Genomic DNA, 57,671 nt, shown 5'->3' on the forward strand with positions numbered 1-57,671 from the left:
GTAAGCCAATTGTTTTATCAGTTAGTTATGTTTCAAACGATTGCGCTTTTTATTACAGTCGTTATTTTACATTTAATTTACTTTTTATAAGATGGCACAAAATATAAATCTATCTATGCATAAGCGGTCCCGGCATATACATATAATTAGCCAGACCCGCTTATGTTTTAATTACAGTCTATAAAATAATTAATTCTTTAGGCGCATTGGTTAATACCTCGTATCCATCATCTGTTACTAGAACATCATCCTCAATTCGAACCCCTCCAATCCCAGGTAAATAAATACCCGGCTCCACTGTCATTACCATATTAGTCTTTAACACATCTGTTGACTTGCTAGAAAAGTAGGGATTTTCATGAATTTCAAGTCCAAACGAATGACCAGTACCATGTCCAAATTCATCACCATAGCCCTTATCGGTAATGAAGGCGCGAACCTTATCATCAACAACCTTACAGGATTGTCCTGATTTTATCTCACTAATCCCTAAATGAAGTGCATCTAAAACAATCGTATAAATCTCTTTTAATTCAGGTTTTGGCTCACCCACTGCAATGGTTCTAGTCATATCAGAGCAATAACCCTCATACAATGCGCCAAAATCAAGTGTTAACATATCTCCTTTTTCTACTTTTTTGTTACTAGCAACACCATGTGGTAGTGCTGAACGATACCCCGATGCAATTATCAAGTCAAAGGAAGAGGCGGTTGCACCATTTTTTCTCACTTGATATTCAAGTTCATGATTAATTTCCATTTCGGTAACCCCTGGTCGAATAAAATCAAGAATATGTTTAAATGCCTTATCAGATATACTTGCAGCCGTTTTAATTTTTTCAATTTCATCCTTCGATTTTATTTCCCTTAAATTCTCTATTACACCGGATACTGGGACACATTCTATTTTTAATAACCCAATTAATTCGTTATATTGCTTTAGGTTTAAGTTTTCTTGTTCAATTCCAAGTCTTGTTATTCCCATATCTTCTGCTTGTTTGGCTGCTTCCTGAAACATTGCCCTATTTTCAATAATTTCATAACCCTTAACCTGATCGGATGCCTGCTCCATGTAGCGAAAATCAGTAATAAATTTTGCATCCTTAAATGAAATGATTGCAAGTCCGGTTGTCCCTGTAAATTCGGTTATATAGCGCCGATTATAGCTATCCGTTACTAATAAACCGTCAATGTTGTATTCCCCAAATTGTTTTCTTAATGCACTTAACTTATTCATGATAGAACCTCCAATGTATTATCGTGTTTTGAAAATCACAATCTATTAATCATTATATAAATGGCATGATACCCAATGACCATTATGAACTTCCTTCCAGTTCGGTTTTTCCTCACTACAGATAGCCATAGCTGCAGGACAACGCGTTCTAAATGGGCAACCACTTGGTGGAGAAATTGGGCTGGGTACATCTCCCTTTAGAATAATGCGCTCCCGACCCTTCTCAATATTTGGATCCGTTGACACTCCCACCCGTAAACGGGCAAGCTGGCTAACCCCAGTGGGATTCTTGAATAACTTAGCGTTCGCAGTCCATTTCTGTTTTGAACAGCTTTCAAGATGAGGGTGTGCCATCACCCCTCATAGGGCAGAACATATAGTTCCCTATGCTGATTGACTGTTACCATCAACCACAGGTGCAGAACGAATATTCATAGCACCGACTAGATCACGATGTTTCTCGAATCCGCATTTACACTTGTATTTTCGGTCTTGTACCTTATTCTTTTCAGAACACTTTGGACATATTTGGCTAGTGTATGCAGGATTCACATATTCAACTCTAATACCAGCCAGATTCGCTTTGTATTCCATAAATTGAGCTAGGCGGTAGAATGACCATGTGTGCAAATTCTCTTCGTTTTTACGACTTGTGCGTGTCGTCTGCCTAATATTCGCAAGTTTTTCCAAACGAATGACAGAAATCTTATTCTCTTTAGCAAAATTTATGATTGCACGACTAACCTTATGGTCTTGTTCTTTCATCCAGCGTTGCTCTTTATCTTTTGAACTGCGAATAGCATCCAGCTTTTTCTTTTTGCCTAATGTTTTGCGTTCAGAACGAAATTTACGCCTCTTGTATTTGTTTTGTCTGCCATTACCAAAAAAACGTACCTTTTCATCATCTGTTACAGCAACAGCAGGTACTTTTAAGCCTAAGTCCACTCCCATGACCTTTAATCCTGTTCCTTGAGTAGTAGGGACAGTGACAGAAATTTGAGCAATCCATTTGTTCGATTTCTTTGTGATACGAAGAGTACCTAATTTGTGTTTAAGCAAATCAATACTACGGTTGTCTTTATCAACCAATAAAGCACGAATAGGCGTCTTCTTTACTTTACCATTAACCACGATAGGCATTGAAATATGCGTAAGGTCAAAAGAATAATTTTGATTGTTCCAAATACACATAGGCTTTTTGAGGACTGGAACAACTTCATACTTGCTTTTCTTGACTTTCTTAAATACACTTTTTGCATCCTTTATTGCTTGATTTTTAACTGCGCTTGGTAGAGGAACATCCATATGCTTACTTGATTTCTTGGTGCTTTTCTTTTCTTTCACCATATCAGAAACAAGGTCATTAATGGTTGAAATATATGTTTTGCTCATTTCTGATAAAATGGAAGCCTGTTCTTTTGTAGGGATCAATTTGATTTTTACTGTGATCGTTTGCGACATCATTTCACCCCTTTGTTTTCTGTTGTTCAACATAACGCTTAATAGTTGCACTCGATACATTTCCTGCGGTAGATACAAAACAGGAACATGTCCAAAGACTTGGCAAATGTTGAAGATGAGGAAATTCATCTCTTAGTTTTTTAGAAGTCACTCCCTTGATTTTTGCCATGATAGCAGCAGGACTAAGCGTTGGCAGTGCGTTAAGGTACATGTGTGTATGGTCTTTGTCACACTCTAAAACAACAATGGCAATTTCCGATTATTCCCATATTTCTTGTGCGAACTGTTTAAAGCGTTTTTCTACACCTGCATGAAAATGATAGTTGATTAATGATACGGTTTTGTTTGTTCTTCTGTATTCGTTCATATATTTATTGTATCAGTTTTATCTATATACTAGCACAGATATACAACTAAAAAGAGTAGAATTTTCGGATACTTGAAGCACCAGAAATCTTTTGGTTTTTAGTGGCACTCCGTATCCGACCACTCCCATCCCGCCCCAAAGGAGATGCTATCGCACCCTAGTGGGCTTTCCCGTTCGGAAAATCTGTAATGGGATTGCGGATAGCAGAGCCTTCGTATAGGAGTGTAATGGATCTGTATATAAATTATTGGCAGGGGCTACTTCTACCATATTGCCCAAATACATAACGCCGATACGAGCATTTAGGGACGTTCAAAAAATTAACTAGTTAATTTATGGCAAAGGATACAGATACTAAAATACAGAACTTTTTACAAAATTCAAAGATGTATTGCATGAAGCCGCCAATAAATTAAAAGGTTCAGATAAACGAATGGCCATGGCATTGACGGCTGAAGCCATTGGAAAAGGTGCCCAATCATTCTTTGACCATAAATTTCACGTTAGTCGAGATACTATAAGAAAAGGGAGTCATAAGCTACGAACGGGAATCCCTTGCTAAGACGCTTTTCACGCCAACCATCGACATAAAAGAAACTTTTTCTAAAGAAATATACACCCTATTAAATATTTTCTAATACTTTTGACACTAGTGTATCTAATAGGTTTACAGTTTTCTTTATACCCTGCCTATAATTATATTATCATCTCTTCATCCCTTGATGAAACCGCTTCAATTTACAATACCCTTATAATATAAAATGAAATAATTATGGGATAAATCAGTATGTTGTGGTCATTTTGGCATAGAAATTGCATTTTAAACATCTGGAAAAGTAAGTTTTTAATTTGTGTTGTATATATAACAAGCTCCTCAGTTTCTTTTAAAGGACTACAAGATTATATATCTTAGGAGGTGATTGTTCAAAAATAATAGATGGATTCGAGTATTTTTAGCACATTCATTTTTTATAGGAGGAAATTAATATGACAAGATATCGATTAGCAGCTGATATTGGAGGTACGTTTACCGATGTAGTACTATTTGATAAACAAACCGGCCAATATAATGCTGAAAAGGTACCTACAACAGTTAAAAATTTATCTGATGGTGTTTTAAGTGGTATTAATAGAATGGTACAAGATTTTAATGAAGTTGATTTCTTTGTACACGGAACTACAGTTGGCTTAAATGCTTTCTTAGAAAGAAAAGGTGCCAATATGGCTCTTATAGTTACATCTGGATTTAGAGACCTGTATGAGATCGGACGAGCCAACCGTTCGGAAATCTATAATATCCAATATCGGCAACCCGATCCACTTATTAAACGACGCCATGTATATGAAGTAGAAGAACGGATTTTAGTAGATGGCAAGATTGACATGCCACTAAATTACGAAAGCCTTCAAAATGTAATTAATGAAATTGCTGAAAAAGATTATGACTCAGTATCTGTCTGTTTATTACATTCGTATAAAAATCCTGAACATGAAAGATTGATTAAGCAAAAAATCAAAGAACAACTTCCTGAAATGTCCGTTTCTTTGTCACATGAAGTGGTACGGGAATGGCGCGAATATGAGCGGACCAGCACAACAGTTATCAATGCGTATATTGCACCTATCGTTGAAAATTATTTATCAAAATTCGAATCCGAAATTGACAATCGAGGGTTGGATAGAGATTTATATATTATGCAATCAAATGGAGGCGTAATGACTTCAGAAATTGCGAAGAACAAACCAATTCAAACACTTTTATCTGGGCCAGTAGGCGGGACAATGGGCAGTCTAACATTGGGCCAACAAACTGCCAACGAAAACTTGATTTGTGTTGATATGGGGGGAACTAGCTTTGATGTAAGTATGGTAATTAATGGTGACCCGGACGTAACTTCTGAAGCAAATATTGAAAAGTTTCCTATATTATCTCCGATGGTTAACATGCATACCATTGGTGCTGGAGGGGGCTCAATAGCATGGATTGAAGGCGGTGGTTTACGTGTTGGACCACATAGCGCCGGTGCTACCCCTGGACCTGCGTGTTATGGAAACGGTGGAACAGAAGCAACTGTTACAGACGCTAACCTAATACTTGGTCGAATTGATGCTGATGGCTTCCTAGGCGGTAAAATGAAACTTGATTGGAATGCTGCATATGAAGCAATTGAAAAAATAGCTATAAAGCTTGATTTGAGCGTTGTTGAGACTGCTGAAGGTATTTGTGATATTGCTAATGCAAAAATGGCAGATGCGATTAGAACATTAACTGTTACAAAAGGAATTGACCCTCGTGACTTTTCCTTGGTTGCATTTGGGGGAGCAGGACCAATGCACTCAATGTTAATTGCAGATCATTTAGATATTAATAGAATTTTAATTCCAACTGTTGCTGGCACATTTTCTGCTTGGGGAATGCTTCAAACGGATATTCGTCATGATGACGTACGTAACTATGTATCTTTTTTAGAAAATAGTGATTTTAGTAAAATAGAAGATCTCTATAATGATATGGAACGAGAAGCAGAAATCGTTCTTAATCAACAGAATATTGGTAAGGAAGATATTCAATTCACACGATTAGTTGATTTACGCTATGTAGGGCAGGAGTACACGGTAACTGTTCCTCTAGTAGATGGCAAAATTGAAAGTAATTCCATTAATCGTTTGACAGAACTTTTCAATAATACCCATCAGAATATATATGGTCATAGTAATCCTGAAGGGGCTGTAGAGGTTGTTAACTTACGTATTGTAGGTTTAGGAAAATTAGAGAACGAAGAGAATATTCAAAGTAGTGATAAGGTATTAGGAAGTCCTGAACCAATTCGCAGAAAAGCAGTTGTATGGAATAATAAAGAAATAGAAACCCCAGTTTATTCAACAAATGATCTAGCCTTCGGACATATAGTAAGTGGACCAACAATCATCGAATCTTCCACATCGACTATTGTTGTTCCAGAATATTATACAGTTAATGTAGACAGATTCGGAAATCTCGAGGTAATAAGGAGGAATGAAAAATGAGTGAAACAAAAACACCTATTTTTTTAGAAAATCCAGTTACTACAGAAATTATTCGTAATGCATTAATTTCTGCAGCAGAAGAAATGAACGAAAGTCTAGCACGAAGCTCCTTCTCACCAATAATTTATGAAATGAAGGATTGTAGTGTTGGAATTTATAATGAAAATGCTGAATTACTTGGGCAATCATCCGGTCTACCAATGTTTTTGGGAAATTTGGACGTATGTATTAGGGAAACCACAAATTTCATAGGCGGAAATGATAACTATAAACCCGGAGATATTTATATCATGAATGACTCTTATTTAGCTGGGTCACATTTAAATGACATAACAATAATTTCTCCAATATTTTATGATGATTATTTAGTAGGTTTTTCGGCAACACGCGCTCACTGGCTGGACATTGGCGCAAAAGATCCTGGCTATCCAATGGATGCAATAGAAATTTACCAGGAAGGAGTTAGAATTCCTCCAACTAAAATTTATGATGCTGGTGAACCCCGTAAGGACATTATTCAGCTTATTACTATGAATAGTAGATTGAGTAATGATGCTTTAGGAGATATGAATGCTCAAATAGCTGCATGCCGGACTGGCGAAAAAAGAGTTTACGACATTATTAGAAAACATAGTCTTGATACTTTTAGACGCTCAATTAAGGATATTTTTAAGCAATCCGAAATTATGGATAAAGAGCAGATTTCAAGTATACCTGATGGTGTATATGAAGAAGAAGGTTACTTAGATAATGACGGCGTAACCGATGACCCCGTGCTAGTCAAGGTAAAAGTAACTATAGCCGGTGACCGTTTAACAATTGATCTAACCGGGTCTAGTGAACAAAGACAAGGTATGACAAACTGCGGACTTGCACAAACTGTTTCAGCTTGTCGTGTGGCATTTAAACATCTAATAGGACCTGACTCTCCAGTTACTGGAGGTAATTTTAAAACGATGGATATTATCGTTCCCAAAAGAACGATATTCAGTGCAGAAGAGCCAGCTGCCTGTGGGTGGTATTTTACTTCTCTTGGATTATTAATAGATTTAATTGTAAAGGCTTTATCACCAGTACTTAAGGAACAAAGTGCAGCAGCCCATTATGGGGATTCTATGGTAATTACCGTTGCTGGACATGATAAAAAGTCAAACTCGACATTTCTATACGTTGAACCAACGGCCGGTGGATGGGGAGCATTTTCCGCCAACGATGGCCAATCTGGTTTAATTAATAACTCAAATGGTGATTTTAAAAACTTACCTGTTGAAGTCCTTGAGGGTAAATATCCTCTTAAAATTAACTCTTATTTGTTAAGAGAAAATTCTGGAGGTGCTGGAAAAACTCGAGGTGGGCTAGGTGTTACAAGAGAATACGAACTTAGAACCAATGCTAACTTATCACTGTGGTTCGAACGATCGAAAACCCCAGGTTGGGGATTATTTGGTGGACAATCTGGAAAACCACCAATAGTAACGGTTAAGACATCTAATGGAGAAGAAGACATATTGAAAGTAAATGCAAAACCACTTTCTAAAGGGGATTGCGTTATTGTTAAAACTGGCGGAGGTGGCGGTTTCGGAAATCCACTTGAACGCCCTCTCGAAAATGTTTTAGAAGATATAATTGATGGTTACATCGATGCCGACACAGCGTCTAAAGAGTATGGTGTAACCTACGATTCAAGCACAGTGCAAGTGCATAGAAACTAAAAAACTTTTTACCGGAACGAAATAAAGTGCGACATATAAAAATACGCTTTAGGGGGGAGAAGAATTCACTGCAACCCTACTTGAAGATCAAGCACCTAAAACTTGTGAAGTGGTTTGGAACGCTTTCCCTTTATGAAAGTATTGTCACACAATCAAGGTGGTCCGGAAGAGAAGTAAACCTAGCTTACACTCTGATGATCATCCTATTGGTGAAAATCAAACCATTTATACAAGTATAGTTCAAGTTTGCTATTGGCGCGATTGGAACTGAAAAGTGTCTAACCCCCCTTCTCAGGCCATCGCCATTTACTATGGTGACGAATTGGCTAGAAGACATAGGGGAAATGAGCCAGTGAATGTGCCCAGATTGATTATAAACAGATCCAACCCCTTAAAAATGTGGGGAAACGTATTTGGACAGAAGGTATAGAGAGAATCTATTTTGAACGCAAATAAAATATTTTGAAATATTAGGAGGTTTTGGATATATGGTTATGGATAAAAATACAGATTCACCCCTTTCTGCTGTCCCAGCCTCAGAACGGCAACATTGGATTGTCCCCGCTAGTATTTTTGGTGGTTTGGAATTTGCTGTTCCAGTCATTATGGTTGGAGCAACATTAGCAGGTAGCTTTAGTATATCAAACGTATTTTGGATATTAGTAGTTGGCTTAGTCATAATACAATGGATTGGAAATGCTTTGCAAGGCTACCTAGGAGCTAAAACAGGACGCCCATCATCTGTTATTGCAAGATCTGCCTTTGGTTCAATTCAAGCTCGATTTATTGTTGGATTGGCCCTTGTTGTTTTGAATGTTGGTTGGTTCGGAATAAATACATCCGTAGCAGGAAATGCATTATCGGCAATGTTTGGAATTGATTACACTGAAAATTGGATTATGTGGGCAATAATAACTCTAATTGCTGGATTGTTATTTGCACTTCCAGCTGTATTAGGATACAACTCAATGAAGTGGACAGATTATGTTGCAGTACCCGCTGGAATTCTTCTTATTTCAGGTGGTGTATATTATGCTTTAAGAGGAGAAGGCTGGGATAAAATACTTTCGTGGAACCCAGATCCATCTATAACTTTTTTCGGAGCAATTAGCTTAGTTTTAGGTGCTAATGTCGCACAGTGGTTAATCGCTTCTGATTACACTCGCTACTCAAAACCAACACTTAAAGATCAAACTCTAATTCCTTTAGGTATTGTTGCAATTGGAATGCTCTTTTTCTTAACTGGCGCAGTTATGTCCGTTGGGGTAGGTAATCCCGATATAGTGGCTGTTATGCAAGATCTTGGTTTTCCTTTTTGGGGGTTTTTGATTTTATGGATTGCCCTTTGGACAAGTCAACTTGTTGCAAGCTATTCAATTGGTTTGGCAGCATCAAATATGTTGAATGTTGACACAAGTAAGGGCAGAGCAATTCTAACAGTAGTCGGATCTGTATTAGGTGTAGTTTTATCGATAGCTGGTATTTTAAATTACTTCATGGATTTTCTTATTATCATGGCTGTAATTTATCCATCAATTGCAGCGGTAATGTTTGCTGACTTTTTCTTTATTCGAAAGCAGGAATGGGTAGATAACCAAGGTTGGAATTGGATTGCAACAATTGCGATATTAGCAGGTTCATCTGTCGGATATCTAACTGAGTATGTTGTTAAAATTGGAATTCCAGCTCTACAATCTTTGGTTATTTCTGGTATAGTTTATTTACTTGTTATGAAAATTAAATCTCAAGTCAAACCAGATCACTTCACAAATTCAGGTTACTCAAAACAGGATCTTGTTAGCTAGCTACATTTTCACTAAATAAGTAGCGAATTAATAGTCTAAATAGTCAACATGTTAAGTCGTTAGTTCAAACATAAAAGCCATATCTATCAAGTAGTAAAAATAAAAATCACTATGCTCTAATAAAATTTGAGCATAGTGATTTCCAAAAGTTTCCCCTTTGATTAATTCTCCCCGCGCATATAACGTTGCTACCCTTGCACTTGCCCCTGTACCACATGGCGAACGGTCAATTTGTCGATCGGCAAATATTGTTACATTTTTCAAATCCGCTTTTTCTACTGATGGTTCATCCGAAAAAATGACCCCATATATATCTTTAAATCATTTTGCAGTGAGTGCTTTACATCCAGATTTTCTTCAATATAATATTTAATTTTCATACCCCAGTCCTGTAACTCTGGCAAACTTTCATTATTCACGTGTAAATTTATTTTGACACTGTCAAGAATTGCTCCTTCAAGGGCAATGTCTGCTGTAGACGAATGATCAGCAATTTTCACCGGAAATTCTTTTTTGTACACAAACGATCGACATTTTCAAACCAAACTGACCTTCAGGCATAAGCGTTTACTTCTCCTGCCGGACTATCAATGACAAATTTTCGCTCACCTTGTACTTCATATTTGCCAGTTTCCACAATATGATCTAAATGTTTAATGCAATCCGCTCTTCGCTCCGGTTGCGTGGCCCTCTTAATTTCCGGAAAACCACCCGTTATGATTCTTAGTGGTTCTCCTGCCACGTGTAAATCTCCGTTGACAGCAATCGATTGAAATGCATAAATCCACCTCCCTATTTTTTATATTATCTTATTGTAACTCTTATGCTACATTAGATTTTTTTGACCGCCATTTCTGGTACAAATCTTGCATGAAATGATAAGGTAGAATAAGAAATGGAGGTTATACGATGACTATCGACTACAAAAGTAGATTAAAAACACTGCAAGAGCGTTTAGAAGAAAAAAATATAGAGGTGGCGATGATTACTGCGCCGGCAAATGTATTCTATTATATTGGTTTTAATTCCGATCCTCATGAACGGTTTATGTCGTTAGTTCTGGATAACCGAACGCAAAAATTCACCCTTTTCGTTCCAGCGTTGGATAAGGAAATGGCTGAACAGGCGTCGATCGTGAAAAACATTGTCCCGATTTCCGATGAAGAGGATCCATATACCAAACTCAAACATGAGCTAGGCGATGAAATAAACCGTTTCGGGGTGGAAATGAAATCGGTAAGCATGTTCCAGCATCGACATTTGTCGTCGGCGTTTCCTCAAGCAGTTTATGAAGACATCCAGTCATTTATCAACGAACAACGACTCAAAAAGTCAAGAGACGAACTGATATATGTACAAAAAGCTGTAGATATTATTGAAGAAGTACTTGCCGAGGGAATTAAAAAGGTGAAGCCAGGTATGACAGAATTGGAATTTACAGCCGAATTGGAATATCTCATGACAAAACATGGTGCAGAAGGTCCATCGTTTTCAACAATTGTGTTATCCGGCGAAAAAGCTGCATTACCACACGGAACGCCGGGTGATCGCGTTTTCCAAAGCGGTGACTTCTTATTAATTGATATGGGTGTCTCGATAAAAGAAGGTTACTGTTCTGATATTACGAGAACTTTTATTATTGGCGAAGCAACGGACAAGCAGAAAGAAATCTATGACATTGTCTTGGAATCCAATCAAGCTGGAATAAATTCCGTACAAGGGGGAGTACCGCTTAAAACATTTGATATCACAGCTAGAAACGTTATTCATGAAAAAGGGTACGGTGATTATTTTAACAACCGTGTTGGGCATGGACTTGGTGTCGAAGTTCATGAAGAACCATCTGTCCATGAAAACAATGAACAGATTGCTGAAGCTGGATTGTTGTTTACGATCGAACCAGGGATTTACATACCTAATTATGGTGGGGTACGGATCGAGGATGAAGTCTATATTAACGAAAATGGTGAAGCGGAAGTGCTGACTTCATTTCCTAAGGAGCTGCAAATTTTATAAGACTTACAAAACGTTCAATCAAAAAAGGAGACTCGATCTGAACCTTGTACCTGCAGAGCGAATCTCCTTATCCAAAAATCACCCGTGCAATGACTTTCACGCGGATGGCTTGATTTAATATTCAACTAAAAATCTACTTCGCTTCCACTCCCAAATCTACCGGCAAATCGCCTGACATACCTTCCGTAAAATGATCCGGTGCTACTTTCGCTTTTATTTTCATAGCAACATAATACACGATACCAGAAGCAATCAAGGATTGAACAGCTGGCAGTCCAAACGTCGTGACATATTGCGTAACATATCCTAATACCGTACCAACGACTAAACCAATCGTCGCCATCCAATTCCAGCCACCGTTATCCTTCCAAGTACGTTTTCGAATGAGGAAGAAATCTACCATCATGACACCGGCAATTGCTGGATAAACTAGTGCTGTTAAGTATAAGAAGTCCATAAAGTAGTCAAGGATCCCTGCCAACGCCACGACAATCGCGATGATCGTCCCACCGAAAGTAAGGAGTGCTCGTCCTTTATTCGAATTGACATTGAGCATATTGGCAAGGGCTAAACCCATACTGTAATTGTTTACGAGTTGACTGGTCCATGTCGCAAACCATAAAATCAAAAATCCCCAAACCGGGAAGCCTAAGTTCATCATGACATTTACGATATCGGCGTCACCAACACCAACCGACATGACAGCACCAACGATGAACAACGGAAAACCGACTAGGACAATACCTGTTGGAATTAAGATATTATCTTTAATTGTGGGCTTTGCATAGCGGGTGTAGTCAGAAGCAATAACCCATTGTGACACGTTAGCACCAATAATTAGACTAATTGCCGCCAAAATTCCCATAGTTGGTTCGGGATCCCAGTTAGTAATGGTTTCCCATCCAGTATTTTTTAACGCATAATAAATACCACCAGCGATTAATAATAGACCTGCCGGAACTGCAATATAATCGGTCCATTTCATCGAACTATAACCGATGATTGACGGGATCGCAAAAAGTAATCCTGCTATTACGGTAATTAATGCCCATAGTCCCCATTGGGTAGTATAATCGACACCGAACATGGCAGATATAGCATTGCCGGCAACCGATGTCTGTACCGCCCACCAACCAAGCGAGACAACGAAAATCGTTAAACCAACAATAAATCGCGCCTGTGCTGACCCGAAACTAGTGCGCGCAATAACAGATGAAGAACGGCCTGTTTTCGCACCAATATACCCTTGGAGGGCGTTTCCACTCCATTGGATCACGAACAGCGCAATAATGAGGAAAAGGAGAATCTCACTTAAACCAAAGCTTCCGGCAAGTGTTGCTCCTACCATTAATACGGGAATGGTAAACTCTAGCCCACCAAAAATCATTGCTGGAGTCAACCAGTGTTGGCGCTGGTCGATTGGAACAGCCTGAAGTGCTTCATCTTTTTCCATGCTTTTGACATTTTTCTCGTTCATCTATTTACACCTTCCTTTATCATGTAAGATTGCTTTTTCATCCTTGGTGAGTATTGTTAAGAGGAGCAAATGAGTCCTAATTTTCCACAGAGGTAAAAGATTCAGAAATATTTCAGGAAAATAGTAGTAGAAAAGCCACAACTCTTCTACCACTTAATTTCCATTATTTTTCCTTTACAAGTGCCCAGACAATTTGACATGGTTCATCACCTGCATTAACAGCCCAATGCTCTTCACCGGCAGGGATAAGCGTAGCATTAGATGCCCAAGCTTTATAGGGTTTGCCGCCACTCTCCCCTTCAACTCTTCCTTTCACTATAACGGAGTATTCGTTTTCTTCGTGTTTCGATAGACCTTCCTTTGGTACACGTTCACCCGGCGGAATAGTAACCGTACCAAACTGAACGTCTACATGTTTGTTCTTTTCCCGAAACAACGTTAACAATCCATTTTCATCAAAACCTTGTTCCTTAATTTCCATGTCATATCCCCCTGCACGTTTACTTTATTTTCTAGTGTCTAACTCGTGATATTCGAATGTTTCTGGATCAACGGCAACACCAAATAATGTCTTTGCTTCGTCTACCGTGTAATATTCATTTTTGACGTCTTTTGCAACCTGGTCTGCTGGACGTTTAAGTGGATCGCCATATCCGCCACCTGTTGCAGTCATCAATTTTAGGACATCATCTTTATGTAGTTGGTAACGCGGGTAAACACCATAAGGACCATCAACTTCTCCATCTGCTTTTTCGATATAAAATTCATTGACAGATCCTTCAAGTCCACCACCAGTTCCCCATAGGCGATATTGGTTACGGCCATAGGTGATCGTCGCCTCTTGACCATCTGTCATCGCGCGATACGACCTAATGACACCCTTACCACCGATATATTCACCAGCACCTGTACCATCAATCCGCAAACTATATTCATCAAGCATGACACCATATCGAGTTTCTGCTACCTCTACTGGAACATTGTACGTTTCGCCGTCTAAGACACAGAATTGTCCACTTGCTCCGTCCTGGCCATCGGCTCCGCCCCAGCCACCGACAGAAGGCTCAACGATTAGGAATGGTTCGTTCGTATCTTGATGTGATCCGGATAGGGTAACCGAACAAACAGATAACAAGTGAGCTGCTGCAAGTCTATGTGGAATATGTGGCGCTAACGCTTTCCAGATTAAATCCGTGCACCCGAGCATCGTTTCAAAATAGTTCGATGTTGGTGCAGGTCGTTCCGCCGACATGATTGATCGATCATCAACAATGATTTTCAGTGGTCTAAATACACCATCATTTACATTTTGGTCCGGGTTCGTGATTGCCAAGAATATCGTTCGCACGGCAGACGCAAGGCCGGTAAACGAACAATTGACCGGGCCAGGAACTTGTTGGCTACTGCCCCTGAAGTCACAAACAAATTCGTCATCGGTAATCGTTACTTCTACTTTGATCGGGAACGGGCCATTGCCGATTCCGTCGGTTTCCACGAACCCGTTAGCTGAAAATGTGCCCTTTGGCAACTTTTTCAGTTCCTGCCTAGAAATTGTTTCACCATGATTCAATTGATTATCGATAGCTGTAAGAATGACGTCTTTTCCGTACTTATCACAAATTTCCTTAACGCGTCGTTCCCCTGTTTTAAGCGCTGCAACCTGTGCCCACATATCACCAAGCGACAAGTCAGGGAAACGGACATTTGCCTGGATAATTTCAACGAGTCCTTCGTTCAACTTCCCACCGTCAAAGAGTTTGACGGAAGGGAACTGCAATCCCTCCTGGAAAATATCCCGTGAATCATTCGTAAATGAACCTGGGTCCTTTCCACCTACCTCGGTCCAGTGCGCTTTATTGGCGGAGAAGGCGATCAGTTCACCGTCGTAAAATATCGGCATAACTAAACCAACGTCCGACAAGTGCGATCCCCCGCCACCGTATGGATCATTGATAACAATAATATCGCCAGGTTTGAGCTTGTCGTTTTCACCGTACTTGTTTAATGTTTGTTTAACCATATAGGAAAGCATTCCGATAAATCCTGTTACACCATTACCTTGCGTTAATAATTGACCCTTTGCATCGGTTAGTCCACTTGCATAGTCCAATACTTCATAAATAATCGGACTCATTGATGTTTTTGCTAGTGCAATAAACATCTCATCGCCAGCGGCAAGTAACGAGTCTTTGACAATTTCCAGTGTAAATGGATCAATTTTTGTTTCATTCATCAACATTTATCTCGCCCCCGTTTCGATGATTAAGTTTCCATAATCATCCACTTTTAATGATTGTCCTTCGTAAATAACGGTAACCGCTGCTTTTTCCTCGATAATTGCCGGCCCTTGAATTTCTTCGTTAACAGGTAACAGCTCGCGTTGATAGACATCTGTTGCTACCCAGCCATTTGGATTTTCAAAATAAACGTCTCTTGTTTCGATTTTTGCATCGTCTAGTGTTGTGTTTCGCTCGATTTTCTGAACGATGGGCTTTTGTACTTTTCCAAACGCGGTAACGTGCAAGTTAACGATTTCGGTTCCCGTATCGTCAAGTCTAAATGTATAGTTTTGTTCATGCAGCTGATGGAATTTTTCAACAATGTTTTGCAATTGTTCATCTGTCCACTCACCCGCCGGAACAGGTACTTTCACCGTATGTTCTTGACCAAGGTAACGCATATCGGCAAAACGATTGAATACAACGTCTTCTTGCTTGATACCTTCATTGTCAAATTGCTGGTATGCTTCACTTTCAATCTCGTTCCATTGCGTCGTCATTTCATTTAGGTCTAAATTCTCCAATCGCTTGATATATGTTTTGATATAATCATGTCGCAAATCACTCATCAGCATCCCCCATGCCGAAAATACAGGTGAAGCGATTGGGATGACAACTTTTCCGACACCTAGTTCCTTCGCAAGTGCTGGAGCGTGCATCGAACCACCGCCACCGAACGCTACTAACGTGAAGTCTTGCGGATTATGTCCTTTACGGATGGATATTAATTTTAACGCATTCAACATGTTCGAGTTAGCGATGCGAATAATACCGAGTGCTGCTTCTTCAGCCGTCATGTTAAAGTGATTAGCGATTTTTCCTTGGATAGTATCTCGAACCAAATCTAGATCGACATCGTAGTCGAAGTTCTTGGCTGATAGGCGACCTGTTAGTAGATTCGCATCAGTTGTCGTTGGCTCAGTTCCCCCTTGTCCATACGATACCGGACCAGGGACAGCTCCAGCTGACTGTGGTCCTACTTTTAGTGAACCAGCATCGTCCAGCCATGCAATCGATCCACCGCCATTACCAATTTCGACAATATCAACGACTGGTGCTTTAATTGGATACCCTGCATTACGGTCAGTTCGTTCAATATAATAGTCTGTGGAAACCTTGACCTCGCCTTTTTCAATTAACGAGCATTTGGCCGTAGTACCACCGATATCAAATGCGATGATATTTTCTTCGCCGATCAATTCTCCAAGTACAGCAGCACCATAAATTCCCGCAACTGGACCTGATTCAACCATGTTAATCGGAACTTTCTTAGCTTCTTCAAATGTTGTAGTACCACCATTTGATTGCATAATATAGTTTTGGCTGCTTGTATTAAAATCGGTCAACTTCGTGTGTAATTTGTTTACATATGTAGCCGCTGCTGGCTGTACATACGCGTTCAACGCTACTGTATTTGTTCGTTCGTATTCACGCCATTCTTTTGTTACATCATGAGATGCAGAAACGGCAACCTCTGGCCATAGTTCCTTGATCAGCTTTACCGTCTCCTTTTCATGTTCCGGATTTACGTACGAATGCAAGTAAGCAACAGCAATTGCTTCGACATTTTCATTCTTAAAATATTCGACGATCTCTTTTACTTGTTCTGTATTTAACGGTGATAGTACTTCACCTTTATAATTAAGTCGTTCATCTACTTCTTTTCGTAAATAACGCTCAATAAATGGTTCCGGCTTTTGGTAGCGAATATTAAACAAATCTGGACGGTTACCACGCGCAATTTCTAGTACATCACGAAAACCTTTTGTTGTAATCAATCCTGTTTTGGCACCTTTTCGTTCGGTAAGTGCGTTGATAATCACGGTTGTACCATGAATAAACGTCGAGATTGATTCTTTGTTAATTTCACTCTTGTCCAATACATCCATAACGCCTTGCTCAAAATTCGGCGGGGTCGTATGGCTCTTGGCAACTTCAACTTGCCCACTATCATCAACATATACCAAATCTGTAAATGTTCCTCCAATATCTGTTGCAACTCTCATCTTTATTCCACCCTTCCCTAGGTATTTAAATCAAACAAATTTCTAGAATATAACTGGTGTCAACACGCTTATTAAAACAGATTCTTCATTAGTAGGATTTTTCCACTCGTGCACTTTTTCAGAAGGAAAATGAATCGAATCACCTACATTTAAAACGTATTCTTTCTCTTCAATCTTGAAAATTACAATCCCTTTCAATACATAATAAAACTCTTCACCTGGATGGCTATACTTTTCCGTAAATTGTTTATTTGGTGGAATGGTTACCATCATTGGCTCTATTTTTCGTTCGGGAAACTTTCCGGCTAGCCTTACATGCGTTACATCCGAACCTTCTAATTTAAATCGTTTTTGTTCCTCTTTATGTAATGCATAATTATGATTTTCTATCTCCTCAAAAAAATAGGTAATATTCATATTAAATGCATCCGATATTTTTTTTAAAGAAGTGATAGCTAACGATGATGATCCTCGCTCTATTTGTGATAGAAAACTAACGGAAAGTCCTGTTTGCTCGCTAAGATCTTTTAAAGTCATTTCATTTTCTAATCTCAAATTCTTGATTTTCCTATGAATATTTTCCATTTCTTCTACTATCCTTTTTTCATATGTTTTTTACAGTGAAACCGGAATATTTCCGCCACCACTTTATTTTTTATTATATTACCATAAATTTTATATAATTAAAAGAAAAATATATCTAGTTTTAAATTTCAAAAGCAACTAAATTGCAACTAAATAAACCAATTATTTAAAACTCTAAATCAAGATTGCAACGATTTCACATAATACGGTAAGTCAACAATTGATAATTAGATCGAGGCTAGAATTTCTGGATAAATGTCAGCTGTCTTCGATAAATAACCCACAGAAATAGAAAAGCTGAAGCAGGTACATGAGGCTGAGAAGGAAGAACTCATTAATGAAATTGGATAGCTTACTGTGGACATGAACTGGCTCAGTATTGGATAATTACACCAAGCCAACAACTAACATGTTGGCTTGGTGTAATTCAATTATTATTCACTTATTAAATTAGCCGCATTCAAATAGCCATTTCCTTGCACATTAGGGGGTTGTCCTATATCTTCACATGCATTAACCAGCTTTTCCTTCACTTGATCAGGGCTCAGATTCGATTCCTTTTGGAGAAGCTGGGCAACTACACCAGCACATATTGGTGTTGCCATTGAAGTTCCTGATAAGGAAAAATAGTCGTTCTCCACAACCTCCCCTGAATTTGTCTTATCAAGAAAGGATCCGGGTGAGCGTAAAGAAATAATATTGACGCCTGGTGTTAGAAGATCGGGTTTCACTAGACCATCAATGGTTGGACCGCGACTGGAAAAGTCAGCCACCACATCATCAGATCGATCGACTGTATCATTATCATTGGCAGCACCTACCGTTATTACTTTAGGACTTATTCCAGGACTTGCAATTGTTTGGGCGGATGGTCCTTCATTACCAGCAGCAACACAAACAACTAACCCGCTATTCCATGCTTCCTCAACAGCTCTTACGACAGGATCATCTTCAGCCGGCTGTTGTGCCTCAGATCCGAGGGATAGCGACAGAACGTTGATATTGTATTGTGACTGATTTTCGATACACCAGTCAATACCGGCTATTACTGTTGAAAGGGAACCAGACCCCATTTTATTCAAAACTTTCACCCCAACCAAGTTTGCTTCAGGTGCTGGTCCCTGATACTTCCCTTCAGATGAAGATCCATCACCAGCTGCATCCCCTGCACAGTGGGTGCCATGTCCATTATCATCATAAGGAGCAGTTTTGTTCTTAACAAAGTCTTTAAACGCAACAATACGTCCTTCTAAATCCGCGTGTGGATGGATCCCTGTGTCGATGACCGCAATAGTGACATCTTTTCCTGTTAATCCAGATTGCTTTAATTGATCAGAGTTTATCGATGGCGCTGCAACATCAAGCAGTGTTGTCATTTTTCTATCAAAGTGGATCTTCTTGATATGATGACAATTTTCAAGCAATCTTCCTATTTTACCAATCGATAATTTAGTGGAGCAACCACACATTGAATGAAACTGGTGCCGTAAACGGCGCGTCGTACGCTTCACATCATTTAAACCAAGCTCATAGGATTCTGCATTAAATTCTATGACCACTGGTATTTTTTTCGTCCTTTTTCTTAAAAACTCTAAAGGGCGATGCAAAAAACATGGTACGGAACGAAAAGGATGATAAAACTTTACCAGTTCCCGGCGCATGTTATGATCGAGTTTATGCCCCATACGTCGAGCCAATTGAACAACAGAAAAACCTGACATGAAAAATCATTCCTCCCTTGGAAATTTACCTTGACAAGATATGGTACGAACATTTCAAAGGGAGCGAATAATGAATTGGTTCAAGTTATAGTAAAAAAGGCAAAAAACCAGAGACTTAGTAGACTATTTGTTTATATCCTGCAAAATAGCTCGGTTTTATAATGAAAATCTGCCTGCTCGTAGATTCATTATCCCTTGTGCTTTAATACTAATGTGCAAAATCATTTATGGATTTCTAACTTGAAAAAGGATATAATAGGGCATATAATATGAAGTGTCTGGGGCATTAGCTCAGCTGGGAGAGTGCTTGCATGGCATGCAAGAGGTCGCGGGTTCGAGCCCCGCATGCTCCATCCATTTTTCATTAAAGTATCCATTTTTATAAGCGGTAGAAGATACTTTTCTCATATCAATCATCTTTATCTTTTTTACATTATCTGAAAATTATGATACTATAGCATACAAGGGGTACAGCCAAAGCAGCTCTCTTGTTTGCTAATATTAATCCTCATGGGCCTCATCGTTGTCGTCGTCATCCGTATCGTCATCTTCTGTATCGTCATCTATATCATCATCGTCATCCGTTTCCAGCTCTTTCGTGAACCGTGATACCGAGGTTACTTTTTTTGTTGCTTCTTGGATATAAACATGTACATCTTCTGATTTGTTCTCGATCGTTACCTTGTATACCACTCCATTTTTTGAATTCATTTTCGTTATATCGGAAACATTACCATTACCATCCATTTTCTTTAAAGCAATCGCTTTGATTTGCTTCTCAGTGGTTGTTGTATCTTTATTAGCTGGATTTGATTGTAAATCATCTTTATTCTTTTTTAATTCGATCGTTGATACGAGCTCCCGTTTTTTTAAGTCAAATGTAATACGATATTTTTTCTGCCCCTTTTTGACAAGTGCTTCTGCATGCGCTTTTTTCTTTTTGGATGGGTTTATTTCCAGAACCTTTCCATTAAATTCCTGTTCAATTTTACCTTTCGCCTCTTCTTGGGTTAAAATAGATTGCTTTTTTTTGATCCGCTTTACATTACTTACTTTTTCTTCCTCACCACTAACAGTGAGGCGATAAATTCCTTTTTCATTTTCAATTGTAATAATGTAGTGGTTCTTGTTTTTATCCATTTCTGTTTTTATAATTTCTCCACTGTAAAGGTCCAGAGCAAGCTCCTCCGCTTCCTGTTGTGAAACAGCAGCTGATTTGTCTTTCAATAAGACTTGATATAGTATAAAAAACATACCAAGAAAAATTACACTAAGCAGAAACAGCTTTATTTTCATCTAGCTACACCTCCGATTTTGGCAGCACTACTGTAAAGGTAGAACCAAGCCCTTCCACACTTTTCAGCGTTATGTATCCGCCATGCTGTTCACTGATTCTTTTCGCAATCGATAGACCTAAACCTGTTCCACCCGTTTTCCGACTTCTGTCCTTATCTACCCGGTACATGCGGTCAAAAATATAAGGCTGTGCCTCTAAAGGTATACCAGGTCCTTTATCTTCCACATGAATTTTAAGACTGTCACCTTCTTCTTCTAATCTTACCTTAATAGGCTCAGAGCTGTACTTGTTTGCATTATCCAATAGTACGATTAGTAATTGAATAAAACTTTGTTCATGTACCTCTGCATATAAAACTTCCAGCCTTGTTACGAACTCAACATTGTTCTGATATACTGGCTCAAGCTTTGATATAGTATCCTTGATTACAGAAATGATATCTATATTTTCCTTTTTATAATCAGCCAGTTTTTCTGCTGACGCCAGTTCTAGTAACTGTTCGGTTAAATATTTCATCCGAATGGATTCGGATGAAATGGATTTGATAGCTTCTTCTACCACCTCAGGGCGTGTCGATCCCCATCTTTTTAACAAATTAACATACCCTGCGATCACTGTTAAAGGTGTCTTTAATTCATGTGAGGCGTCTGATACAAATTGTTCCTGCTTCAAATAGCTTGCTTCCAATTTCTTAATCATCGAATTAAACGTCATCCCGAGTTGATTTATCTCATCTCTTTTACTTTTTGTTATAGCAATTTGTTTATATGACTCTTTCTCCTCGATTGTCTTCATAGTCTGAATAAACCGCTGAACCGGACGTGAGATTACACCTCCAAGTACCCAGCCGGCTATGCAAAGCACACTGATAACTAGTACAGACGTAAAAATCAGAATCCCTTTCAATTTATTGATAGTGGAAAAAAGCTCATCTCCATTCTCGATAATCTGTAAACTAAGGATGTCGCCACTTTCATCAATGACCGGCATGGATACAGTTACAAACTTTGAGTCCTTGTAAGTCAAAATGTCTTCGTATTGATCATTTCTGTATGTTCTCTTAATATTAAAGTAGTTGTTATCCGTTGTTGTCTGAGTAATAGGTCTATTTTCCTGATCGACGAGGCTGATCATGCCATCACTAATAAGATAAGCATGTACGACCTGCTCAATTGTACTTTGTTTGTTTATGTGAAGCTCCTTGATGTCCTTGATGATATTGCTAGAGGTATTGACCAGACGGTTTTGCGCCGATTCAATACTCGATCTTTTAAACATCAGGTATATCGATGTATTCGCAATCAGAAGCATGATAATTAACAATACGGTTATCGACAGTTGTATACGGGTTCGCAAACTCATTCTTTCATCATATAGCCGACTCCCCGCACGGTCTGAATCAGCGAATCTCCATTTAAATTCTGCAGTTTTTTTCGTAAATACCGAATGTATACATCGATAAGATTGGTATCACCAAAATAATCATATCCCCAAACCTGATTTAAAATTTGCTCTCGCTCCAATGCTCTATTCTTGTTCTCTGCCAAATATAATAACAGTTCATACTCACGGCGGGTTAATTCAACAAGTTCATTATTCGCGTAAACTTCTCTTGGGCCTGTATGGATCGATAGGTGTTGGATGGAAAGGACATCTGATTCCTTAACCGAACGAAAACGCAAATTTGAGCGAATTCTAGCAAGCAATTCCTCAATCTCAAAAGGTTTGGTCATATAATCATTAGCACCTAAATCTAACCCATTTACCTTATCATAAACCGAATCCCTGGCCGTAAGCATAATGACGATTATTGTATCATCGGTAGATCGTATACGCCTTAACACTTCCATACCATTTAGTTCCGGAATCATTACATCAAGAACGATTAAATCAATCTTTTCCTGTTCCAAAATGTCCAGCCCTTCACGGCCACTATGTGCGATACTCGTTTTGTAACCTTCGTGCTCAAGTTCAAGCTGGATAATACGTGCTATGTTTTTATCGTCTTCTATAATCAAAATACGACTATCCATTTTTACACCCCATTCTTATATAGACAATCCCGTCCATTGCCAATAAGTAAAGTAAAACACAAGTAATACCACAATATAAAGGGTCATTAGTACGAAACTGATCTTTAGCAAATCCGATGCCTGATATGAAATTTCACCTTCTTCGTAAAAGATAAGTAAGGCCTTGGAGCTAACTGGAAATGTTACACAATAATTCATCCCTAGCAAACTGATAAACACAACAGCAACAGGATCTGCACTAATCATCTGTCCAAATAATAACAATGCAGGAATGAAAACAATGGCTCTAGTTGTGTGTGAAGTAATATATAAATGGCTTGTAACGGTTACGATTAAAATTATTAACACGATTACCCATTCAGAAGTGTTCGCAAACAAATGTAATACATTGATCATTTCGTTTTCAATCCATCCCGCCACACCAGAATCAACCAATATTCTGCCCAGTGCTGCAGCTGCAGCAACAAATAAAATTAAATTCCAGGATACAGCGTTAACTCCCTGCTTCCAACTAATCACACCATATTTAGGTAACATAAACAGAACAGCACCAACCATCGTAAGAAACGCTATATCATATTGATGGACGGATTCCATCATCCAGCCGATAATCAAAACAATCATGAATAGCATGGTCTTTTTTTCCTTTTTGGACATTGGCTGTTTTTCTTTCTGTAAAGGGACGAGGGGCGATGTGTCCATTGATCTATCTTTTGGCCACAACATCCATTTAATAATAGACATTGTCAGCACGGAAATAACGATTGCAAACGGAGCCCCCCATATAATCCATTGGACAAACGATATTGATTCGCCCGTAGCCGATTCCAAAAAGCCAACTCCGATTAAATGGGAACCTGCCGCAATTAAACTTGCCGAGGTACTCATCAAAATAATAATTGGTACAAGGACAGCTAGTACGTCTCTTTCCTTTTTCGAAAAATAGGTACCCAACTGCTTTACAATAGGCATCGATAACGCCGCCCTCCCCGAGGTCGACGGAATAAAGAATGCTGATATACACAATACGTACGTAAGCGATCTGATTATAAAATTTTTATCTTTTGCCCGGTTCATGATGGATTGACAGTAGCGGTCAGCGAGACCGGACTCCTTAACCGCTTCGCCAATAATAAAGGCACCTATCATCAGCCATATTACTTCTTCACCAAATGAATGATACAAAAGATCTGGCTTCCCTGCTTTCATGAATACGATAAACAAGATAAGCGAAACAGCAACATAGCCCGCTGGAATTTTTGTACCGACCCACAATGTCATCGCTGAAAGGAACGCGAAAAGAGAAACGGCTGCATCGTAATCCAGATTATCAAGCATTACAATAAATGCAGTAAAAACTACATGAATAGCTGTAATGACTAATAATCTAGCAGAAAGTTTATGAATCAAGTTAACAACTCTATTCTTCTTTACTTTATACCTGTCCAACCTTTTTTCCATAAGCAAAAACCCTTTCTTTTCTATCAGCCATTTTCAGACCAATCGTAACCTGTCGTAAAATACTCTCTACACTGTCCCCGATCCACTTAGAGGCTTTGAACATCGCCTGCTCTAATGTAACCGGCTTCTGAATGATACTTGAAAAAGCATCGATACCTGTTTTATAGTTGAGTTCAGCACCTTTTCCAACCGTACCCGCTATTGCAATTACAGGGATGCTGTATTTTTTTGCAATTCTTGCCACTTCACATGGGATTTTTCCATTAGGTGTCTGAGCATCAAGACTGCCTTCAGCAGTGATAACTAGATCTGCGGATGCTATTTTCTCCTCGATTTGAATGAAATGCATAATTAAATCAAACCGTGGGAATAATTTAGCGTTTGCAAATGCGAGTAACCCTGTTCCTAATCCCCCCGAAGCCCCACTTCCCGGAATATAACGAACATTTATCGACATGGCATCTTCAATTAACGCCGCATAATGTTCCAATGCGTCTGATAACTTCTCCACTTCTTCCGGGGCAGCCCCTTTCTGTGGACCAAATACCCTGGCCACCCCCTTATCACCACATAATACATTTGTCCAATTACAAGCAACTTCAATAGAAATATTCTGCAATCTCTTATCCAGGCATGTTGTATCGATCGAAGCCACTTTTAGCAGATCCTCACCGCCTCTGACTTTTATAATCCGTTGGTTATCATTCAAAAACCGAACTCCAAGCGCTTGTGCCATACCTGCTCCGCCATCCGATGTCCCGGAATCACCACAACCAATCAGTATCTTATCGACCTCCATATCCAACGCAGCCATTATTAATTCTCCGACACCGTATGTTGATGTTTTTAATGGATTCCGTTGGTCACTTGGCACCATCTTTAACCCCGCAACCGCAGCCATTTCGATTACCGCAATACGTTTGTTCCCTTCCGTAAAAATACCGTAGTAACTCAAGACCTTATCACCAACCGGACCAATAACTTCTTTATGAATTAATTCTCCTTTTTTAACCTTCATAATTGCTTTAACAAATCCCTCACCACCATCAACCATCGGGATCACATCCGTTTTCAGAAATGGATCAAAACGCATTGCTCCATTTTTCATTGCATTGGCTACTTCTTCTGCATCCAAACATTCCTTAAAACCTGATGAGACCATTACCACTTTCATTTCATTTTCCTCCCTGTAATGTGTTGTTACGTAGAATGATACGGGTGAGTAATTAAGGAAAACTGAATAGCACATTAAGGTTTGATTAAAAAAGCATAAATTAGGGTTTATCAACTGAAATTGTTTACATTTTAAAAGAAGAAACCAAGCCAATCATTCATGATTGGCTTGGTTCTTAAATCATAATATTAAATTCGTAATCCAAATGAACCTTGGAAGGGATGACTTAGAGCAAGCTTCTTATGTAAGTATCCAGTCGCTCTCCTCTATCATTTTATCGGTTAATCCCGTCGCGCCTAATCCCTCCCAACCCGGATTTACTTTAGTAGGACCAAAAAAGATATCCATTACAGATACCAGATCCCAATACACATCATATGTAAAAGCGCTACCTTGATCCTGCTGATATTCCACTAAAAATCTATCCGTAGTTATAACGTCATACAACAATGCCAGGTTCACCCTGCAATGTCCAACACCAATCCCCGCCGGACCGCGGCAAGCATTTACCCTATCGACAATACCACTGACTTTTCCTTTGTGGTATAAAACATTCGTGGGGTGATAATCCCTGTGAATAAAGCAGGTTTTAGCGGAAGGTTGCGGTCCTTTTACAATTTGATCCGCGGCGTCATCTTCCAAATACCCTGCCAGTATTTGATAAATCTTTTGACGTAACAGATCTTTATTTGAGTATTCAAAGTAAGTTCTTGGGGTCATCAATGCTTAAATTGCGGGCGATTGTTTCAGAGAAGCCGATCTTCATAGAATTCCCTAAAGATGAATTCACCGGTATCAGAGGAAAGCTCACCTCCACCATTTGGCAATTTGATGTTTTTATTGAAATTCAGTCTAATTTGCGGTAAAGTGACCATTATAAGAATCCTTTCTGTTTGTTATTTTTCGCTAATTTAACTTTAACAGAAACGGATTCTTTTTTCATTTATTTGATGCATTTTTAAAATGGCTAAACTACTATACAGATAAGGGTTTATAGGCTGTTAGCATAGTTATTATGAATAATTCAGGTAAAGACATGTTACAGTTCTACTTTTTTAAAAACGATTCTATCCACAAATTTCATAGGTTTAAAATAAAGCTTGATCAAAAATACCTTTTAAACCTACATGTTTCTACAAATAGAAAGAAACCTTTTTAAAACTGAATTGATTCAAATAGTTCCCTTTCAAGCAGATTTCATTTTTTTTATAAAAAGGCTTGATCATTCACTACTTGTATTGTTCCGCAATCGAGTCCGTCTGTAAAACCTTATTTTTAATATGTGGTTCCTGAATCTTTGTTATAGCCCGTTACTTTAAAGGAATTAAGGAGTGATCTTCTCATCCGCGGGCAACCATAAAAATTATTCACCCGTGAAAAACGGAACTGATTTAGTATCAAAAAAACAACACATAACTTCCTGGACCTGTAAATGCGAGTCCGATTGCAATAGCGATAAGATGAAGATTATATTCGTAACCGCCTTTTTGTAGATACCCATTTTTACCATGCACTTTAATGATGGCAACCAGCATAGTTATCACCACTAATGCAGCCCCAAGTCTAATCCCTATACCGGTTGCAATTAAAAGTCCAGCGATGATTTCTGCCAACGCTACAAAAATTGCGTTCAACATGGGTGGCTTCACATTCATGGATGCTAGCACTTCAGCAAATTTCTTTAAGCCTGTACCCTTAAACCAACCGAACATCTTTTGTAAACCATGTGCAGCAAAGGTTAATCCCATCACTAGACGAATAACCAAAACCCCAAGACTCATCATGCTGCCCATACCTTAACTACTCCTCTCGTTTAAGCTTCCGAAACGTTATAAATAACTTTTGTGATTAATTTTTTAAGTTCGCTAATCTCTTCTTTAGTCATCCCGGCAGTAATAGTTTCACGCATTTTTTGTTGAACTGGCAAGACTAAATGAGCAAGTCGTTTGCCTTCATCCGTTAAATGAACCCTAAAGGTACGTTTATCAGCGGGATTTTCGACCTTTTTGATGTATCCTTTTCCCTCCAAGCTAGTGATCATACGTGCGATACTAGCTTTATCCTTTTTAAGTTGTAATACGAGTTCATTGGATGAAATTCCATCTTTGTTCCAAAGCATCATCATAATTAAATTCTGCTCCGGAGCAAGATTGAAAGGCTTTAAACGTTTTCTTACATAATTTGCAATGGTTAAATCAGCATTATGAATCAAAACACCAATATGATCATCCGAATTCAAAGGGCATCACCTCCTGGAAACTTGTTGACTAAACAACGTTGACATATCAATAATATAACAATTCATCTATACCTTTGTCAATCATCCACTTTTCCTGATTTGATTTGCTGTTTTTGACGATTATTGTTGGATTACTTTAGTAACCATTTGTCAGGACCTACTCTAACAAACTCAAAACATACCTATCCAATTGCTCTTCCATCATCCTATCTGTTAACCCTGTAATACCAAACGCTTCCCATCCCGGATAAACTTGTGGCGGGCCGAAAAGGATATCGATCAACGAAACCAAATCCCAATAGACATCATATATAAAGGCGTAACCTTGATGCTGCTGATATGCCGTTAAAAATCTATCTGCCGTTTCCACATCATATAGCATTGCCAGGTTCAATCTGCAATGTCCAACATCAATCCCTGCCGGCCCATGGCAAGCATTTACCCAATCAACAATACCACTGACTTTTCCTTTGTGGTATAAAACATTCGTGGGGTGATAATCCCTGTGAATAAAGCAAGTTTTAACGGAAGGTCGCGGTCCTTTTACAATTTCAATTGCCTGTTCCCATGCTTCCGGAACACTGGTCCAAGATGGTGTTTCCAGCGATGGGATATCATTGTAGGTAAAATACTTCCAATTAAAATCATCGGCACATACAGCATGAATTTTTCCAAGAGCCGCTGCTAAACCTTTCAGCCAATTATTCTGATCGTCAGGTTTTAATTCAACACTTCCTTCTAGCATTGTCATCAGAACAGCCGGTACTCCGCAATCTTCACCCTTTTCATCAAATGCGATTATCTCAGGTGTTGCGATATCTGCCTTTGCTGCAAAACTTAGACTTGCAGCTTCATGTAAAGCCAGATCGGGTTCTTCCAACAGCCATTCTTTATTATCAAATAAGCGTAACACGACAAGTTTCATACACTGATTGGTCTGAAGGAAGATTCGAAACAGTGTAGAGGACGTACTACCTTTTAGTTGATGGACATGAACTACTTCAGCATGATGATCTACCGCTTTTACTACCCAATTTAGTATATATTCCGGTAAGCTGCTATTTTTTTTACCCATGTCATTTCACCACCAAATAGAATTTATGCTTTGTTAGCCTTCTTAAACGATATCCAAACATACCCTCCTGCTCCGATAACAATCGCTAACCAATCCACCCATAGTTTTGTGGTCTCCTGTAAAGTAGTAAAGCCCAGTAAAACACCTGGCAAATACATAATAATTGGCAAAATAATCGCCACCCACGTTTTGCTCCAAACGGATATGCCAATCAACGTTAAAATCGCAAGGCTTGCTACTAATGTTGTACTAAATGTGCTAAATTGAATAGTCAGCGTATGATAATACCGATCCAAAAAGATTAATCCGATAAATAAACTGATTGGCATTAACCCTAAAATATAAAGGATTGCAAACTCCTTCAATTTTGACAATTGATTTGCCGCAATGTATTTAAAAGCTATCATACTAAAGCCATGATAAGCAATCCGATAGCCGGATAACCGATTAACTCTAAAATCGAATAGGCAAGTTCCCCTTCAATAACATCATTAACATTTGCCTGCAGGAAATCCCACCGTTTGATAAAAGCGGTCAATTCTTCTTCTCCCTTTTCGGTCAATGAATAATACTTTCGTTTCGGCCCAGCAGTTGACTTTTTTAACGTTGACGTGATCAGTTTTTCTTTTTGCATCCGCAGCAACAATGGGTAGATAGTTCCTTCACTAAAAGAGTCGAAACCATAATCCTCCAATTTTTGTGCTAATTCATATCCATATACTTCTTTTTCCTTGATAATGGCCAACAAACAACCATCCAATATCCCTTTTAACATCTGGGTTGTCGACATCCAAAAAATCACCTCTTTTTAATGCCTTGTTATGCAAGCTATATGTATAGTATAAAGTATAAATTCATTTACCTTGTATTGCAAGATATATCCTAAATAATAATCAAATCACAGCTTGGTCTGGATTGCCTATCCACTTTCAACACTTACATTATCGTTAAACGTTTGGGCAAAATATTTTCGACTTCCTCTACTTTGGCATATGATAAAGGTTGTTCGGAATGATAAAATAGGTGATTGATATGAAAGAAACATTACAAAAACCTTGGCTGCTTGTTTTGACAATTGGCCTTGGTACATTGCTTAATCCATTAAATTCATCAATGATATCTGTAGCATTAACCCGACTGCAGCACGAATTTTCTTTAACATTTGCTGATGCATCATGGCTGATTTCAATATTTTACCTTGCAAGCGCAGCCGCACAGCCTGTTATGGGGAAATTAAGTGATATGTTTGGCCCTAAACGATTATTTTTGACCGGATTAATCCTGGTAGCAGGTGCAGCGATATTGGCACCATTTTCACCGAATTACCCGTTTCTGCTTGGGTGCCGTGCACTTATGGCGATTGGCAGCTCCACTTTATTTCCTAGCGGGATGAGCATGGTCCGGACAAATATTACAGAAGGGCAAGGAAAAGCATTAGCGGCCTTGTCTATTTTCGCATCCACTTCTGCTGCATTTGGACCTTCCATTGGTGGCTTTTTAATTGCCTCATGGGATTGGCAATCGATTTTTATTATTAATTTTCCTTTTATTGTGCTCTCTTTTGTAATGGCAATCTTTATTTTACCAGCGAAAGGGCAAGGAAAAATCGAATTAAATCGCATTGACTTTAGTGGAATTGCCCTTTTTATCGTGGCAATGATCGGTTTAATATTATTCCTACTTTCCCTGGAAAACCAGGTTCATTGGTCGGCATTAATGGTCTTTTTATTGGCTGCAATCGGCTTTTACTTTTGTGAAAAAAATAAACGGGAACCTTTCATTGATCTCGTATCGTTAAAAAGAAATCCGAATGTAACCTTTGTTTATTTACAGTTCACCAGTATTAACCTGATTTATTATTGCTATTTCTTTGGATTTCCAACTTTTTTGCAACAGGTCCGTCATTACAGTGAGGAACATACCGGTTTAATCATGCTTGCCTTGGCAGGTTTTAGTGTAATTGTTGCACCGGTTGCAGGCCGGATGATTGACCGGTATGGTTCGAAATTACCGCTTGTTATCGGGGCTTTTCTGCTTTTGACAGGTACAGCACTGCTGCTCACATTCCAGCAAGACTCAACACTTTTATGGTTTATTGCCATAATGGCGGTGCTTGGCATGAGCAACGGATTCAATAACATATCGATGCAAACAGCCCTTTATGAACAAGTTAAACCGGAAGAAACCGGCTCAGCATCAGGCCTTTTCCAAACAAGCCGCTATCTAGGGTCGATTCTTTCATCCTGTTTGCTTGGCCTGGCATTTAACAGCCATTTGGATATAGAACATCTTCATATCATTGCGGGTGTGAGTCTTGTCTTCTGTATCCTGGTGATTGTGCTTGCACTGAGATTACCCGGACAAAAGCTTTTGCGCAGCCGCTGATGATCAGAATGATGATCTTCCCTGATCAGGTTGGCTGCTTTTGATCGGGTTTCCCTCTCGGTCGATCGGGTTTTTCTCCCTTTTCGATCAGGTAGTCGATTAGCGGCTTTCCGCTTTCGATCGGCGAATTTCCGACTTTGATCAGCGGCTTTCAGACTTCGATCGGCGAATTTCTGCTTTCGATCAGCGAATTTCCACCTTCGATCGGTGACTTCAACTACTCTTCACGTGATCGACACCTTCCCGCCTTCACTCGGATAAAATCCCAACAAAAAGCCAGGCTAACGGGGTCACCCCCAGACAGCCTGGCTTTGTATTAACCTCTTTCTGCAGCGAAATCCGGTTCTTCTTCCTGTGTTGTCCTTCCCCGTTTAATAAAAAAGGAAAGAATCAACGCCAGGACAGCAAATACAGTGGAAACCATAAATGCATCATTAATCCCCTGTACTTGCGCCATATTGGCAGCATGCAGCATTTCTTGTTTATTTGTGGGATCAAACCCGTTGGAAACAATAATGTCCTTTACACTATCTTTTGCCTGGGTGGTCATGACCGTTACCAAAAATGCTGTTCCAATAGCACCCGCTACCGCCCTGACTGTATTGACCATTGCAGTTCCATGCGGATGAAGCCGTTGTGGCAGCTGGTTGAGTCCGGCCGTCATGATCGGCATCATAATCATGGACATCCCAAACATGCGAATCGTGTAAATGATGATTAAATACATATAGCTGGTTGAATCTGTTAAGTCTGTAAACAAATAAGTCGTTACAACCGTGATCGCCAACCCGAAAATCGCCAAAGGACGTGCACCGATTTTATCAAATATTTTTCCCGTAATTGGTGACATAATCCCCATCACGATTGCCCCAGGCATCAGCATTAAGCCTGAATTCATCGGGGTAATATCCAGGATGTTCTGCAAATAAATCGGAATAAGCAACATTGGGGCAAACATTGCTACCGTTAGCATAATGTTAATAACAGTCGTCAATGAGAATATCCCGCTTTTAAACACCCTGAAGTCCAGCATCGGTGTGTCGACGCGTAATTCCCGCCAAACGAACAACAAAAGCCCAACAAAGCCAACAATCAGTCCTGTAATAACCTCAGCACTTCCCCAACCTTTCGTTCCTGCAATACTAAAGCCATATAAAATACCGCCAAAACCGAGTGTTGATAAAACAATAGCCAAAATGTCAATATCCGGAAACGTTTGCTTTGTAACATTCTTCAAAAAAATCACTGCCAGAATAATCGTTAACACAGCTATCGGGAAAATAATGTAAAATAATACTCTCCACGAATAGTTTTGTACAACAAACCCTGATAATGTTGGTCCTACAGCAGGGGCGAAAATTATCGCAATACCAATTATACCCATGGCACCACCGCGTTTTTCAACAGGGAAAAGCGCCAAAACGACTGTAGTCAGAAGCGGCATGATAATCCCGGCACCTATTGCCTGGATAACCCTTCCCGTCATTAAAATCGTAAATCCCGGTGCGACTCCACAGATTAACGTACCGACTGCAAACAGGCTTATCGCGGTAATAAACAATTGCCTTGTTGAAAATTTCTCCATTAAAAAAGCAGTTATCGGGATGAGTACACCGTTAACTAGCATAAAACCGGTTGTTATCCATTGAGCTGTACTTTCACCTATTTCCAAATCTTCCATAATAGAAGGCAGGGCAACATTCATCAACGTTTGATTCAGGAGCGACACAAAGGCTCCTAAAATAATAACAGCCAAAATTGGCCCCTTTTTCACATTCGTTACGGTTGTTGAATCTGTCATTCTTTCATTTCATCTCCTATTCTACAAGTTCACTCTTTCATGTCGTTATTCTCAAAATTGGCTAAAAGTTTAGTAGCCGTGGTCTTGAACATCGCCAATTCCTCTTTGGAAATACCCGCAAAAAGCCTTTCCATAAATGCTTTTCGGGTAACATACAAATTTCTTAATATTTCTTGCCCGTTTTCCGTTATCGTTAAATAGACAACCCTGCGATCCTGATCAGTCCGGTTTCTTTCAATGTATCCTCCATCAACAAGTTTATCGGTAATACCTGTCAATCCACCTGTTGTAATAGAAAGAACCCTGGCCAATTCTGATGCGCGCTGCTGTCCATCACGATGTAATTTGTAAAGCACGAGTACTTCAGATCGTGAAAATCCCAATTTTGTATGTTTCTTCCACTGACCAGGCAATTTTCTTATGATCTTTCTAAAGATATCTTCCAGCTCAAGGAAATCTTCTTCAATCATGCGACTCCACCCCTTGCAACGGGTTAGTTAATTGATAAGTATCTTACTACTAAACATTTTCATAACAGAAACAAATTATACGCGCATACCATATACCTGTCAATACCTTTTTGGGCATTCATCTAAAAATAAAATGAACCTTCATTCAGTAGGGTTTCCCTTCCTCCCCTACTGAATGAAGGTTCACCTTACGAAAATGTATTACTGACTATTCAACTTATTTTCTCCATTTAAACTAATAAATAACTTTTCAAATTTATAAATGCATAGTATAATGATCATGTCATACAAGGAGGCTACAACATGTCATCAAATAATCAAAATATTCAAGACATTCCGCAGAAGGGTTTCTTTGGACATCCAAAGGGATTATCTACGCTATTCTTCACGGAATTTTGGGAACGTTTTTCTTACTATGGGATGCGTGCCATTCTATTATTTTATATGTACTACGAACTGTCAAAAGGCGGTCTCGGGATTGATCAGGGAACTGCCGCTTCGATTATGGCGGTTTACGGATCACTTGTATACATGTCTGGGATTATTGGCGGCTGGATTGCTGACCGGTTATTAGGAAGCGCTCGGACAACCTTTTATGGCGGCGTTTTAATCATGTTCGGTCATATTGTTCTTTCCTTTCCTGGAAGTTTAACAGGATTGTTCGTTTCGATGGGCTTGATTGTTATTGGTACAGGCTTATTGAAACCGAATGTATCCAATATTGTCGGTGATTTATACAGCAAGGAAGACTACCGTCGTGATTCTGGTTTCAGTATTTTTTATATGGGGATTAACTTAGGTGGATTACTGGCTCCATTAATTGTCGGAACCGTCGGACAGGAATATAACTTCCATCTTGGATTTAGCTTGGCGGCCATTGGAATGTTTATCGGTCTCGTCGTTTTCATTTTTACCAAGGGCAAATATTTGGGACCAGCTGGTTCAAACGTTCCAAATCCACTTACGGCAGCAGAACGTAAAAAGGTATTCGGCCGCTTCGGCATTGGTGCTATTATCGTAATTATATTGGGGGCTATCACAATTCCAACCGGGATCTTAACAATAAATGGATTTACCATGATTGTTAGTATTCTTGGAATTATCATTCCTGCCGTTTATTTTATCGTGATGTACCGGAGTCCACGAACAACCGAAGTGGAACGCTCACGTCTCCTGGCTTATATACCAATGTTTGTGGCAGCCATGATGTTCTGGGCGATTCAGGAACAAGGCTCGATTATTTTAGCGCGATATGCAGATCAGCGGACATTGCTGCACTTCGCAGGTATTGAAATTCAATCATCCTGGTTCCAGTCATTGAATCCACTATTTATCGTTTTACTGGCACCTGTATTTGCATGGCTTTGGGTTAAACTGGGGAACAAACAACCATCAACACCGAAAAAATTCTCAGTTGGCTTATTTTTTGCAGGGCTTTCCTTTATTGTTATGATTATCCCTGCGATTGTTAACGGCACAGATACACTCGTTAATCCATTATGGCTCGTGCTTAGCTTCTTCCTGGTTGTTTTAGGTGAACTATGTTTATCACCTGTCGGATTATCCGCAACAACAAAGCTTGCACCTGCTGCCTTTTCAGCACAAACGATGGGTCTATGGTTCCTGTCTAATGCATCGGCACAAGCAATTAATGCGCAAGTCGTAAAATTATATTCGTTTGATACAGAAATTTTGTATTTTGGGGTAATCGGTGGCATTTCTATTTTACTTGGTTTACTTCTATTTTTGTCATCGAAAAAAATTCATCAATTCATGCGAGGTATTGATTAAACAACAATATTTTTTAAAATTAGTAGGTGACAGACTGAGATTCTTTTGTTATGATTACGATAACAAGCAAGTTTCATAGTAATTCCACTACTAGGGGTGCTCAGAAACCGTGAGCTGAGAGGGAAGCCGGATTAGCTTTCCGACTCTTATGGACCTGATCTGGTTAATACCAGCGGAGGGAAGTAGTCTGTGATCATCACACATAAACTTTTCCCTTTAAAAAGCTAGGTCCTTTATCCATGGACCTAGCTTTTTCATATTATAACGGAAAGGAGGAAATAAATGAATCGGACACGTTTATTAACGACGATGGCTGTATTTGTAGCCATAGGAACGATTGGGGCACAAATCCTATGGTTTCCTGCAGGTATTGCAAAAGCCTACCCTGTACAACATACGGTCAACGTCATGGCAGCAGTGATGCTTGGTCCAGCTCCTGCCGTTATAATTGCCTTTATGATTGGGCTACTCCGTAATTTGCTTGGGTTTGGCACAATCCTTGCATTTCCCGGCGGAATGATTGGCGCTTTTTTGGCAGGATATCTGTACAAAAGCTTTGGCAAAAAAATATATGCTGCACTTGGCGAATTCATTGGAACCGGAGTTTTAGGCTCTTTATTCGCTGTACCGTTGGCTAACCTTTTAATGGGAAATTCAGTTGGAGCATTATTTTTCTTCCCATCATTTCTTGCCAGCAGTGGAGCAGGAGCATTAATCGGTTGGCTAATAGTGATACGATTGAAACAACGTAGTTTATTACAAAATATTTAATATATCGGAACTGCTAGGGGCGCCTATATGGCTGAGAAAAGAAAATGATTCTTAGTCCCTTGGAACCTGATCTGGTTAATACCAGCGGAGGGAAGTAGTCGAGGACGTAAATACCTTTCTATGATTCTTCCTTTCTAGCCTCTAGTAGCTTCCTAAAATCCAGGGAGGCATAATCATGACTTTTTCTCAAGATCTCAGGGACGAAAACAGTGATATTTTTCAAGCAATATTTACCCATCCGTTTGTACAGGGAATCGGTAAAGGAAATGTCCCAAAAGAAGCATTGGAACATTACATTAAAGCAGACTTTGAATACCTTAATGCATTTATAAAAATATACGGAATGGCAATTTCCAAATCCAATGATCGGAGGGATATGGCCTTTTTTAACGACCAAATTCAATTTGTTTTGCACAGTGAAGTCCATCCACACCACAACTTTTGCGAATCAATCGGGGTTAACTATGATGAACTTCAAGGATATGCCTTGCCACCTACTGCTGATCATTACGTTAAACATATGATGTATCATGCACAGACGGGTACGCTGGCAGAAATAATTTGTGCACTGCTTCCTTGCCCTTGGACTTATTTGGAAATCGGGAAGGAATTGATGAAAACGTACAAACCAGCAGATAATCATCCCTTTTATAAGTGGATTCGTTTCTATGCGGACGAAAGTGTGGAAAAAATTACGACGACAATGCGTAATCGTTTGGATGAACTAGCCATGGAAGCCTCTATAACGGAACAAACACGTATGAAGGAAGCTTTCCGTAAAAGCTGTCAACTGGAATGGTCTTTTTGGGAAATGGCTTACACCCGTGAAGAATGGCCTGATGCAAAGCTGGTGGGAAGCCGATGAACCAAATACCATGCGCCTTAACCATTGCTGGGACGGATCCAAGTGGCGGTGCTGGCATCCAGGCTGATTTAAAAACGTTTCAGGAATTTACGTGTTATGGAATGTCTATCATTACATCGGTTGTAGCTCAGAACACAACCGGTGTCCAAGACGTTCATCATATCCCGATTAACATGATAGAAAAACAGCTGGATTCTGTTATTTCTGATATACCCTTTCAAGCGTATAAGACAGGGATGATAGCCAATATTGACATGATGGAAGTCATCGTTCAAAAAATCACACCCTTAAACGTGCCATATATCATGGATCCGGTAATGGTCGCGACAAGCGGTGATTCGTTAATTGCTGAAGAAGCCAGAAACTTTTTACGTGAACAGCTTCTGCCGCTCGCTGCACTGGTTACCCCGAATGTTCCGGAAGCAGAATACATCACAGGGGAATCTATTAAGACCGTGAATGATTTACAGCAGGCTGCCGAACAAATTGTAGTTAAGCATGGTGCTGGTGCAGCCCTTGTTAAAGGTGGTCATCTTGATGGTAAGGCAATTGACATTTTATATGACGGAAACAAGATGCACCGTTTTTCCTCAGAACGAATTGATACAAACAACACACACGGAACAGGCTGTACCTATTCCGCAGCCATAACAGCTTTATTAAGCAAAGGAATACCATTGCCTGCAGCAGTAAAACAGGCAAAAGACTATGTAACCGCCGCAATCCGTCATTCCTTTTCCATCGGCAAAGGCAATGGTCCAACAAATCACTGGGCAACACGGCCCGAGGAGGTAAAGCAATGAACAGAAACGTCATTCGGGAAGTCAGGGAAAAGAGCCCACTGATCCACCATTTAACAAACCAGGTTGTTATGAACTTTACCGCTAACGGTTTATTATCCTTTGGCGGTATTCCAGCGATGGCAAATGCTGTAGAAGAAGCATATGACATGGCGATGAATGCAAATGGGTTACTTATTAACATTGGCACCATTACACCGTTGGAAGTAAAGGCTATGATTGCCGCTGGTAAGGCTGCTAATGAAAAAGGAATACCGGTAGTACTTGATCCAGTCGGTGTCGCGTCAACACCATTTCGGGATACTGCTGTAAAACAGGTTCTTCATGAAGTCAAACCAGCTGTCATCAAAGGTAATGCTGGGGAGATGGCTTATCTTGCCGGAATTCCCTGGGAAACGAAAGGCCCGGACTCTGTTGGTGAAGGGAATAGTGCAGAGGTTGCCGAAAAAGTTGCCGCTATCTATGATACAGCAGCGGTTGTAACGGGTAAAGTGGATATGTTTTGTATCGGTAACGATTTGGGCGAAAACACGACTGGACACCCATTTCTCACTAAAATTACGGGGGCTGGATGTTTACTTGGCTCTATTCTGGCAGCGTGCCTGACAACAGACCAGCCGTTGAAACAACAAATAAACACGGCATTGTCATTTTACGGGGCAGCGGCAGAATATGCTGCCTGCTTACCTGATGTAAGCGGGCCTGGAACCTTTTTACCTTGTTTCATTGATGCCTTATCATTAGATGTCGGTAAGTTGGAGGTGCATGAATGAATACCAGGTTTTCAAGCGGGCAGTTAAGAAAATACTTTATCATGGGCAGTCAAAATTGCCATCACGATCCTTTGCAACTCCTTGAGTCAGCTCTCTCTGCCGGAATTACCTCCTTTCAATTTCGTGAAAAAGGAGAAGGATCTTTAACCGGAAATGATAAACTTGTTTTAGGTCGAAAAATGCGAGCGATTTGTGCCCGTTATGGCGTCCCATTTATTGTAAATGATGATATAGAACTAGTTGAACCACTTAAGGCTGACGGAATTCACGTTGGGCAAAATGATGTACCGATTAACGAACTGCGTCAGCTTTTTCCCGATAAAGTAATTGGGCTTTCTGTTTCGAATAAAAATGAGCTTGCAAACAGCCCAATCCAACTGACCGACTATCTTGGTGCAGGCCCGGTTTTCAACACAACAACAAAATCCGATGCGAAACAAGCTGTCGGGATTGAATGGATTAAAGCAATAAGAAACGAATACCCTGATCTCCCCATTGTCGGAATTGGCGGCATCACGATTAATAATGCGGCATCTGTACTAGAGGCCGGTGCCAATGGTGTTGCTGTTATTTCAGCTATTACGAAAGCAAAGGATATAACGGAAGCAGTTCAGTATTTATAATTATGGACAAGAACTGTTTTCGTCGTACTCTTCAAAACTAATATCGCTGGGAATAGTAAAATAGGTGGCATGGTGAAAAAACTTTCGCCTGCCACCTACTTCGTTTCGTATACGATTATCGTAGTGAATAAAGGTTTATTTATTTCGATCAGCATAAACCGCCATCGAATCACGCATGAATACAGCTAAACCTTCGCCAAACTGATCGATATTTTTTGTAAAGCGTTCATCGTCAACATACATTTGTCCAAGCCCTTTAAATGCATCCAGGGAATAATTCCCCATCTTATTGAGGAAGTCATACCATTCCTTCATTCCAGCTTGAGCGGCATCCGATTCTGGTGACGTGTGGCGAATTTCAGCAAGTTTCCGGTAAATGGCATTAAATTCGTCTTCAAAAGCCTTTTTCTCCTCTTTAGACATCTTGTTCATTTTAGCATTTGACTCATCCACGGCTTTATCCCCCCAGCGATCTCGTGCTTCCTGTTCGTATGGGTTATGGCTAAAATCAAAGCCCTCGAACCTCTCTTTTTCTGACATGTTAAGCTCTCCTTTCGTGTGTTGAATCGTTTTATCAATTGTCGCGATCATTTTGTCTAGGCGGTTCCGTTTTTCAAGCAGCATGTTGCGGTGCATCTGCAAAGCCTCAGTCCGGTCAAATGATGGACTATTGATAATTTCCTTTATTTGTTTCAAAGGGAAGCCTAGCTCTCTAAAAAATAATATTTGCTGTAATGTTTCCAGGTTATCACTGGAATAAAGGCGATAACCGGATTCCGTTGTGTTTTTCGGGGTTAACAGCCCAATTTCATCATAATGATGCAGTGTACGCACACTAATACCAACTAGATCCGCAACTTCTTTCACTTTCATTACGGCAACCTCCCTTCATTGATTACTATAAAGTATTACGTAACGTGAGAGTAAACACCTTAAGAGAAAATTATTTTTGAGTTGTATATTGCACGTCAAAAAGGCTTAGAAAACAGCTTCTAATCCCCTGGTAATTCTGAATTCTGATTTATCGTATTGATCACAGCAATAATACCTTTTGCATCGTCAATGTTATTATGGAACAGTTCTGACACACTGCCAAGTGAACGAAATGGATCTTGCTGCAGCACCTTCTTCTCCAAATAACCGTTCTTGACAACATAGTCGATAATCAGTTGCACGAACTTAATTTGATTGGTATTTAAGCGTTCGGAAGATAAAAATTCGGAAAATGCCTGATTGGCAGCGATTTTATCCACCCCGACAATTTGCCTGACCAGCCTCGTGATTGGTGTTTCTCCAAATTCCTTTTCGTAATCCTATCTTGTACCAAGCTCTTTCCAAAGGATACAAGAGAAGGCAAAAATGTTTACCTGCTGTCATCAGGTGTCGGCCTGGCAACTTTCAGACCGCTTGTACTTGATTATTTCAAGCGTGCTGACAACGTTAATCAAATTCATTCCCTAAACATCGAACCATTTCTACTTTAATAAATACTTTGATTGAACATAGGTTTACTTTGGATAAAATTATTGAACAACAGTCAAATTTGACAGGGATAAAGCAAATGCCAAAATTAATAAACGAAAAGCGTAGATCATCTTTTATTATCATTAAGTCCTTAAAGGCAAAATAGCACTAATTACTATTTTACCCCATTAAAATTAACAATCTATACCGCAATCAGGCGCACTTCCTGAATAGAAAGACGCCCTATTTTATTGAGTAAATATAGTTGATTGACGACCAAAGGGAAATTAAATTATGGTATAATTTGTTATTGAAAATACATATATTGAAGGAATTAAACGCATCACTTAACATCAATTAGCTAGAACTTGATAAAAAGGATGTCAGTATTGAAAATATTTTCCTTGGCTAGGTGGACTCTTCCGGTCAGTTAATGGTTGATTTGTATGATGATAAAATTAATGTGCCACAACCATTAAAAAAAGCCGCCGCTTCTTGCCAGCATGAAAAATGTCAGACTGACTTGGAATTATTTGCTCTCGCCACCTAAAACAATCAGGTCAAAAAAATGTATGAACGAAACAGCCAGCGTCTGATAGATGCAATAGTCATGATAGATTTGAAATAACAGTTGGGGCTTCATCTGCATTATACTGGGCCTAGCCTAGTGATTTCTATTTACAAAAAGCACCTTTTAAACGGCGCTAACGATACCTATTGGTGTCCTGGTTTTAATATATCACCTAGATCATCATTATCATTGTTTTCCTGGTTATTTTTATCTTGACCGTTTTGGTCTTGATTGTATTGAATATCCTCATTTTCCGCCGGGTCTTCATTAATATCTGAGCCATTATCGTTGTGATCTTGTTGCTCGGAAGGCTTTTCAGTCGGATCTGGTTCCTGTTCATCATCTAAATTTGGAGCTCCACACCCGAACAATAACCCGGAGGAAAGTATTACAGTAGAAGCACCTATTGTTAATTTCTTTAATTTCACCATATTCACCTCACTATCATTATTATTTCTTTTATTATTTACAACTTCTTTTCACCTATTCAAGGGGAATAGTTGCTTGGGGGGTATTTTTATTAGGCCAAAAATTTGTCATGTAAACATTTATTGCGTAAAGTAGTGATTATACTGGAAAGTCACCGTATTCAGCAATCGGGCGTTTAATTGAAAAATGCTATTAAATTAATGAACAAATTGAAAGGTGGAAATTATGGATTTAACTATCATAAACACTATTAGGACAAATAATTTCAATGATGAACAGGTAATGCAAAAGATTATGGATATGTGGAAAGGTGCATCAGCTAAATTATCCCAACATGAAGGCAATATATACGGTTTGTATTATGAATATGAGTCTGATTATAAAAGCGATTATACATTGAGTGTTGCTATAGAAGGGGAAAGTGAATCATCAATAACAATTCCAGAAAATACAAAATATGAGGTATTTAAAGTTGACACAGATTCAGAGCAAGGTATTTTAGATACTTGGAATGAAATTTGGAATAAGGAAAAAGAGGGACAATTGGATAGGGCTTATACTTATGATTTTGAAAAGTACTATCCAAATGGGAATATAGTTATTTATATTGCTGTTAACTGAGATTAGTTTATTCCAGAAAAGGAGTACGTTTGTTAAACCTCAACGGTAGAAAATGATCAAACTTTATAATAAAAATTGCACAGTATTTCACAAAAAAAGGACCCGTTTTGATCAATCTTTTTTTCAAAACGGGTTCTTTTCATCTACCGTAAAATGTGGGTTTGCATGTTGTTTTTGATCAAACTTTATTCAAATCTACACCTGTTGATCAGATTATGGAAAAAATAGAGCTCCGAAAGCATGATATGGTTGCCGATTTGGGTAATGTATTGTTATTCTTTTTTCAACATTCCAATACTGTTTCTGGCATTTAAATGATGTAGGTTTTGGCAGTATGATTATTAACCTTATTGAATCATTACTCAACGCAAATTTGTATAGATGCTTATATTTATACATAATTGTTAAACATTACTTATTGTAGTAACGAAGCAGGATAGTTGTAGTAGGAAAGAAGGGAAATAAGGTTATTAAATAGAATATCAATATAACAAAAAGGGTTATCACAGCGTTGTATAAATTTTTAAAATTAGGGTATTAATCTGTGTTAAATCGACACAACTATCAAGAAAACCAAACAATCACAATTATTTTGTTTGCAAACCGATTTTTCGTGTTATAATAAACATAGAGACAAGAAAAAGGCATAAACTAATAAAGACCGAAGATACGGCAATATCTCCGGTCAGCAATGAATCGCTCCCCATTCAAGAGGGGTCAGCGCATGTAAGGAATGGACCCACTGGCTGCTAATCCTAGGGAGGTCTATTTTTTATGGTCAATAGTCGCCAAAACAAGTGTTGCAAATGCGATCATTAAAACCAATGTCTCAAAAACAGACAAGGGCAACACCCCCTTCCGTCATAGCGTATCGTGTGACACTACAACCGACGAGAATGCGCCGACCTCCCTTGAGGAAAACACGATTATTGCATGTTTCCATTATATCACTTATCTAAGTTTATAGAAGTATTTTAGTTTTCTCATAATAATTTGTCGCACATAATTAAAGTCACGAATGTTCTCGACTAATTCATAAATAAACAACGGTTACGAAAAGGACAAACATACCACACAAAGATGAAGCCACTGCTGATCTGAGCAGTGGCTTCTCGTATTTTTTTCTATTACTGTCCGTCCTGAGAAAGGTCAGATGGTTCCTTTGGTACAGCACGATAAACAAACAATGCCATGATAAATGCAACGACCGAGATGCCGAATGCAATAAAATAGACAAGTTCCACACCGGAAACAAGCGATTCAGCTATCGTTTTAGGGTCAGTCGGGTTAGCTGCGTTTCCCAAGTACGCTTTCTGTCTAGCGCTCATGATACTGATAAACACGGATACACCAACCGCACCGGCAACAGGCTGCAGAGTTGTCATAACAGCTGTTCCATGTGGATATAGATGCTTAGGCAACTGATTTAAGCCATTTGTTTCTGCTGGCATCATAATCGCTGATACAGATAGCATTAATAATATATAACCAACAATAACCATCCAAAATGGTGTATCAATTCCCAATCTGCTCATCATAAACATGGTCACACATAACACGAATGTAGCCGGTATCATCATTACTTTAGGCCCAAATTTATCAAACAGTGAACCCATAATCGGTGACATAAGTCCATTTAATATACTTCCTGGCAGCAACACTAATCCCGCTGTCGCTGCTGTTAAAGCTAACGGACCTTGCATATACATCGGTAAAATAATCTCGGAAGCAAACATCGCCATGATAATGATTAAAAACATGATAACAGCATGTGTGTACATCGGAAATTTGAATACTTTTAGATCCATTACAGGCTCGTCAAGTCTCAATTGCCGTAATGCAAACAACAGGATGCCAATCACACCTATGATAATCGGGATATACGCATTCGGGTTTAAAAAACCAGATTCATCCTCACCTGCTGAACTGAACCCATACACAAGACAGCCAAACCCAATTGTTGAAAAAACAAGTGATAAAACATCTATTTTTGGTTTGGTAACCTCTGATACGTTCATTAAATATTTATAAGCAAAGGCAATGGAAAATAAGGCAAACGGGATAACCGTTATAAATAAAAAGCGCCAGCCTAAATGTTCGACAATAATGCCGGATAGCGTTGGCCCAATAGCCGGTGCAAACATAATGACCAGACCGACAATACCCATTATCTTACCCCGTCTGTGTGGCGGGTATATTAATAAAAACACATTAAAAATAATCGGCATTAACAACCCGGTGCCAACAGCCTGTATTAGGCGTCCAGCAAGCAAAATTGAAAAAGTCGGAGCAATAGCACATATCGTTGTACCAATTGTAAAAACGGCCATTGTACTCAAAAACAATTGCCTCGTTGTAAACCATTGTAACAGTAAAGCGGAAGCGGGAATAACAATCCCCATTACCAGCATAAACCCGGTCGCCATCCATTGCACTGTAGTGACCGAAACATTAAATTGCTCCATTAATGTTGTTAGCGCAATGTTCAACAGCGTTTCATTCAGGATAGCAAAAAAAGCGCCAATGATTAACGAAACCATAATCGGCATTACTTTTGCGTTTGGATCCTCAGCTAAATATTCATATTTCTTTGTTGTCATTAAACCAGCCCCTTTATCAATTCAATCAATGAAAAACACAAGCTCCGGTTCTCAGCTTGTGTTGGCAGTATTCGGATATCATCATTTTGGATTTGTTGGACAAAAACTTAAAAGAGCACATACCGATTGTACCAATACCAAAAAAGGAAGATACGTACCTCCCCCAGATCTTCTTTACAGTTTTCCAAAAAGGCAGCCCAAATTCCGAATACTCCGCACATGGCGAGAGTCCCTTATGCTATTTAATTAGCCAAGCAAAGCAGTAAATCGGAATGTTGCGAATACCATGTTGGAAAACCTCCGTTCAAAAAATGTAGAACAATCTTAACACGTGGCAACCATTTTATCAAGTGTTTTCTTAATGTACTTGAACAAGAAAAACCCAGCCTTTTTCTTTTAAAATTTTTCCTGTTTTCATAAGTGCCCAGACCAATCTAGACGAATATCCATATAGTGAAGAGAAGGACTTTTCAAGGGAGGAAATGATTTTTATGAATTTTAATCCATACCAGCAGCCATTTACTGAAGGTGATGAAAGACAACAATTTAATTTTCCAGGGTTTTTTGGAGAAGGTGGGCAACAGCGTTTTCCCGGTGGCAACCAGTTTAGTTTCCCCGGATTCCCCGAATTTCCTGGCGGCGGGCAATCCGGCGGCCCTGGTACGGGGCAATCCCAGTTCCCTGGTGGACCGTCAGCTAGTGCACCAACTTCTCCTCCACCATCGTTTACACCGGAACAGCCACAATTCCAAACCTTCGCAGTAGATCCGGGTGCAATTCGCGGCTGTCTTTACCGTTTCACTTATATATGGTTAGACTGGGATTCTTTTTGGTTTTTCCCTGTATTTGTAGGCAGAAATTCAGTTGCAGGATTCAGATGGCGTCGAAACAGGTGGGTATATTTCGGAGTAGACTTAGACAGAGTACAGTCGTTTCAATGCTATTAGATGTGAACTAGCTTAGGCTAAATTTCAGGGTTGTATTGCAAGAAGCATAAATCTGGAAATAACGTTGGGCAAACACAATCCCTCCTTCGTTCATAACGTATAACAAAGGAGGGATTTGTGATGTATCAACTAGCGTTACTCTATCTGGCCTGTGTTTTGGCAGGGTATGGACTAGCCAATATTCCGACCTCTGCACTGATAACCCCCGAAATAGCCAATTTTTTCGCAGCAGTTGGCGGAATTGCTATGGTTGTATTTGCTTTAGCTGTATTATACCTCGGGGTCAAAGCATTGTTCCAGAAAAAGTTTTAGACAGATATGGAGGCTGTTCACATCGCCTCCATTTTGTTTGATAAATTTAGTGAACTTAACCCAAACTTGCTGACCGAATAACGTCATTGTTACGATTTACAAATAGTCAGCGACCGGCCTTATTCACTCTTTATTGTTTCAACAATATTTTCTACCTCAGCGCGTGAGATTTTCTCTCTGCCATCTTTTAATGCCTTTACGGTTCTTTTTGCCAGTGCAAGCGGTATCCGGCAAAACAACAAGATATTCCGGTTTGCAATATCCGTCATATATTCATCAGCCAGAGCCAGGTTTTTTTCGGTATACTCAAATAAGTCAGCCCTTGTCCAGTCATCCGGAACAAAACGGACTCCACGCTCCCCATCCTCGTCCTGATTCCGTAAGATATTAACGGCTTGTAACCCACGCCCATAACCAATCGCTAACTCCCGGTCTGTTGTTGTACCGTCATACCATTGCCAAATGTCGGAAAGCATCACACCAACGAGTCCTGCTACGTAATACGTATAGTCGTCTAAATCTGCTTTGTTTTTAATACGCCAGCCCTTCTCAGCCCAATTCGCCATTCCTTCCGCCATTACGCTTGTTGATTCCTTTATTTTATCAACTATTTCAACTGGACAAACGGAAATCCAGTCACCAAGCCGTAACGTTACCTCAGGCAATTGAGTTTTATAAGGCGACACTAACTGAAGAAATGCACCATTATCGAAATTATTCCCCTGTAAAAGACGGCTTGTCGATCTTAACAAATGTTGTTTTGCAGCAGAATCCAACGCATCATGATCCTCTATTTCATCAACCGCCCGCATACATAAATACGCTGATGCAACCGTTTTCTTCAGCTTTGGTTTTAACAGACTAATTGGTATATAAAATGTTCGGCTTGTCAGCTTTAACATCTGCATTGCTTCTTTTTGTAATCTAGTAACCGTACTCAAGAATTTCGCCCTCCTATAGAAACTAATTATAACAAAAAACAGAAAAGATTGACATGATTTGCAGTACGACAATCGCATGTTATTAATTGGCACTCTCCCCTGTCTGTAAAATTTCTCATGAAACTCTAATCTGATTCACATGTCTATCTCATCCCAATCATGCATGATGTAATGGAAGGGGATGAAGAAATTGGCAATTGAAGTTTTTAGGAGGAAAGAGCAAAAATACGTAATCACGACAGAACAGTACTCCCTATTAGTGGAGCAAATCCTGCCGTATATGCGGCCAGACAAGTATGGAGATAATGGCAGATATACGGTTACCAGTCTGTATTTTGACAGTAACGACCACAAAATTTACTTTGAAACGAAAAACAAATTAAAATTCCGGCAAAAATTAAGATTGCGTATCTATGATGATACCGACTTAAATGGAACAGCTTTTTTTGAGGTAAAACAAAAACACAAGAAAGTTGTTAACAAACGCAGAATGCTTCTGCCATTAAAGGAAGCCTATCGTTATTTGTATGAGAATCAAGAGAACGGTTTGAACAGCTACGAAACATCCAATCCACAGGTATTTCGGGAAATTGACTACTTTCTCCATCTATATGATTTAAGACCGGAAATGGTTGTCAGTTATGATCGACATGCACTTCACTGTATTGAAGATCCTGATTTACGGATAACCTTTGACCTAAATTTGCGCTGCCGGAATGAGGATCTGTTTGTAGAGCATGGTTCAGGTGGTGCGAATTTTATTGACCCGAATCTGGTCGTATTGGAAGTAAAAGTGAATGATAGTGTGCCATTGTGGTTAACCCGAATTCTGCAGACGCTCCACTGCGAGCAGAAAAGTGCATCTAAATATTGCACAAGTATGGAATTACTGAATGGTGAAAAATTGCCTAATGGAATTGAAAAAGAACTTGTATTTGCAGGAGGTAGATAAAATGAATTTTCTAGATCAACTTTTTTCATCACAAGCAAGCTACCAATCTAATATTTATATGATTTTAATTGCGCTGATTGTTGCAACAGTACTCAGTCTAGTCATTACAAAAGTTTATATGATTACGTTTACCGGTGAGCGATATTCACAGGCGTTCGTCCATACCATCATTATGCTAAGTGTCATCGTTTCCGTGGTCATGAATGTTGTAAGTGATAACGCTGGGGTTGCCTTTGGTTTATTTGCCATCTTTTCCTTGATTCGTTTCAGAAGCGCAGTAACAAATGTGAAAGACATCGCCTATATCTTTTTTGGCCTGTGTGTTGGCATGACAAGCGGCCTCTTTCAATTTGATTTAGCGATAATACTGACTTTGTTTGCTAGTTTCGTATTTTACTTGCTTTATAAGTTTGAATATGGGAAAGGAAAAGATACGCAAATTTTAAAAATCACCGTACCAGAAAATTTGAACCACGAAAATCTGCTGAATAATATTTTTGCTGAATATACCGTCAGTCATACACTTCGGCAGGTTGAAACAACCAATCTTGGTACAATGATCCTGTACACGTACGCTATTCGGAGTAAGAATACGACAAAAGACAAAGAATTATTGGATCGGATCCGCGAGAAGAATGCCAATTTGAAAGTTTCGATAACCTATATGGAGAATGAATATTGACCGGAATACGCTGTATGATGAAGAAGGTACTTGCTACTAAACAAAAAGACAAGATTCTACTTCCTGTCTTTTTGTTTATTTTCCTTTTCTGGGGTCTAGTTGATCCTTTAAAATCAAATAAGGGGTCCTTGGATCGGCAGGATATAATTTTCTGACATGATCTTTTCTACAAATTTGTAATTGCTGTGGAAGAGGAATGTTGCAGTAAATTCAAGCCCTTTATCAGAAGCGTTGTAATATCATAATGGTCTCTGCTTATCACCTGAAAGTCGAATCCAATTTTATGTAGTATTTGGCCTGTGGATTTGTCGGTAACCGTTTTGGGATAAAAATATTGAGTATTGATTGTTATATCATTGGATACTACCTTTTGTTTAACTAATACCACCTACCTTCCATTCTTCCTTACATTATGTCCTTAACAAAACAACTGAAACCTTTACAACTTTACATTCGTAAAGATGTTCAGCTATGCTGTTGACACCATACAGCTTGTTATGGAAATTTAGTCCTATATCAGCTATAATACGAATAATAAGGAAGGGGAACTACATGAAAACAATGAGTCGGTTTATGAAATTTATTGGCGGCCGTGATTTATTCTATGGGTTAATCCTATTAATATTGATCGGTATTACCATAGCTATTTATAACAAGATAGCGTTTATCTTTTATCCTTTTATTGTTATTTTTTCGACGATTATACCACCAATTATCCTGGCTTTTGTCGCATTCTATTTATTGAATCCGATTGTGAACCTTCTGGAACGGCTGCATATTAAACGTATTTGGGGTATTATCATCATCATTTTGGGGATTAGCGGGCTATTGACAGGAGTTATCCTGCTTTCCGCTCCAGCCATCGAAGCACAGGTAAAGGATTTAATAAAAAGTTTCCCAGGTTACCTGCAGCAAATGGGAGAAGGAATCAGGTCATGGATGCAGCACTCGTTTTTAGGTCCCTATTATGATGAAGGATATAAGTGGCTGACAGAGAATTTGAATGATCTGCCAAATAAAATTGGTAATTACTTGGGCGGGGCAGTCGAAGGAATCCGTAATGTGGCTAGTACAGTAACGAATGTAGCGATTGCCATTTTTACCTTTCCGTTCGTATTATTTTTCCTGCTTAAGGATGGCAAAAAATTTAAATCGTATAGTCTGAAATTACTGCCTCCAAAATTCAGGGATGATGCAAATCAAATCATTAAAAATATGGATGTTCAAGTAGGTTCGTATATTCAGGGACAAATCATTGTTGCTTCCTGTATTGGTGTTCTGTTGTACGTCGGGTATTTAATCATTGGCCTGGATTATGCTATTACACTTGCCATTATTGCAGCTATAACAAGTGTTGTACCATACCTTGGACCGATTATTGCCATTTCTCCTGCCATCATTATCGCATTAGTCAGTTCCCCATTAATGTTGTTAAAACTGGCAATTGTCTGGGCAGTTGTTCAATTTTTGGAAGGACATTTTATTTCGCCAAATATTATGGGCAGGACAATGAAAATTCACCCGCTTACGATTATCTTTGTTTTGCTTTGTGCGGGAAACTTATTTGGCATTGTTGGCGTTATTCTCGGTATTCCGGGTTACGCCATATTAAAAGTAATTGTTTCGTATTTATTTGACAAATTTAAACAGCGTTATAACCGATATTACGGTGAAGATGACGGTGCATATCAAACGATTGATCAAGCTGACGGTTTAGAAGACAAATAACTTACGGCTGTATCCAAAAACGGATACAGCCGTAGATTTTATCGGGAAATTCGATTTGTAGTATCAAGAAATTTGATTATTCCTTGTACCAGCCCATCAGCAAGTGGAAGGGTTGGATCAGAATAAGTTGCCATATTTCCATCTTTATCGGCAGGCGCCTTCTTTAATATATGATTCATTTTATCAATCAGGAGCAATTTGGCATCTGGTTTAGCCTCAGCTAACATTTCCGCGTCGCGAACTGATAGTTGCAAATCATTTTCACCATTAATGATTAGTGCAGGGATAGTAAGCTGTTTTATTTCCTCTGCCGGATTATAGTCCATCCATGAGATCAAAAATGGCTGGACACTTGGCCTGAATACACTCATTAGCTGGTCACTAATGTTATCCACTGTTTTTCCTTGGCTCAGCTGCACTAAAATCTGCTCGCTTTCTTTATAAAGACTTTCAGGAAGTGTCTTTAATTGTTCACTTAACACCTGATCAATGGATCGTCCCGCACCAGCAATGGATATGAACGCATCAGCCGCTGAATCCTGAGCTGCTATTATTCCTACTAGAGAACCTTGGCTATGACCTATCACGATAATGTCTGTAAAACGTTCATCCTTTTGCAGTTCAGCAATCCACTGATTGGCATCCGTAACAAATTGATCAAACCGCATTTCTTCTTCAGAAATAACTGCCTCCAAGTTTTTACCAGCACCACGCTTATCATAGCGTAAACTTGCAATACCTTTTTCCGCCAATCCTTCTGCAAGCATTTTTAAACTATTATTTTTGCCAGGAATACCGGGGGAGTTTCCGTTGCGATCCGTTGGCCCTGATCCGGGAATGATCAGTGCAACCGGGAATTTCTCCCCTGTTTCCGGGGTAACAATGGAGCTGTATAATTTTCCGGTATTTGTTTCGATTTCCATAAAGTCCTCGTCTTCCGTTTTTTCCTGCTGTACAGTGTCGACCCAATTTTTGACATGAAATGGCATGCTTTGGCCATTTTGTGTAAAGGTGCCTTCTATCTTATCGGATTTCACAGTTCCGGTGAAATTCACTTTTTGACCTGGTAAAGGCATTTCAAATGAAACTTGGTTGTCTGCCAACTTGATTGTTGATAAAGAAAAGTCTTCCACACTTTGAACTGGAATACTGATACTTCCTTCTGTTGAACCACTATCATCCGTAAAAGTTAACTTAATCTTAAGCGGTTGACCTGGGACTTCAATTTCCCCATTCCATGTACCTGGTGAATGACCCCACCTTATCATCCTTTCGGAATGCTTGAAGGTGGGGCTTCCTGTTTCACAGACCATTGCATCTTAGGGGATTCCTAAGACGTCTTACATTGTCTCCACAGGCTTTGTTTAGACTGTTCGGACACAACCTTGCCCTACAGTTTTTCGTGTTCTCATTTAGTCGATGGCCACCATCTGATCCAACTGTTCCATTCCTTTACGCAATATATTCAGACTCGCATTGTGGTCACGATCCAGGATTGTTCCACATCCTTTACAGATATGCGTACGAATAGAAAGAGATTTCTTTACTCGTGTTCCGCATGTAGAACAATCCTGTGACGTGCCCCACCCTGCATCGGAAATGGATTTTGACAAACGTTTATTTTTTACCATATGACGGATGTCAAGATCCTCTACGGCAATGATCGAATAGTCTTTCGCCAAATGGTAGCTTAATTTATGTAAAAAATCTCTTCGCTGGTTTGCTACTTTTTCATGAAGGGAACGGACTTTAATTATTTGTTTCACATAATTTGCCGATCCGCGTTTCATTTTAGAAAGTTTTGCTTGCGCTCTTTTTCGTTTCTTTTCTGTTTTACGAATAAATGTAGGGTTTTCATAGCTTTTTCCATCGGACAGAACTGCGTATTTATTTATCCCTACATCAATGCCAACTGCAAGACCACGATTGATTGGTGCTGGGTATGCTTGTCCTTCGACACTGAAAATAGCATACCAGCGACTGCCTTGTCGCTTGATGAGGAGTTGTTTGATTGTGCCTTCCATTGGTCGATGTAAGTGAATAGGAATTTGCCCGAGCTTGGATAGTTGTAACTTGCCGTTTTCTGTAAAAGATGCTGCATAGCGATGATGTGTGTTCGGTTTGAAGCCAAATTGTGGGAAGGTCATGCTGTTGTAATCCTTGTATTTTTTGAGTTTAGGGTAGTTCGCTTCTTTTCGAAAGAATTTGGTAAATGCATGGTCTAGGCGGCGGAACACTTCTTGTAAGGCTTGTGATGGTATTTCTTTTAGGAATTCCCATTCTTGCTTGTCTTGTTTCAATTGCTTTTGCATGTCAAAACGACTATACGATTCCTTCGATTGTCTGTATTTACGTTGTTTGTCGAGAAGTGCAGAGTTGTATGTTAGCCGACAATAGGAAAGCCAGGTCTCCAGTATTTCTATTTGTTCAGATGAAGGGAAAATTTCATATTTTTGATTCAGTAACATGAATGCACCTCCTAACCCTATTATGGATCATGCGTTTGGGGTTTACAAGCATTTTACGAAAGCAAACCGAAATTCATCACCCCCTTAGCCTTAAGGGATTGCCAGTAACAGGCTTGAAGAGGGAGACTTCTTTCGGAAAGCAGTTAAAACAGTCAACGAATCCACCTCTTTCGGTTTATCTTTATTTTCTTCCATCTTCTCACTACACCTAATCGTTTTTTCATGGAAACATCCTTTTTTCTATTATTCTAACCGCCTAGCAATATCGGCAACCCAGCTGCTATCCCAATTATAACGAGCAAGATAATCCATGATAGCGGATGTGCCCAATTATTGGTCCAGCCAACGCCGAATCGTTTTTCCAAAAATAGTGCCGGATCATTTTTATTAAAATAAAATTGTCCCATCTTCCAATACTTATCATCATCACGATCAATGATACTTCCATTTTCCCCTTTGCTCACTTTCACTCGGCTTCCACCTTGGCCGGTTGTGACAACTAAGACAATGGCTCCTAATACAATACCGAATGAAAAGATAAGCGGCATAATCGTCAATATTTGTTGATTGATTGGATAGATATAGGAAAGCTGTGTTAAAGAGAGCATCAAGGTTAACGCCATGCCAGTAATAATATTAAATGCTGACCATCTTCTTCTGAATATAATATTTTGCTGCATTGACTTTTCAGGGTTATTAGCACTTACCTGTTGTTTGGCCCTGCCGATAATTGTGTTTATTAGTAAGAAGAGCAATGTTAAATATACTTGCATGATTGGCGTAAGAAGTACAGAACGGTAAGACTTATTTGCATAATTCGTAACTTCCCCGGAAAAGTTATACTGCATTGGAATCTTTTCCGGAATCAGTTCATAAGCATTTAGCGTAATGACCATTGTACCAATTGCAATTGCGAATGGCAGTAAAAACCAGAGATTGGAATACGTAAGCTTTTCTTTACGGAACCTTGTATCAATTACAACGAGCTGGGATTTTTCTTCTGACCAGTTTGCTTCTTTTTTACGTGCCTTCATTTTACTATGAAAATGTAAATAAATTAAAAACCCCACGATCATATAGGCAACAATGATGATACTGAACACAATACCAAGCATATCCTCACTTTGTACAAACGCCTCCGACAGTAGCAAAAAGGTACCCATTACAACTGCACTGAGCATGCCCACCGCCCATACATATTGTTTGCGCATTGCCTTTATTTCCGGTGTGTGATAAATATCTTCCGGAATCGATACACCAAAGCTTTCCGTTTTTCTTGTCCAATAGGGAGTAAACATCAGCAATATAAAAACTGGTACCATAATGGCAACGAGCAAGAAAATCCCCATATTCATTTCCCTTCACCCTTTCCTCCGTTAAATTCCTTAAAAAGTTCCTGGCAAAATTGAATAAATTCCAATTCACCGATTCCCCGGCAGACAGATTCGGCAATTAATGGGTGTAATGTCTTTTTAAGATTGGTTCGGTGATCCTCGCCAGCCTGTGGTACACCGTCAGGATTTACTACTACACCCTTTTGCCGGTGAATCTGAATAAACCCCTCCCGTTTTAACTGCTGATATGCCTTGTTTACCGTATGAAGATTAATACCGATATCTGCTGCCATAGCCCGGACAGATGGAAGCCCCTCCCCCGGAACAAGCTCCTTTTTCGCAATTCCGACAATAATCTGATGCTTTAATTGCGTATAGATTGGTTCGTTTGCTTCAAAATCCAAATTTATAAGCATATCGAATCACACCTTTCATGTGATAACTGTTATATTTATAGTATAACAGTTATCACATGTTGTCAACTGAAAATTTGGTGCTCGAAATATTGCTCTTGTTTTTCATCCCATTAAAAATTATGATTGTAATGGTATACAACAGAGAGGAAGCTTGGAAATGGATAAACGTGTTTATTTTTTAATGATCATTTCATTTGTTGTTGGAATGGTTGAGTTAATCATAGGTGGAATATTGGATTTAATTGCAGCAGATTTACATGTCAGCCTTGGGCAGGCAGGGTTTTTAATTACGATATTTTCACTGATTTTTGCCATTGCTGCACCAATTCTATTAATTTTAACCGCCAGAATCGAAAGGAAACGTTTAACTTTAATTTCTTTAGTGATATTTTTGCTGGGCAATATGATCACTGTTTTCAGCCCTTCGTATGGCATACTGTTTACCGGGCGCGTTGTTTCAGCAATTAGTGGAGCGTTATTGATCATCTTATGTTTGACAATGGCTCCGAGTATTGTTGATCCAAAGTATCGCGGACGGGCAATCGGCATTGTTTCTATGGGTGTCAGTGCTTCACTCGTATTAGGCATTCCTATTGGGTTAATGTTAGGTAACCTCTTCAATTGGCGGGCACCCTTTATACTCATCAGCATGTTAACTGCACTATCAATAGCTGCTGTCTATTTCTTTATGGGGAGAGTGGAACCAAGACCGTCGATCCCAATTAAAAAACAACTTGCTACGTTAAAAGACCGAAAGATATTCTTTGCCCAAGCAACAACATTTTTGTTTATGGCGGGGCACACAACCCTTTATGCTTATTTAACCCCCTTCGTAAAAACGGCCATGGGGCTTGAAGGAACCTGGATCAGCATTATTTATCTTATCTTTGGTGTAGCTGCGGTAAGTGGTGGTGGCTTAGGCGGTACATTGGCAGATTTAATGGGAACAAAACGAACGATTTTAGCAGCTATTATTGTATTTGGCTTAGCTATTTTTGCGATTCCTTATACGACATTTTATTTGCCGCTGTTCCTTGTTGTTATGATCATATGGGGTGCTATGAGCTGGGCTATTTCCCCTGCGATGCAAAGCTATCTTATCGAAACCTCCCCGGATACATCTGATATTCAGCAAAGTCTGAATAACTCCGCATTACACCTTGGTATTGCAATCGGATCGTTAATCGGTGGTGTCGTCATTGAGCAAGCATCGGTTGAACGAAATGCGGGAGTCGGTGGATTACTCGTTATTGTCGCACTTGGTACGGCTCTTATTTCGATGCGTGAAGGACTTCCCATCTCTCGTAAATACAAAAAGACACGGGCATGAGCAGGGGAAAATGGTGGGACACAATTAGTAAAAATGGATTTGGGATATTGTCCATAGTTGTACATGAACTAAAGGACCGCATTCTTCGATGAAAAATGTGGTTTCTTCAGGAAATATAACTACAAAATAGTCTTTTTCAACAATCGTGTCCCATTTGTGGTATTTATGTTAAAATAATTACCAAGTAAGATGTAACTGAACTGTTGATTGGGGGTTTATAATTGGATATTGACTTTTTTTGGTTGGCATTAGGATTAGCGGCTTTGGGTTATTTTATTGGAGATGGTCTCAAAAATTTTAAAAACCCATCTTCTACTAATCCCATAGAATCTTTAGATGAATTTGACAAGCATGAACTATTAAAAGAAAATGAAGTACATTGGTTCATGGGTGTATCTAAGGAGGATGCAAAAAAGTTACTGGAAGAACATCCGGATATTCCCCATATTACATTAAATGGTAGAGTTTACTATCCCAAAGCCAAATTGCGTGAATGGTTACTGAACTTGGGAGATTGATCTCATATTCTACGTAGCTATGGTAACCTATTACATATTGGCAGTTTACAGGGAATGGTATGCATATTATCAAATACCATCCCAATTCCCGATCCAAGAATTAAACATCCGACAAAGGCAAGACCACCTACTTCATAATTCAATTTTACCACTGCCATTTCAATATGATTTGTATTATGAAATACGTTCAATAGTTAGCTTGCAGGTTTCCTGTTGATGTTGTGCGTTTTACTGTCGATGTTTCGCGCTTCACTGTTGATGTTGTCCGTTTTACTGTCGATGTTTCGCGCTTTACTGTTGATATTGCCCGTTTTACTGTCGATGTTGTTCACTTCACTGTCGATGTTCCACTCTTTTCCTTTGTTATTCCCGCACAAAAATGCAAACCCTTTCATCAATATTTTTCAAATAATCTTGCAAAAACCCTTGCTATATACTTTTGTGATGTTTACAATGTCTATTAATATATAATTACGATTTTGGACGATGGGGTGAGAAAATGAAGAATAATGTATCGATTGGTTTATTAGGTTTAGGTGTAGTCGGATCGGGTGTTATTAGGCTGATTGAAGATCATCAGGAGGAGTTAGTACACCAGCTTGGCTGTGGCGTTGATGTGAAAGGTGTGTTGGTCCGTAATTTAGAAAAGACACGTGATGTACAAGTAGATCGATCATATCTCACCACTGACCCGAATGATGTTTTACATAACCCGGAAATTGACGTTATCGTCGAAGTTATGGGTGGTATCGACGAAGCACGAAAATATATTTTAGAAGCTTTTGCAACAAGGAAACACGTTGTTACAGCGAATAAAGATTTAATAGCTTTACATGGGCAAGAGTTACAGGAGGCTGCGAGCAGGAATCAATGCGATCTGTTTTATGAGGCAAGTGTGGCCGGTGGAATTCCTATTTTACGCGGGTTAGTTGATGGACTTGTTTCCGACCGGATCCAACAGGTAATGGGGATCGTAAACGGAACGACCAATTACATACTAACGAAAATGAATGAGGAAGGCGTTACCTATGAGGACGCACTGAAAGAAGCACAGGAGCTTGGATTCGCCGAGGCCGACCCTACTGCAGATGTAGAAGGATTAGATGC

General features: G+C 39.3%; 54 protein-coding genes, 1 tRNA gene, 7 pseudogenes and 2 riboswitches (2 of these 64 only partly in view). Of the genes and pseudogenes, 25 read left to right on the forward strand and 37 right to left on the reverse strand.

Annotation, left to right across the window (positions count from 1 at the left end):
- Nucleotides 1–90: the 3' portion of a DUF3899 domain-containing protein gene (locus tag CZ382_RS23725; RefSeq protein ID WP_159457789.1), read on the forward strand. 282 nt of this gene lie to the left of the window's left edge; only the last 90 of its 372 coding nucleotides appear in the window; its start codon lies off the left edge, out of view; the stop codon is at nucleotides 88–90.
- An 88-nt stretch (nucleotides 91–178) separates the two neighbouring features.
- On the opposite strand, the gene CZ382_RS10685 is transcribed toward CZ382_RS23725, so the two are convergent.
- The 5 genes and pseudogenes from CZ382_RS10685 to CZ382_RS24185 form a co-directional block, all read right to left on the reverse strand.
- Nucleotides 179–1,237 carry a M24 family metallopeptidase gene (locus CZ382_RS10685; protein ID WP_088051241.1) on the reverse strand — a complete coding sequence of 353 codons (1,059 nt, stop codon included), beginning with the start codon at nucleotides 1,235–1,237 and terminating at the stop codon, nucleotides 179–181.
- A gap of 45 nt (nucleotides 1,238–1,282) precedes the next feature.
- Nucleotides 1,283–1,591: an oligopeptide/dipeptide ABC transporter ATP-binding protein gene (locus tag CZ382_RS24790; protein WP_088051242.1), complete on the reverse strand. Its 309-nt coding sequence runs from the start codon at nucleotides 1,589–1,591 to the stop codon at nucleotides 1,283–1,285.
- Nucleotides 1,592–1,621: 30 nt separating this feature from the next.
- A complete protein-coding gene (locus tag CZ382_RS10695) occupies nucleotides 1,622–2,698 on the reverse strand; it encodes an RNA-guided endonuclease TnpB family protein (RefSeq protein ID WP_088051243.1) in 1,077 nt (358 codons plus the stop codon).
- Nucleotides 2,699–2,702: 4 nt separating this feature from the next.
- A pseudogene (gene tnpA / locus CZ382_RS10700) lies at nucleotides 2,703–3,065 on the reverse strand (IS200/IS605 family transposase).
- A gap of 147 nt (nucleotides 3,066–3,212) precedes the next feature.
- Nucleotides 3,213–3,350: an ABC transporter ATP-binding protein gene (locus tag CZ382_RS24185; protein WP_371871295.1), complete on the reverse strand. Its 138-nt coding sequence runs from the start codon at nucleotides 3,348–3,350 to the stop codon at nucleotides 3,213–3,215.
- 702 nt (nucleotides 3,351–4,052) lie between these two features.
- Between CZ382_RS24185 and CZ382_RS10705 the strand changes: the two genes are divergently transcribed.
- From CZ382_RS10705 to CZ382_RS10720, 4 genes and pseudogenes are all read left to right on the forward strand, one after another.
- Nucleotides 4,053–6,092, forward strand: coding sequence for a hydantoinase/oxoprolinase family protein (locus CZ382_RS10705; protein ID WP_088051244.1), 2,040 nt, complete (start codon nucleotides 4,053–4,055; stop codon nucleotides 6,090–6,092).
- Nucleotides 6,089–7,804 (forward strand): hydantoinase B/oxoprolinase family protein, encoded by a 1,716-nt coding sequence (locus CZ382_RS10710; protein WP_088051245.1) that lies wholly within the window; start codon nucleotides 6,089–6,091, stop codon nucleotides 7,802–7,804. Before CZ382_RS10705 ends, CZ382_RS10710 begins: the two co-directional genes overlap by 4 nt.
- A gap of 91 nt (nucleotides 7,805–7,895) precedes the next feature.
- Nucleotides 7,896–7,940: pseudogene (locus CZ382_RS24660) on the forward strand (hypothetical protein); the annotation flags it as partial.
- 352 nt (nucleotides 7,941–8,292) lie between these two features.
- Nucleotides 8,293–9,609, forward strand: coding sequence for a purine-cytosine permease family protein (locus CZ382_RS10720; protein ID WP_088051246.1), 1,317 nt, complete (start codon nucleotides 8,293–8,295; stop codon nucleotides 9,607–9,609).
- A 144-nt stretch (nucleotides 9,610–9,753) separates the two neighbouring features.
- On the opposite strand, the pseudogene CZ382_RS10725 reads toward CZ382_RS10720, so the two are convergent.
- A pseudogene (locus tag CZ382_RS10725) lies at nucleotides 9,754–10,375 on the reverse strand (proline racemase family protein); the annotation flags it as partial.
- A 143-nt stretch (nucleotides 10,376–10,518) separates the two neighbouring features.
- On the opposite strand from CZ382_RS10725, the gene CZ382_RS10730 reads away from it, so the two are divergent.
- The gene (locus tag CZ382_RS10730; protein ID WP_088051247.1) at nucleotides 10,519–11,625 is read left to right on the forward strand and encodes a M24 family metallopeptidase; all 1,107 of its coding nucleotides are present in this window, start codon (nucleotides 10,519–10,521) and stop codon (nucleotides 11,623–11,625) included.
- A 133-nt stretch (nucleotides 11,626–11,758) separates the two neighbouring features.
- On the opposite strand, the gene CZ382_RS10735 is transcribed toward CZ382_RS10730, so the two are convergent.
- The 6 genes from CZ382_RS10735 to CZ382_RS10760 all read right to left on the reverse strand — a co-directional run bounded on the left by CZ382_RS10735 (nucleotide 11,759) and on the right by CZ382_RS10760 (nucleotide 19,693).
- The gene (locus tag CZ382_RS10735) at nucleotides 11,759–13,102 is read right to left on the reverse strand and encodes a purine-cytosine permease family protein (RefSeq protein ID WP_088051248.1); all 1,344 of its coding nucleotides are present in this window, start codon (nucleotides 13,100–13,102) and stop codon (nucleotides 11,759–11,761) included.
- A gap of 163 nt (nucleotides 13,103–13,265) precedes the next feature.
- The gene (locus CZ382_RS10740) at nucleotides 13,266–13,583 is read right to left on the reverse strand and encodes a cupin domain-containing protein (RefSeq protein ID WP_088051249.1); all 318 of its coding nucleotides are present in this window, start codon (nucleotides 13,581–13,583) and stop codon (nucleotides 13,266–13,268) included.
- A 24-nt stretch (nucleotides 13,584–13,607) separates the two neighbouring features.
- Nucleotides 13,608–15,341 (reverse strand): hydantoinase B/oxoprolinase family protein, encoded by a 1,734-nt coding sequence (locus tag CZ382_RS10745; protein ID WP_371871296.1) that lies wholly within the window; start codon nucleotides 15,339–15,341, stop codon nucleotides 13,608–13,610.
- Nucleotides 15,342–17,387, reverse strand: coding sequence for a hydantoinase/oxoprolinase family protein (locus CZ382_RS10750; protein ID WP_088051250.1), 2,046 nt, complete (start codon nucleotides 17,385–17,387; stop codon nucleotides 15,342–15,344).
- 42 nt (nucleotides 17,388–17,429) lie between these two features.
- Entirely contained in the window at nucleotides 17,430–17,972 is a 543-nt protein-coding gene (locus tag CZ382_RS10755; RefSeq protein WP_088051251.1) for a helix-turn-helix domain-containing protein, read from the reverse strand.
- 434 nt (nucleotides 17,973–18,406) lie between these two features.
- The gene (locus CZ382_RS10760; protein WP_088051252.1) at nucleotides 18,407–19,693 is read right to left on the reverse strand and encodes a S8 family peptidase; all 1,287 of its coding nucleotides are present in this window, start codon (nucleotides 19,691–19,693) and stop codon (nucleotides 18,407–18,409) included.
- Nucleotides 19,694–19,973: 280 nt separating this feature from the next.
- On the opposite strand from CZ382_RS10760, the gene CZ382_RS10765 reads away from it, so the two are divergent.
- A tRNA-Ala gene (locus tag CZ382_RS10765) sits at nucleotides 19,974–20,046 on the forward strand.
- 148 nt (nucleotides 20,047–20,194) lie between these two features.
- Here CZ382_RS10765 and CZ382_RS10770 read toward each other — a convergent pair.
- From CZ382_RS10770 to CZ382_RS10820, 12 genes and pseudogenes are all read right to left on the reverse strand, one after another.
- A complete protein-coding gene (locus CZ382_RS10770) occupies nucleotides 20,195–20,989 on the reverse strand; it encodes a hypothetical protein (protein ID WP_088051253.1) in 795 nt (264 codons plus the stop codon).
- 4 nt (nucleotides 20,990–20,993) lie between these two features.
- Complete coding sequence (locus CZ382_RS10775; protein ID WP_088051254.1) at nucleotides 20,994–22,352, reverse strand: sensor histidine kinase; 1,359 nt, start codon at nucleotides 22,350–22,352, stop codon at nucleotides 20,994–20,996.
- Nucleotides 22,349–23,023 (reverse strand): response regulator transcription factor, encoded by a 675-nt coding sequence (locus tag CZ382_RS10780; protein WP_088051255.1) that lies wholly within the window; start codon nucleotides 23,021–23,023, stop codon nucleotides 22,349–22,351. The genes CZ382_RS10775 and CZ382_RS10780 overlap by 4 nt, the downstream gene beginning before the upstream one ends.
- 15 nt (nucleotides 23,024–23,038) lie before the next feature.
- Nucleotides 23,039–24,484: an SLC13 family permease gene (locus CZ382_RS10785; protein ID WP_088051256.1), complete on the reverse strand. Its 1,446-nt coding sequence runs from the start codon at nucleotides 24,482–24,484 to the stop codon at nucleotides 23,039–23,041.
- Nucleotides 24,459–25,658 (reverse strand): glycerate kinase family protein, encoded by a 1,200-nt coding sequence (locus CZ382_RS10790; protein WP_088051257.1) that lies wholly within the window; start codon nucleotides 25,656–25,658, stop codon nucleotides 24,459–24,461. The genes CZ382_RS10785 and CZ382_RS10790 overlap by 26 nt, the downstream gene beginning before the upstream one ends.
- A gap of 240 nt (nucleotides 25,659–25,898) precedes the next feature.
- A complete protein-coding gene (locus tag CZ382_RS10795) occupies nucleotides 25,899–26,276 on the reverse strand; it encodes a phosphotransferase (protein WP_371871298.1) in 378 nt (125 codons plus the stop codon).
- A pseudogene (locus CZ382_RS24195) lies at nucleotides 26,262–26,533 on the reverse strand (transposase); the annotation flags it as partial. The gene CZ382_RS10795 and the pseudogene CZ382_RS24195, both read right to left, overlap by 15 nt.
- Nucleotides 26,534–27,055: 522 nt before the next feature.
- On the reverse strand, nucleotides 27,056–27,442 hold the full coding sequence (locus CZ382_RS10800; RefSeq protein WP_088053442.1) for a DoxX family protein: 387 nt from the start codon (nucleotides 27,440–27,442) through the stop codon (nucleotides 27,056–27,058).
- A gap of 29 nt (nucleotides 27,443–27,471) precedes the next feature.
- Entirely contained in the window at nucleotides 27,472–27,897 is a 426-nt protein-coding gene (locus CZ382_RS10805) for a MarR family winged helix-turn-helix transcriptional regulator (RefSeq protein ID WP_088051259.1), read from the reverse strand.
- A gap of 157 nt (nucleotides 27,898–28,054) precedes the next feature.
- Entirely contained in the window at nucleotides 28,055–28,972 is a 918-nt protein-coding gene (locus CZ382_RS10810; protein WP_088051260.1) for a phosphotransferase family protein, read from the reverse strand.
- A gap of 23 nt (nucleotides 28,973–28,995) precedes the next feature.
- Nucleotides 28,996–29,379 (reverse strand): HAAS domain-containing protein, encoded by a 384-nt coding sequence (locus CZ382_RS10815; RefSeq protein ID WP_088051261.1) that lies wholly within the window; start codon nucleotides 29,377–29,379, stop codon nucleotides 28,996–28,998.
- On the reverse strand, nucleotides 29,376–29,762 hold the full coding sequence (locus CZ382_RS10820) for a PadR family transcriptional regulator (RefSeq protein ID WP_088051262.1): 387 nt from the start codon (nucleotides 29,760–29,762) through the stop codon (nucleotides 29,376–29,378). Before CZ382_RS10820 ends, CZ382_RS10815 begins: the two co-directional genes overlap by 4 nt.
- Nucleotides 29,763–30,004: 242 nt before the next feature.
- Between CZ382_RS10820 and CZ382_RS10825 the strand changes: the two genes are divergently transcribed.
- Nucleotides 30,005–31,357 (forward strand): MFS transporter, encoded by a 1,353-nt coding sequence (locus CZ382_RS10825; protein ID WP_088051263.1) that lies wholly within the window; start codon nucleotides 30,005–30,007, stop codon nucleotides 31,355–31,357.
- 316 nt (nucleotides 31,358–31,673) lie between these two features.
- On the opposite strand, the gene CZ382_RS10830 is transcribed toward CZ382_RS10825, so the two are convergent.
- A complete protein-coding gene (locus tag CZ382_RS10830) occupies nucleotides 31,674–33,158 on the reverse strand; it encodes a DHA2 family efflux MFS transporter permease subunit (RefSeq protein ID WP_088051264.1) in 1,485 nt (494 codons plus the stop codon).
- Between the two features lie 29 nt (nucleotides 33,159–33,187).
- Nucleotides 33,188–33,628, reverse strand: coding sequence for a MarR family winged helix-turn-helix transcriptional regulator (locus tag CZ382_RS10835; RefSeq protein ID WP_088051265.1), 441 nt, complete (start codon nucleotides 33,626–33,628; stop codon nucleotides 33,188–33,190).
- 303 nt (nucleotides 33,629–33,931) lie between these two features.
- On the opposite strand from CZ382_RS10835, the gene CZ382_RS10840 reads away from it, so the two are divergent.
- From CZ382_RS10840 to thiE, 6 genes are all read left to right on the forward strand, one after another.
- Nucleotides 33,932–35,419, forward strand: coding sequence for a peptide MFS transporter (locus CZ382_RS10840; RefSeq protein ID WP_088051266.1), 1,488 nt, complete (start codon nucleotides 33,932–33,934; stop codon nucleotides 35,417–35,419).
- 82 nt (nucleotides 35,420–35,501) lie between these two features.
- A riboswitch (TPP riboswitch) is annotated at nucleotides 35,502–35,617 on the forward strand.
- A gap of 84 nt (nucleotides 35,618–35,701) precedes the next feature.
- Entirely contained in the window at nucleotides 35,702–36,190 is a 489-nt protein-coding gene (gene thiW / locus CZ382_RS10845) for an energy coupling factor transporter S component ThiW (protein ID WP_088051267.1), read from the forward strand.
- Nucleotides 36,191–36,195: 5 nt separating this feature from the next.
- Nucleotides 36,196–36,300, forward strand: a riboswitch (TPP riboswitch).
- A 65-nt stretch (nucleotides 36,301–36,365) separates the two neighbouring features.
- Entirely contained in the window at nucleotides 36,366–37,055 is a 690-nt protein-coding gene (tenA, locus tag CZ382_RS10850) for a thiaminase II (protein WP_088051268.1), read from the forward strand.
- Entirely contained in the window at nucleotides 37,052–37,858 is an 807-nt protein-coding gene (gene thiD / locus CZ382_RS10855) for a bifunctional hydroxymethylpyrimidine kinase/phosphomethylpyrimidine kinase (protein ID WP_088051269.1), read from the forward strand. The genes tenA and thiD overlap by 4 nt, the downstream gene beginning before the upstream one ends.
- On the forward strand, nucleotides 37,855–38,628 hold the full coding sequence (gene thiM, locus CZ382_RS10860; protein ID WP_088051270.1) for a hydroxyethylthiazole kinase: 774 nt from the start codon (nucleotides 37,855–37,857) through the stop codon (nucleotides 38,626–38,628). The genes thiD and thiM overlap by 4 nt, the downstream gene beginning before the upstream one ends.
- Nucleotides 38,625–39,251 carry a thiamine phosphate synthase gene (thiE, locus tag CZ382_RS10865; RefSeq protein WP_088051271.1) on the forward strand — a complete coding sequence of 209 codons (627 nt, stop codon included), beginning with the start codon at nucleotides 38,625–38,627 and terminating at the stop codon, nucleotides 39,249–39,251. The genes thiM and thiE overlap by 4 nt, the downstream gene beginning before the upstream one ends.
- Before the next feature lie 135 nt (nucleotides 39,252–39,386).
- Here thiE and CZ382_RS10870 read toward each other — a convergent pair whose 3' ends face one another.
- Nucleotides 39,387–40,124, reverse strand: coding sequence for a MerR family transcriptional regulator (locus tag CZ382_RS10870; RefSeq protein ID WP_088051272.1), 738 nt, complete (start codon nucleotides 40,122–40,124; stop codon nucleotides 39,387–39,389).
- 119 nt (nucleotides 40,125–40,243) lie between these two features.
- A pseudogene (locus tag CZ382_RS10875) lies at nucleotides 40,244–40,594 on the reverse strand (type I restriction-modification enzyme R subunit C-terminal domain-containing protein); the annotation flags it as partial.
- Between the two features lie 3 nt (nucleotides 40,595–40,597).
- Here CZ382_RS10875 and CZ382_RS24200 point away from each other — a divergent pair.
- Nucleotides 40,598–40,720: pseudogene (locus CZ382_RS24200) on the forward strand (dihydropteridine reductase); the annotation flags it as partial.
- Nucleotides 40,714–40,881 (forward strand): annotated as a pseudogene (locus CZ382_RS24205) (SAM-dependent methyltransferase); the annotation flags it as partial. The pseudogenes CZ382_RS24200 and CZ382_RS24205, both read left to right, overlap by 7 nt.
- A 548-nt stretch (nucleotides 40,882–41,429) precedes the next feature.
- On the opposite strand, the gene CZ382_RS10890 reads toward CZ382_RS24205, so the two are convergent.
- Nucleotides 41,430–41,717, reverse strand: coding sequence for a hypothetical protein (locus tag CZ382_RS10890; protein ID WP_088051274.1), 288 nt, complete (start codon nucleotides 41,715–41,717; stop codon nucleotides 41,430–41,432).
- Between the two features lie 223 nt (nucleotides 41,718–41,940).
- On the opposite strand from CZ382_RS10890, the gene CZ382_RS10895 reads away from it, so the two are divergent.
- Entirely contained in the window at nucleotides 41,941–42,336 is a 396-nt protein-coding gene (locus CZ382_RS10895) for a GyrI-like domain-containing protein (RefSeq protein ID WP_088051275.1), read from the forward strand.
- A gap of 765 nt (nucleotides 42,337–43,101) precedes the next feature.
- Here CZ382_RS10895 and CZ382_RS24795 read toward each other — a convergent pair.
- Together CZ382_RS24795 and CZ382_RS10900 are read right to left on the reverse strand one after the other, a co-directional pair.
- Nucleotides 43,102–43,188, reverse strand: a complete 87-nt coding sequence (locus CZ382_RS24795) for a putative holin-like toxin (protein ID WP_371871299.1) — start codon at nucleotides 43,186–43,188, stop codon at nucleotides 43,102–43,104.
- 275 nt (nucleotides 43,189–43,463) lie between these two features.
- Nucleotides 43,464–44,936: an MDR family MFS transporter gene (locus tag CZ382_RS10900; RefSeq protein WP_088051276.1), complete on the reverse strand. Its 1,473-nt coding sequence runs from the start codon at nucleotides 44,934–44,936 to the stop codon at nucleotides 43,464–43,466.
- A 491-nt stretch (nucleotides 44,937–45,427) separates the two neighbouring features.
- Here CZ382_RS10900 and CZ382_RS10905 point away from each other — a divergent pair, with 491 nt between their 5' ends.
- Nucleotides 45,428–45,883, forward strand: coding sequence for a hypothetical protein (locus CZ382_RS10905; RefSeq protein WP_088051277.1), 456 nt, complete (start codon nucleotides 45,428–45,430; stop codon nucleotides 45,881–45,883).
- 120 nt (nucleotides 45,884–46,003) lie between these two features.
- Entirely contained in the window at nucleotides 46,004–46,195 is a 192-nt protein-coding gene (locus CZ382_RS10910; protein ID WP_088051278.1) for a hypothetical protein, read from the forward strand.
- Between the two features lie 119 nt (nucleotides 46,196–46,314).
- On the opposite strand, the gene CZ382_RS10915 is transcribed toward CZ382_RS10910, so the two are convergent.
- Nucleotides 46,315–47,136 (reverse strand): squalene/phytoene synthase family protein, encoded by an 822-nt coding sequence (locus CZ382_RS10915; protein ID WP_088051279.1) that lies wholly within the window; start codon nucleotides 47,134–47,136, stop codon nucleotides 46,315–46,317.
- Between the two features lie 181 nt (nucleotides 47,137–47,317).
- Between CZ382_RS10915 and CZ382_RS10920 the strand changes: the two genes are divergently transcribed.
- From CZ382_RS10920 to CZ382_RS10935, 3 genes are all read left to right on the forward strand, one after another.
- A complete protein-coding gene (locus CZ382_RS10920) occupies nucleotides 47,318–48,088 on the forward strand; it encodes a polyphosphate polymerase domain-containing protein (protein WP_230856246.1) in 771 nt (256 codons plus the stop codon).
- 1 nt (nucleotide 48,089) lies between these two features.
- On the forward strand, nucleotides 48,090–48,770 hold the full coding sequence (locus CZ382_RS10925) for a DUF4956 domain-containing protein (RefSeq protein WP_088051281.1): 681 nt from the start codon (nucleotides 48,090–48,092) through the stop codon (nucleotides 48,768–48,770).
- A gap of 552 nt (nucleotides 48,771–49,322) precedes the next feature.
- On the forward strand, nucleotides 49,323–50,498 hold the full coding sequence (locus CZ382_RS10935; protein WP_088051283.1) for an AI-2E family transporter: 1,176 nt from the start codon (nucleotides 49,323–49,325) through the stop codon (nucleotides 50,496–50,498).
- Nucleotides 50,499–50,536: 38 nt separating this feature from the next.
- On the opposite strand, the gene CZ382_RS10940 is transcribed toward CZ382_RS10935, so the two are convergent.
- From CZ382_RS10940 to CZ382_RS10955, 4 genes are all read right to left on the reverse strand, one after another.
- A complete protein-coding gene (locus CZ382_RS10940) occupies nucleotides 50,537–51,766 on the reverse strand; it encodes an alpha/beta hydrolase (RefSeq protein ID WP_235000418.1) in 1,230 nt (409 codons plus the stop codon).
- 144 nt (nucleotides 51,767–51,910) lie between these two features.
- Nucleotides 51,911–52,966 carry an RNA-guided endonuclease InsQ/TnpB family protein gene (locus CZ382_RS10945; RefSeq protein WP_088051284.1) on the reverse strand — a complete coding sequence of 352 codons (1,056 nt, stop codon included), beginning with the start codon at nucleotides 52,964–52,966 and terminating at the stop codon, nucleotides 51,911–51,913.
- A 248-nt stretch (nucleotides 52,967–53,214) separates the two neighbouring features.
- Nucleotides 53,215–54,321 (reverse strand): DUF1648 domain-containing protein, encoded by a 1,107-nt coding sequence (locus tag CZ382_RS10950; protein WP_088051285.1) that lies wholly within the window; start codon nucleotides 54,319–54,321, stop codon nucleotides 53,215–53,217.
- The gene (locus tag CZ382_RS10955; RefSeq protein WP_088051286.1) at nucleotides 54,318–54,716 is read right to left on the reverse strand and encodes a GntR family transcriptional regulator; all 399 of its coding nucleotides are present in this window, start codon (nucleotides 54,714–54,716) and stop codon (nucleotides 54,318–54,320) included. The genes CZ382_RS10950 and CZ382_RS10955 overlap by 4 nt, the downstream gene beginning before the upstream one ends.
- Nucleotides 54,717–54,873: 157 nt before the next feature.
- Between CZ382_RS10955 and CZ382_RS10960 the strand changes: the two genes are divergently transcribed.
- Together CZ382_RS10960 and CZ382_RS10965 are read left to right on the forward strand one after the other, a co-directional pair.
- A complete protein-coding gene (locus CZ382_RS10960; protein WP_088051287.1) occupies nucleotides 54,874–56,046 on the forward strand; it encodes an MFS transporter in 1,173 nt (390 codons plus the stop codon).
- A gap of 221 nt (nucleotides 56,047–56,267) precedes the next feature.
- Complete coding sequence (locus tag CZ382_RS10965; protein WP_088051288.1) at nucleotides 56,268–56,564, forward strand: DNA-binding protein; 297 nt, start codon at nucleotides 56,268–56,270, stop codon at nucleotides 56,562–56,564.
- A 194-nt stretch (nucleotides 56,565–56,758) separates the two neighbouring features.
- On the opposite strand, the gene CZ382_RS23410 is transcribed toward CZ382_RS10965, so the two are convergent.
- The gene (locus tag CZ382_RS23410) at nucleotides 56,759–56,959 is read right to left on the reverse strand and encodes a hypothetical protein (protein WP_140392729.1); all 201 of its coding nucleotides are present in this window, start codon (nucleotides 56,957–56,959) and stop codon (nucleotides 56,759–56,761) included.
- A 104-nt stretch (nucleotides 56,960–57,063) separates the two neighbouring features.
- Here CZ382_RS23410 and CZ382_RS10970 point away from each other — a divergent pair, with 104 nt between their 5' ends.
- Nucleotides 57,064–57,671 carry the beginning of a homoserine dehydrogenase gene (locus tag CZ382_RS10970; protein ID WP_088051289.1) on the forward strand. Its footprint extends 694 nt past the window's final position, so only the first 608 of its 1,302 coding nucleotides appear in the window; the start codon lies at nucleotides 57,064–57,066; its stop codon lies beyond the right edge, outside the window.

Origin of the sequence: Virgibacillus dakarensis, from assembly GCF_900155625.1 — a bacterium.
Taxonomy (GTDB): Bacteria; Bacillota; Bacilli; order Bacillales; family Amphibacillaceae; genus Lentibacillus_C; species Lentibacillus_C populi.

What these genes read in the sequence shown, in the direction of transcription:
- CZ382_RS10685 (WP_088051241.1), bottom strand. Translation starts at nt 1,237, where the DNA reads ATGAATAAGTTAAGTGCATTAAGAAAACAATTTGGGGAATACAACATT.
- CZ382_RS24790 (WP_088051242.1), bottom strand. Translation starts at nt 1,591, where the DNA reads ATGGCACACCCTCATCTTGAAAGCTGTTCAAAACAGAAATGGACTGCG.
- CZ382_RS10695 (WP_088051243.1), bottom strand. Translation starts at nt 2,698, where the DNA reads ATGTCGCAAACGATCACAGTAAAAATCAAATTGATCCCTACAAAAGAA.
- CZ382_RS24185 (WP_371871295.1), bottom strand. Translation starts at nt 3,350, where the DNA reads ATGTATTTGGGCAATATGGTAGAAGTAGCCCCTGCCAATAATTTATAT.
- CZ382_RS10705 (WP_088051244.1), top strand. Translation starts at nt 4,053, where the DNA reads ATGACAAGATATCGATTAGCAGCTGATATTGGAGGTACGTTTACCGAT.
- CZ382_RS10710 (WP_088051245.1), top strand. Translation starts at nt 6,089, where the DNA reads ATGAGTGAAACAAAAACACCTATTTTTTTAGAAAATCCAGTTACTACA.
- CZ382_RS10720 (WP_088051246.1), top strand. Translation starts at nt 8,293, where the DNA reads ATGGTTATGGATAAAAATACAGATTCACCCCTTTCTGCTGTCCCAGCC.
- CZ382_RS10730 (WP_088051247.1), top strand. Translation starts at nt 10,519, where the DNA reads ATGACTATCGACTACAAAAGTAGATTAAAAACACTGCAAGAGCGTTTA.
- CZ382_RS10735 (WP_088051248.1), bottom strand. Translation starts at nt 13,102, where the DNA reads ATGAACGAGAAAAATGTCAAAAGCATGGAAAAAGATGAAGCACTTCAG.
- CZ382_RS10740 (WP_088051249.1), bottom strand. Translation starts at nt 13,583, where the DNA reads ATGGAAATTAAGGAACAAGGTTTTGATGAAAATGGATTGTTAACGTTG.
- CZ382_RS10745 (WP_371871296.1), bottom strand. Translation starts at nt 15,341, where the DNA reads ATGTTGATGAATGAAACAAAAATTGATCCATTTACACTGGAAATTGTC.
- CZ382_RS10750 (WP_088051250.1), bottom strand. Translation starts at nt 17,387, where the DNA reads ATGAGAGTTGCAACAGATATTGGAGGAACATTTACAGATTTGGTATAT.
- CZ382_RS10755 (WP_088051251.1), bottom strand. Translation starts at nt 17,972, where the DNA reads ATGGAAAATATTCATAGGAAAATCAAGAATTTGAGATTAGAAAATGAA.
- CZ382_RS10760 (WP_088051252.1), bottom strand. Translation starts at nt 19,693, where the DNA reads ATGTCAGGTTTTTCTGTTGTTCAATTGGCTCGACGTATGGGGCATAAA.
- CZ382_RS10770 (WP_088051253.1), bottom strand. Translation starts at nt 20,989, where the DNA reads ATGAAAATAAAGCTGTTTCTGCTTAGTGTAATTTTTCTTGGTATGTTT.
- CZ382_RS10775 (WP_088051254.1), bottom strand. Translation starts at nt 22,352, where the DNA reads ATGAGTTTGCGAACCCGTATACAACTGTCGATAACCGTATTGTTAATT.
- CZ382_RS10780 (WP_088051255.1), bottom strand. Translation starts at nt 23,023, where the DNA reads ATGGATAGTCGTATTTTGATTATAGAAGACGATAAAAACATAGCACGT.
- CZ382_RS10785 (WP_088051256.1), bottom strand. Translation starts at nt 24,484, where the DNA reads ATGGAAAAAAGGTTGGACAGGTATAAAGTAAAGAAGAATAGAGTTGTT.
- CZ382_RS10790 (WP_088051257.1), bottom strand. Translation starts at nt 25,658, where the DNA reads ATGAAAGTGGTAATGGTCTCATCAGGTTTTAAGGAATGTTTGGATGCA.
- CZ382_RS10800 (WP_088053442.1), bottom strand. Translation starts at nt 27,442, where the DNA reads ATGATGAGTCTTGGGGTTTTGGTTATTCGTCTAGTGATGGGATTAACC.
- CZ382_RS10810 (WP_088051260.1), bottom strand. Translation starts at nt 28,972, where the DNA reads ATGGGTAAAAAAAATAGCAGCTTACCGGAATATATACTAAATTGGGTA.
- CZ382_RS10815 (WP_088051261.1), bottom strand. Translation starts at nt 29,379, where the DNA reads ATGATAGCTTTTAAATACATTGCGGCAAATCAATTGTCAAAATTGAAG.
- CZ382_RS10820 (WP_088051262.1), bottom strand. Translation starts at nt 29,762, where the DNA reads ATGTCGACAACCCAGATGTTAAAAGGGATATTGGATGGTTGTTTGTTG.
- CZ382_RS10825 (WP_088051263.1), top strand. Translation starts at nt 30,005, where the DNA reads ATGAAAGAAACATTACAAAAACCTTGGCTGCTTGTTTTGACAATTGGC.
- CZ382_RS10830 (WP_088051264.1), bottom strand. Translation starts at nt 33,158, where the DNA reads ATGACAGATTCAACAACCGTAACGAATGTGAAAAAGGGGCCAATTTTG.
- CZ382_RS10835 (WP_088051265.1), bottom strand. Translation starts at nt 33,628, where the DNA reads ATGATTGAAGAAGATTTCCTTGAGCTGGAAGATATCTTTAGAAAGATC.
- CZ382_RS10840 (WP_088051266.1), top strand. Translation starts at nt 33,932, where the DNA reads ATGTCATCAAATAATCAAAATATTCAAGACATTCCGCAGAAGGGTTTC.
- thiW (WP_088051267.1), top strand. Translation starts at nt 35,702, where the DNA reads ATGAATCGGACACGTTTATTAACGACGATGGCTGTATTTGTAGCCATA.
- tenA (WP_088051268.1), top strand. Translation starts at nt 36,366, where the DNA reads ATGACTTTTTCTCAAGATCTCAGGGACGAAAACAGTGATATTTTTCAA.
- thiD (WP_088051269.1), top strand. Translation starts at nt 37,052, where the DNA reads ATGAACCAAATACCATGCGCCTTAACCATTGCTGGGACGGATCCAAGT.
- thiM (WP_088051270.1), top strand. Translation starts at nt 37,855, where the DNA reads ATGAACAGAAACGTCATTCGGGAAGTCAGGGAAAAGAGCCCACTGATC.
- thiE (WP_088051271.1), top strand. Translation starts at nt 38,625, where the DNA reads ATGAATACCAGGTTTTCAAGCGGGCAGTTAAGAAAATACTTTATCATG.
- CZ382_RS10870 (WP_088051272.1), bottom strand. Translation starts at nt 40,124, where the DNA reads ATGAAAGTGAAAGAAGTTGCGGATCTAGTTGGTATTAGTGTGCGTACA.
- CZ382_RS10890 (WP_088051274.1), bottom strand. Translation starts at nt 41,717, where the DNA reads ATGGTGAAATTAAAGAAATTAACAATAGGTGCTTCTACTGTAATACTT.
- CZ382_RS10895 (WP_088051275.1), top strand. Translation starts at nt 41,941, where the DNA reads ATGGATTTAACTATCATAAACACTATTAGGACAAATAATTTCAATGAT.
- CZ382_RS10900 (WP_088051276.1), bottom strand. Translation starts at nt 44,936, where the DNA reads ATGACAACAAAGAAATATGAATATTTAGCTGAGGATCCAAACGCAAAA.
- CZ382_RS10905 (WP_088051277.1), top strand. Translation starts at nt 45,428, where the DNA reads ATGAATTTTAATCCATACCAGCAGCCATTTACTGAAGGTGATGAAAGA.
- CZ382_RS10910 (WP_088051278.1), top strand. Translation starts at nt 46,004, where the DNA reads ATGTATCAACTAGCGTTACTCTATCTGGCCTGTGTTTTGGCAGGGTAT.
- CZ382_RS10920 (WP_230856246.1), top strand. Translation starts at nt 47,318, where the DNA reads ATGAAGAAATTGGCAATTGAAGTTTTTAGGAGGAAAGAGCAAAAATAC.
- CZ382_RS10925 (WP_088051281.1), top strand. Translation starts at nt 48,090, where the DNA reads ATGAATTTTCTAGATCAACTTTTTTCATCACAAGCAAGCTACCAATCT.
- CZ382_RS10935 (WP_088051283.1), top strand. Translation starts at nt 49,323, where the DNA reads ATGAAAACAATGAGTCGGTTTATGAAATTTATTGGCGGCCGTGATTTA.
- CZ382_RS10940 (WP_235000418.1), bottom strand. Translation starts at nt 51,766, where the DNA reads ATGATAAGGTGGGGTCATTCACCAGGTACATGGAATGGGGAAATTGAA.
- CZ382_RS10945 (WP_088051284.1), bottom strand. Translation starts at nt 52,966, where the DNA reads ATGTTACTGAATCAAAAATATGAAATTTTCCCTTCATCTGAACAAATA.
- CZ382_RS10950 (WP_088051285.1), bottom strand. Translation starts at nt 54,321, where the DNA reads ATGAATATGGGGATTTTCTTGCTCGTTGCCATTATGGTACCAGTTTTT.
- CZ382_RS10955 (WP_088051286.1), bottom strand. Translation starts at nt 54,716, where the DNA reads ATGCTTATAAATTTGGATTTTGAAGCAAACGAACCAATCTATACGCAA.
- CZ382_RS10960 (WP_088051287.1), top strand. Translation starts at nt 54,874, where the DNA reads ATGGATAAACGTGTTTATTTTTTAATGATCATTTCATTTGTTGTTGGA.
- CZ382_RS23410 (WP_140392729.1), bottom strand. Translation starts at nt 56,959, where the DNA reads ATGAAAGGGTTTGCATTTTTGTGCGGGAATAACAAAGGAAAAGAGTGG.